50 protein-coding genes, 10 pseudogenes and 1 riboswitch are annotated in these 55,043 nt (G+C 58.9%); of the genes and pseudogenes, 37 read left to right on the plus strand and 23 right to left on the minus strand.

All coding sequences use genetic code 11. The annotated features are described in order from the left end of the window. Nucleotides 1-96 precede the first annotated feature (96 nt). The 5 genes from ACG74X_RS19405 (at nucleotide 97) to ACG74X_RS19425 (ending at nucleotide 2,846) form a co-directional block, all read left to right on the plus strand. Nucleotides 97-414 (plus strand): hypothetical protein, encoded by a 318-nt coding sequence (locus ACG74X_RS19405; protein WP_411236985.1) that lies wholly within the window; start codon nucleotides 97-99, stop codon nucleotides 412-414. Between the two features lie 319 nt (nucleotides 415-733). Further along, nucleotides 734-1,024, plus strand: a complete 291-nt coding sequence (locus ACG74X_RS19410) for a PAAR domain-containing protein (protein ID WP_411236986.1) — start codon at nucleotides 734-736, stop codon at nucleotides 1,022-1,024. Between the two features lie 74 nt (nucleotides 1,025-1,098). After that, on the plus strand, nucleotides 1,099-1,716 hold the full coding sequence (locus ACG74X_RS19415) for a hypothetical protein (RefSeq protein ID WP_411236987.1): 618 nt from the start codon (nucleotides 1,099-1,101) through the stop codon (nucleotides 1,714-1,716). Nucleotides 1,717-1,727: 11 nt separating this feature from the next. Continuing rightward, nucleotides 1,728-2,507, plus strand: coding sequence for a hypothetical protein (locus tag ACG74X_RS19420; RefSeq protein WP_411236988.1), 780 nt, complete (start codon nucleotides 1,728-1,730; stop codon nucleotides 2,505-2,507). Nucleotides 2,508-2,576: 69 nt separating this feature from the next. Further along, the gene (locus ACG74X_RS19425; protein ID WP_411237031.1) at nucleotides 2,577-2,846 is read left to right on the plus strand and encodes a PAAR domain-containing protein; all 270 of its coding nucleotides are present in this window, start codon (nucleotides 2,577-2,579) and stop codon (nucleotides 2,844-2,846) included. A gap of 110 nt (nucleotides 2,847-2,956) precedes the next feature. Here ACG74X_RS19425 and ACG74X_RS19430 read toward each other — a convergent pair. The 3 genes and pseudogenes from ACG74X_RS19430 to ACG74X_RS19440 all read right to left on the minus strand — a co-directional run. Continuing rightward, nucleotides 2,957-3,118 (minus strand): annotated as a pseudogene (locus tag ACG74X_RS19430) (IS630 family transposase); the annotation flags it as partial. Then, nucleotides 3,117-3,527 (minus strand): annotated as a pseudogene (locus ACG74X_RS19435) (6,7-dimethyl-8-ribityllumazine synthase); the annotation flags it as partial. The pseudogenes ACG74X_RS19435 and ACG74X_RS19430, both read right to left, overlap by 2 nt. Before the next feature lie 74 nt (nucleotides 3,528-3,601). Then, a riboswitch (FMN riboswitch) is annotated at nucleotides 3,602-3,751 on the minus strand. A gap of 552 nt (nucleotides 3,752-4,303) precedes the next feature. Then, complete coding sequence (locus ACG74X_RS19440) at nucleotides 4,304-6,274, minus strand: ankyrin repeat domain-containing protein (protein ID WP_411236989.1); 1,971 nt, start codon at nucleotides 6,272-6,274, stop codon at nucleotides 4,304-4,306. A 638-nt stretch (nucleotides 6,275-6,912) separates the two neighbouring features. Between ACG74X_RS19440 and ACG74X_RS19445 the strand changes: the two genes are divergently transcribed. Further along, nucleotides 6,913-8,316 carry a DKNYY domain-containing protein gene (locus ACG74X_RS19445; RefSeq protein WP_411236990.1) on the plus strand — a complete coding sequence of 468 codons (1,404 nt, stop codon included), beginning with the start codon at nucleotides 6,913-6,915 and terminating at the stop codon, nucleotides 8,314-8,316. Between the two features lie 455 nt (nucleotides 8,317-8,771). Here the strand turns inward: ACG74X_RS19445 and ACG74X_RS19450 are convergent, their stop codons facing one another. After that, on the minus strand, nucleotides 8,772-10,199 hold the full coding sequence (locus tag ACG74X_RS19450) for a DNA methyltransferase (RefSeq protein ID WP_411237032.1): 1,428 nt from the start codon (nucleotides 10,197-10,199) through the stop codon (nucleotides 8,772-8,774). Here ACG74X_RS19450 and ACG74X_RS19455 point away from each other — a divergent pair. Further along, a complete protein-coding gene (locus ACG74X_RS19455; protein ID WP_411237034.1) occupies nucleotides 10,153-10,551 on the plus strand; it encodes a hypothetical protein in 399 nt (132 codons plus the stop codon). The genes ACG74X_RS19450 and ACG74X_RS19455 overlap by 47 nt on opposite strands. A gap of 238 nt (nucleotides 10,552-10,789) precedes the next feature. On the opposite strand, the gene ACG74X_RS19460 is transcribed toward ACG74X_RS19455, so the two are convergent. The 4 genes from ACG74X_RS19460 to ACG74X_RS19475 form a co-directional block, all read right to left on the minus strand. Continuing rightward, a complete protein-coding gene (locus tag ACG74X_RS19460; RefSeq protein ID WP_411236991.1) occupies nucleotides 10,790-11,200 on the minus strand; it encodes a hypothetical protein in 411 nt (136 codons plus the stop codon). Between the two features lie 83 nt (nucleotides 11,201-11,283). Beyond that, nucleotides 11,284-13,383, minus strand: a complete 2,100-nt coding sequence (locus ACG74X_RS19465) for an AAA family ATPase (RefSeq protein WP_411236992.1) — start codon at nucleotides 13,381-13,383, stop codon at nucleotides 11,284-11,286. An 87-nt stretch (nucleotides 13,384-13,470) separates the two neighbouring features. Then, nucleotides 13,471-14,418, minus strand: coding sequence for a GIY-YIG nuclease family protein (locus tag ACG74X_RS19470; protein ID WP_411236993.1), 948 nt, complete (start codon nucleotides 14,416-14,418; stop codon nucleotides 13,471-13,473). Nucleotides 14,419-14,550: 132 nt separating this feature from the next. Then, nucleotides 14,551-15,063: a hypothetical protein gene (locus tag ACG74X_RS19475; RefSeq protein WP_411236994.1), complete on the minus strand. Its 513-nt coding sequence runs from the start codon at nucleotides 15,061-15,063 to the stop codon at nucleotides 14,551-14,553. A 159-nt stretch (nucleotides 15,064-15,222) separates the two neighbouring features. Here ACG74X_RS19475 and ACG74X_RS19480 point away from each other — a divergent pair, with 159 nt between their 5' ends. After that, a complete protein-coding gene (locus tag ACG74X_RS19480) occupies nucleotides 15,223-15,414 on the plus strand; it encodes a hypothetical protein (RefSeq protein ID WP_411236995.1) in 192 nt (63 codons plus the stop codon). An 88-nt stretch (nucleotides 15,415-15,502) separates the two neighbouring features. On the opposite strand, the gene ACG74X_RS19485 is transcribed toward ACG74X_RS19480, so the two are convergent. Beyond that, entirely contained in the window at nucleotides 15,503-15,946 is a 444-nt protein-coding gene (locus tag ACG74X_RS19485; RefSeq protein ID WP_411236996.1) for a helix-turn-helix domain-containing protein, read from the minus strand. 339 nt (nucleotides 15,947-16,285) lie between these two features. On the opposite strand from ACG74X_RS19485, the gene ACG74X_RS19490 reads away from it, so the two are divergent. Together ACG74X_RS19490 and ACG74X_RS19495 are read left to right on the plus strand one after the other, a co-directional pair. Next, nucleotides 16,286-16,885, plus strand: coding sequence for a hypothetical protein (locus ACG74X_RS19490; RefSeq protein ID WP_411236997.1), 600 nt, complete (start codon nucleotides 16,286-16,288; stop codon nucleotides 16,883-16,885). 121 nt (nucleotides 16,886-17,006) lie between these two features. Next, nucleotides 17,007-18,344 carry a hypothetical protein gene (locus tag ACG74X_RS19495; protein ID WP_411236998.1) on the plus strand — a complete coding sequence of 446 codons (1,338 nt, stop codon included), beginning with the start codon at nucleotides 17,007-17,009 and terminating at the stop codon, nucleotides 18,342-18,344. A 74-nt stretch (nucleotides 18,345-18,418) separates the two neighbouring features. On the opposite strand, the gene ACG74X_RS19500 is transcribed toward ACG74X_RS19495, so the two are convergent. From ACG74X_RS19500 to ACG74X_RS19510, 3 genes are read right to left on the minus strand one after another with little or no spacing between them, the layout of a single operon-like run. Beyond that, a complete protein-coding gene (locus ACG74X_RS19500) occupies nucleotides 18,419-19,237 on the minus strand; it encodes a hypothetical protein (RefSeq protein ID WP_411236999.1) in 819 nt (272 codons plus the stop codon). Then, complete coding sequence (locus ACG74X_RS19505; protein WP_411237000.1) at nucleotides 19,227-20,066, minus strand: hypothetical protein; 840 nt, start codon at nucleotides 20,064-20,066, stop codon at nucleotides 19,227-19,229. The genes ACG74X_RS19500 and ACG74X_RS19505 overlap by 11 nt, the downstream gene beginning before the upstream one ends. Nucleotides 20,067-20,085: 19 nt before the next feature. Next, on the minus strand, nucleotides 20,086-20,736 hold the full coding sequence (locus tag ACG74X_RS19510; protein ID WP_411237001.1) for a hypothetical protein: 651 nt from the start codon (nucleotides 20,734-20,736) through the stop codon (nucleotides 20,086-20,088). Nucleotides 20,737-20,850: 114 nt separating this feature from the next. Here ACG74X_RS19510 and ACG74X_RS19515 point away from each other — a divergent pair, with 114 nt between their 5' ends. Then, on the plus strand, nucleotides 20,851-21,243 hold the full coding sequence (locus ACG74X_RS19515; protein ID WP_411237002.1) for a plasmid mobilization protein: 393 nt from the start codon (nucleotides 20,851-20,853) through the stop codon (nucleotides 21,241-21,243). Nucleotides 21,244-21,308: 65 nt separating this feature from the next. Next, a complete protein-coding gene (locus ACG74X_RS19520; protein WP_411237003.1) occupies nucleotides 21,309-23,366 on the plus strand; it encodes a hypothetical protein in 2,058 nt (685 codons plus the stop codon). A 39-nt stretch (nucleotides 23,367-23,405) separates the two neighbouring features. Here the strand turns inward: ACG74X_RS19520 and ACG74X_RS19525 are convergent. After that, nucleotides 23,406-23,884: pseudogene (locus ACG74X_RS19525) on the minus strand (IS6 family transposase). Between the two features lie 41 nt (nucleotides 23,885-23,925). Between ACG74X_RS19525 and ACG74X_RS19530 the strand changes: the two are divergent. From ACG74X_RS19530 to ACG74X_RS19545, 4 genes are all read left to right on the plus strand, one after another. Beyond that, nucleotides 23,926-24,324 (plus strand): hypothetical protein, encoded by a 399-nt coding sequence (locus ACG74X_RS19530; protein WP_411237004.1) that lies wholly within the window; start codon nucleotides 23,926-23,928, stop codon nucleotides 24,322-24,324. A gap of 267 nt (nucleotides 24,325-24,591) precedes the next feature. Beyond that, on the plus strand, nucleotides 24,592-25,962 hold the full coding sequence (locus tag ACG74X_RS19535) for a sensor histidine kinase (protein ID WP_411237005.1): 1,371 nt from the start codon (nucleotides 24,592-24,594) through the stop codon (nucleotides 25,960-25,962). An 18-nt stretch (nucleotides 25,963-25,980) separates the two neighbouring features. After that, nucleotides 25,981-27,048, plus strand: coding sequence for an isopenicillin N synthase family dioxygenase (locus ACG74X_RS19540; protein ID WP_411237006.1), 1,068 nt, complete (start codon nucleotides 25,981-25,983; stop codon nucleotides 27,046-27,048). 3 nt (nucleotides 27,049-27,051) lie between these two features. Continuing rightward, nucleotides 27,052-27,705, plus strand: a complete 654-nt coding sequence (locus ACG74X_RS19545; RefSeq protein ID WP_411237007.1) for a LysE family translocator — start codon at nucleotides 27,052-27,054, stop codon at nucleotides 27,703-27,705. A gap of 98 nt (nucleotides 27,706-27,803) precedes the next feature. Here ACG74X_RS19545 and ACG74X_RS19550 read toward each other — a convergent pair whose 3' ends face one another. Beyond that, nucleotides 27,804-28,244 (minus strand): transposase, encoded by a 441-nt coding sequence (locus ACG74X_RS19550; RefSeq protein WP_411237008.1) that lies wholly within the window; start codon nucleotides 28,242-28,244, stop codon nucleotides 27,804-27,806. 37 nt (nucleotides 28,245-28,281) lie between these two features. On the opposite strand from ACG74X_RS19550, the pseudogene ACG74X_RS19555 reads away from it, so the two are divergent. Beyond that, a pseudogene (locus ACG74X_RS19555) lies at nucleotides 28,282-28,575 on the plus strand (DDE-type integrase/transposase/recombinase); the annotation flags it as partial. Between the two features lie 282 nt (nucleotides 28,576-28,857). Beyond that, nucleotides 28,858-28,974 (plus strand): annotated as a pseudogene (locus ACG74X_RS19560) (IS110 family transposase); the annotation flags it as partial. A 146-nt stretch (nucleotides 28,975-29,120) separates the two neighbouring features. Here the strand turns inward: ACG74X_RS19560 and ACG74X_RS19565 are convergent. The 6 genes and pseudogenes from ACG74X_RS19565 to ACG74X_RS19590 form a co-directional block, all read right to left on the minus strand. Continuing rightward, nucleotides 29,121-29,243, minus strand: a pseudogene (locus ACG74X_RS19565) (helix-turn-helix domain-containing protein); the annotation flags it as partial. Nucleotides 29,244-29,553: 310 nt separating this feature from the next. Then, nucleotides 29,554-30,311, minus strand: a protein-coding gene (locus ACG74X_RS19570; protein ID WP_411237009.1) for an IS5 family transposase whose coding sequence is annotated in 2 segments (ribosomal slippage) — nucleotides 29,554-29,990 and nucleotides 29,990-30,311 — 759 coding nt in all. Because the reading frame shifts where the segments join, the coding sequence is not laid out codon by codon here. Between the two features lie 282 nt (nucleotides 30,312-30,593). Then, nucleotides 30,594-32,519, minus strand: coding sequence for a PhoX family protein (locus ACG74X_RS19575; RefSeq protein ID WP_411237010.1), 1,926 nt, complete (start codon nucleotides 32,517-32,519; stop codon nucleotides 30,594-30,596). An 80-nt stretch (nucleotides 32,520-32,599) separates the two neighbouring features. Beyond that, nucleotides 32,600-32,728, minus strand: a pseudogene (locus ACG74X_RS19580) (IS3 family transposase); the annotation flags it as partial. 53 nt (nucleotides 32,729-32,781) lie between these two features. Then, nucleotides 32,782-33,373: pseudogene (locus ACG74X_RS19585) on the minus strand (IS6 family transposase). A gap of 97 nt (nucleotides 33,374-33,470) precedes the next feature. Next, a complete protein-coding gene (locus tag ACG74X_RS19590) occupies nucleotides 33,471-33,593 on the minus strand; it encodes a hypothetical protein (protein ID WP_411237011.1) in 123 nt (40 codons plus the stop codon). A 257-nt stretch (nucleotides 33,594-33,850) separates the two neighbouring features. Between ACG74X_RS19590 and ACG74X_RS19595 the strand changes: the two are divergent. The 18 genes and pseudogenes from ACG74X_RS19595 (at nucleotide 33,851) to ACG74X_RS19680 (ending at nucleotide 51,224) form a co-directional block, all read left to right on the plus strand. Then, nucleotides 33,851-34,528 (plus strand): annotated as a pseudogene (locus ACG74X_RS19595) (IS6 family transposase). Between the two features lie 344 nt (nucleotides 34,529-34,872). Continuing rightward, entirely contained in the window at nucleotides 34,873-35,004 is a 132-nt protein-coding gene (locus ACG74X_RS19600) for a hypothetical protein (protein ID WP_411237012.1), read from the plus strand. 83 nt (nucleotides 35,005-35,087) lie between these two features. Then, entirely contained in the window at nucleotides 35,088-35,594 is a 507-nt protein-coding gene (locus tag ACG74X_RS19605; RefSeq protein WP_411237013.1) for a hypothetical protein, read from the plus strand. Then, nucleotides 35,591-37,702, plus strand: coding sequence for a peptidase domain-containing ABC transporter (locus ACG74X_RS19610; RefSeq protein WP_411237014.1), 2,112 nt, complete (start codon nucleotides 35,591-35,593; stop codon nucleotides 37,700-37,702). Before ACG74X_RS19605 ends, ACG74X_RS19610 begins: the two co-directional genes overlap by 4 nt. Further along, on the plus strand, nucleotides 37,699-38,892 hold the full coding sequence (locus ACG74X_RS19615; protein ID WP_411237015.1) for a hypothetical protein: 1,194 nt from the start codon (nucleotides 37,699-37,701) through the stop codon (nucleotides 38,890-38,892). Before ACG74X_RS19610 ends, ACG74X_RS19615 begins: the two co-directional genes overlap by 4 nt. Continuing rightward, the gene (locus ACG74X_RS19620) at nucleotides 38,889-39,395 is read left to right on the plus strand and encodes an NUDIX hydrolase (protein ID WP_411237016.1); all 507 of its coding nucleotides are present in this window, start codon (nucleotides 38,889-38,891) and stop codon (nucleotides 39,393-39,395) included. Before ACG74X_RS19615 ends, ACG74X_RS19620 begins: the two co-directional genes overlap by 4 nt. Continuing rightward, the gene (locus ACG74X_RS19625; RefSeq protein ID WP_411237017.1) at nucleotides 39,392-40,399 is read left to right on the plus strand and encodes a hypothetical protein; all 1,008 of its coding nucleotides are present in this window, start codon (nucleotides 39,392-39,394) and stop codon (nucleotides 40,397-40,399) included. The genes ACG74X_RS19620 and ACG74X_RS19625 overlap by 4 nt, the downstream gene beginning before the upstream one ends. After that, nucleotides 40,396-41,463, plus strand: a complete 1,068-nt coding sequence (locus ACG74X_RS19630; protein WP_411237018.1) for a hypothetical protein — start codon at nucleotides 40,396-40,398, stop codon at nucleotides 41,461-41,463. Before ACG74X_RS19625 ends, ACG74X_RS19630 begins: the two co-directional genes overlap by 4 nt. A gap of 10 nt (nucleotides 41,464-41,473) precedes the next feature. After that, nucleotides 41,474-42,745 (plus strand): hypothetical protein, encoded by a 1,272-nt coding sequence (locus ACG74X_RS19635; protein ID WP_411237019.1) that lies wholly within the window; start codon nucleotides 41,474-41,476, stop codon nucleotides 42,743-42,745. Then, nucleotides 42,742-43,494, plus strand: coding sequence for a hypothetical protein (locus tag ACG74X_RS19640; RefSeq protein ID WP_411237020.1), 753 nt, complete (start codon nucleotides 42,742-42,744; stop codon nucleotides 43,492-43,494). The genes ACG74X_RS19635 and ACG74X_RS19640 overlap by 4 nt, the downstream gene beginning before the upstream one ends. Next, nucleotides 43,491-44,492, plus strand: a complete 1,002-nt coding sequence (locus tag ACG74X_RS19645) for a Gfo/Idh/MocA family protein (RefSeq protein ID WP_411237021.1) — start codon at nucleotides 43,491-43,493, stop codon at nucleotides 44,490-44,492. The genes ACG74X_RS19640 and ACG74X_RS19645 overlap by 4 nt, the downstream gene beginning before the upstream one ends. Then, nucleotides 44,489-45,364, plus strand: coding sequence for a phosphotransferase family protein (locus ACG74X_RS19650; protein ID WP_411237022.1), 876 nt, complete (start codon nucleotides 44,489-44,491; stop codon nucleotides 45,362-45,364). Before ACG74X_RS19645 ends, ACG74X_RS19650 begins: the two co-directional genes overlap by 4 nt. Beyond that, nucleotides 45,312-46,211: an aminoglycoside phosphotransferase family protein gene (locus ACG74X_RS19655; RefSeq protein ID WP_411237023.1), complete on the plus strand. Its 900-nt coding sequence runs from the start codon at nucleotides 45,312-45,314 to the stop codon at nucleotides 46,209-46,211. The genes ACG74X_RS19650 and ACG74X_RS19655 overlap by 53 nt, the downstream gene beginning before the upstream one ends. Continuing rightward, nucleotides 46,198-47,163 (plus strand): ADP-ribosylglycohydrolase family protein, encoded by a 966-nt coding sequence (locus ACG74X_RS19660; protein WP_411237024.1) that lies wholly within the window; start codon nucleotides 46,198-46,200, stop codon nucleotides 47,161-47,163. Before ACG74X_RS19655 ends, ACG74X_RS19660 begins: the two co-directional genes overlap by 14 nt. Then, on the plus strand, nucleotides 47,163-48,623 hold the full coding sequence (locus ACG74X_RS19665) for a hypothetical protein (RefSeq protein WP_411237025.1): 1,461 nt from the start codon (nucleotides 47,163-47,165) through the stop codon (nucleotides 48,621-48,623). The genes ACG74X_RS19660 and ACG74X_RS19665 overlap by 1 nt, the downstream gene beginning before the upstream one ends. Continuing rightward, nucleotides 48,604-49,266 carry an SDR family oxidoreductase gene (locus tag ACG74X_RS19670; protein WP_411237026.1) on the plus strand — a complete coding sequence of 221 codons (663 nt, stop codon included), beginning with the start codon at nucleotides 48,604-48,606 and terminating at the stop codon, nucleotides 49,264-49,266. The genes ACG74X_RS19665 and ACG74X_RS19670 overlap by 20 nt, the downstream gene beginning before the upstream one ends. 3 nt (nucleotides 49,267-49,269) lie before the next feature. Then, nucleotides 49,270-50,001: an HAD family hydrolase gene (locus ACG74X_RS19675; protein ID WP_411237027.1), complete on the plus strand. Its 732-nt coding sequence runs from the start codon at nucleotides 49,270-49,272 to the stop codon at nucleotides 49,999-50,001. Between the two features lie 78 nt (nucleotides 50,002-50,079). Then, nucleotides 50,080-51,224, plus strand: a pseudogene (locus ACG74X_RS19680) (IS3 family transposase). Nucleotides 51,225-51,337: 113 nt separating this feature from the next. Here the strand turns inward: ACG74X_RS19680 and ACG74X_RS19685 are convergent. Genes ACG74X_RS19685 through ACG74X_RS19695 form a run of 3 tightly spaced genes read right to left on the minus strand, consistent with a single transcriptional unit; the run spans nucleotide 51,338 to nucleotide 54,733 of the window. Continuing rightward, nucleotides 51,338-52,324: a TniQ family protein gene (locus ACG74X_RS19685; protein WP_411237028.1), complete on the minus strand. Its 987-nt coding sequence runs from the start codon at nucleotides 52,322-52,324 to the stop codon at nucleotides 51,338-51,340. Next, nucleotides 52,270-53,127, minus strand: coding sequence for a TniB family NTP-binding protein (locus ACG74X_RS19690; protein ID WP_411237029.1), 858 nt, complete (start codon nucleotides 53,125-53,127; stop codon nucleotides 52,270-52,272). The genes ACG74X_RS19685 and ACG74X_RS19690 overlap by 55 nt, the downstream gene beginning before the upstream one ends. Further along, on the minus strand, nucleotides 53,105-54,733 hold the full coding sequence (locus ACG74X_RS19695; protein ID WP_411237030.1) for a transposase: 1,629 nt from the start codon (nucleotides 54,731-54,733) through the stop codon (nucleotides 53,105-53,107). Before ACG74X_RS19695 ends, ACG74X_RS19690 begins: the two co-directional genes overlap by 23 nt. Before the next feature lie 181 nt (nucleotides 54,734-54,914). Between ACG74X_RS19695 and ACG74X_RS19700 the strand changes: the two genes are divergently transcribed. Beyond that, nucleotides 54,915-55,043 (plus strand): ATP-binding protein (locus tag ACG74X_RS19700; RefSeq protein ID WP_411237033.1); only part of this gene is annotated, 129 nt, incomplete at its 3' end.

A 55,043-nucleotide genomic window follows, 5' to 3' on the forward strand; every position in this document is an offset into this window, starting at 1 on the left:
AGTTAATCTCCCGGGTGGGTTCTTAGAGTTCCGATATAATTGCGTTCGACAAAATTTTGCGTTGGTCTGTGATGCATCTGATGGAGATGAACGTAGATGAGCCTACTTCGATTTATCGTTCGCTCTTTTCACCCACTGTCCAACTTTGGAGTCGGTGGATTGGGATTTCACGGTGATAATCGCGGCTTCACTCATGAAGAGAAGGTGACATCACGGATCACAGCGATAGTTCAGATTGATTTAGAAGGGCAGTCGATAAGAAGAGAGACAGTCTTTTCCCACCCCAGCACCAGCCTCTTTGGCTGGTTCACGCAAGACTACTCAGCTAAGGAAACCCAACCCCGTTTCACCATGTTCAACGGCACGATCGATCCCTACCGTCCCGACGGCGATCAGGGAGTTCATCATGCATAGATATCAGGAAGGCGACGTCACTGACGAGCAATTTCGCGAGGTTTTTGGCGATAGAATAAACCCCGCTCATCTCAAGAAGTATTAGGAACTTTAATGTCTCTACCGCTTGTTACAACGTCTCGGGCCGGATTTGTTCTGATTGGCGCTTTCATTGGCGGCTTGTCGTTTGCGGTTGCGGGTTTCACCTTGGGACCCTTTTCGCTTGCGCATTGGATCGCGGGGATAGGGATCGTCCTTTTCGTCTATTATGTCCTTCCGAAGGTCATATCCATCGATGACGTACAATAGGTTGCGACATCGCAGTTTAAGTGAGGCAATAATGCCCCAAGCCTATCGCCTCGGCGATCTCTGCACCGGCCATGACAGCCGCGAACCGACCGCTGCCACGATAAGCAGCGGCGATGTTTTCGTGAACGGCGCGGGCCTTGTGCGCGAGGGCGACACGCTCGCGCCGCATGGCTGCCATGACGACGACCCGGAGGCGCGGGTGATTGCGGTCGGCTCCGGGTCGGTCTTTGTCAACGGCAAACCCGCCGCACGGTCGGGCGATCCGGTTTCATGTGGTGGCTTTGCTGCAGACGGGTCCGAGGATGTCTCGATCGGCGATTGATCCGCCCTGCGCAGAATCGTGGCAGGCCCCGAGGGGCAGGAGATCCACCCGGATGAGTATGGCCGCATCAAGCTGTGGGTCCCCTGGGACCGGCGCGCGGCAAAAGACGGCACCGACACCTGCTGGGTGCGGGTGCGCTGCAAAACTGGGCCAACAGCGCCGAAGACGCCGAGAAAGAAGCGCAAGAAGTGGACAGGGCTGAAGGCACGGCAGCAGAAGATGAGGGCTGCAGGGAGTGTGCGGAACGCTGTCAGCAAGCCGCCGGAAAGGTAAAGGACGCGCTTTATCGTAATAAGCGATCGCCACAGAATGGCGGAGGCGGCCATCACGGTTATCTCAACCGCATGATCGAGCAGGTATGCGGAAGATCGGGTCCAGGAACACCAGGATGGGATAATCACACCGATGAGTTAATCGGAGCTCAAAGAGAATTGAACAAACAGTTCGAGCCCTTCAGCGGTGACAATCCCTCTTGCGATCCGCAGGAGCACCTCTCCCGCGAGGAGCGTCAGGCGATCGATAATATCCTGAACGGGCAGAGGAATGGCTGGACGCCCGAAACAATTCCGTGGAAAGGACCAGACCATCCCGACTGCCAGAGCCTGCCGCAGGCGCGGGAAAGCGGACGGATGCGGGACTATCTGCCTATTATCCGCCCACCGCAGGGCAATCCTGGAGCACCGCTGGTATGATGAGAGTCAACATGGACGTTAAGACATTCGTTGCTGCTTTGGAAAAGCGACAATTGCTCAGATTACGAGGATCATGGTCTTGGCTGATCGCGGATCGTACCGGGGATTTTCAAGAGTTCCTCGGACGACCCATGACAAAATGGGACGCCATCCGACGCCGAACGAAGGCGTTTATTGGAGCCGAGAAACTCGTTCCCACGGACGGGCCCAACCAGCCTATTGCTGACCTCATGCGCGACCTCCTCCTCGGTCTTGCCGCCGAAGGTGAGGACGTACCGCGGATGCTCATATGGGCCATGTCGTTGGATGCGACCCTCCTGCCGGGATCAAAGCCTGACTATTGGAAGGGTGCACCGACGGACTGGGACGAAGAGATCAGCAGCTGGAAGCACCTCCCAGAAGGTAGCGCGCATCGTCAGCTTTATGACAGCTTCAAGCGGGAAGTCCTTTTGCCTGCGAAGCGGATCAGAACAGTACCCGGCGCGGGCTACTATGATGACGACTGGTGCGAAGATCCTTCTCTTAGGTCCGAGTGGGACCAGGTACTGTGGGACTGGTTCCTGAGCAGAGTGTGGATCGACCCGATAGTATACGCTGCCCAAGGCTACGACAAGATGCTTCGCCGCGAGTGGTGGCGGCGTTGGCGGGAGCGATTGGGGCCCGAGAAGGCGGCCGAGATCGGTGCCCCCCTCGAAGGCCGTAGGGGAACACCTCACTCCCTCGACGAAATCATGTCCATCGACCTGCTGCCCCCGTTCGAAACAGTCGCTGCGCCACCGGTCGGATCGTAAAAACGTTCGTTCACAGCATTTGCTTATTGGAAGATGACCATGCCGAAACCCATCTCGCTTCTCGGGCATATGCATATCTGTCCTCAGGTTGATCCCGGCCCCAAGCCCCATGTCGGTGGACCCGTTGTCAGAGCGGGGCAAAGCCTTGTGACGTTTAGCGGTGTTCCCGTAGCTGTCGAAGGTGGCAAATGCACATGCACTGGGATGCCCGGCCCGGATGACATGACCAAAGGATCGAGTCTTGTGAAAATCAATGGTAGGGGAGTGATGAGAATTGGCGACGATACCGGACATGGTGGCAAGCTGACAGTAGGCGTGCCAACCTTCAGATCTGACTGACCACGCTGTTTGTCCTAAATCCCTCGTTTTTGGCCGCGCGCCCTGCCCCGCCTAGGTGTGACCTTCACCGTTCTCTGGCGCTCTTTCTTCAGCGCTAAAGCATCGTCCATTTAATCTGCAACATATCCGGCAGCCTTGAAGAGGTTTCGGCACTCGTCTGGTGGGAAGAGTTGGCATGTCTGTGCAACGGATTGGAAAAGCGCTTCGAAGGTGCGGGCCTTGAGCCGTCTGAGGTGTGCCTTGAGTTTCGAGTATGCCATTTCGATTGGGTTGCATCAGTTTAAGAGCAGCTTGCGCAGCTTCTTTGCCTTTTTCCACAAAGTGCTTTTTATAAATCGCGTTATAGTGCTCTGTATCCTGATATTGGTGAGGCGTAAGCGAGACAGAAAGTACTGGAACGCCACTGTCGAGGCCTGCTTGCATCAGTCCATTCACAACAGCCTGAGCGACGAAGTCATGGCGGTAGATGCCACCGTCCACAACAAATGCCGCAGCGACTACCGCGTGGTATCGGCCTGTTGAAGCTAGGTCACGCGCAAGTAAGGGCATTTCGAATGCGCCTGGTACATCGAAGACATCGACGTTTTCTTTAGGGATTTTCTGAATGAAGCCTACAAGTGCCTGATCCACAATTGCTGCGTGCCAGCCTGCCTTGATGAAGGCATATCGGGTGTGTGTCATGGTAATCTCCTTTCCAAGTGACACGTCACCCAAGGCGATCACATGCGTCATGCTCAGCCAGCAGCCGAGCATCTGCACGTTCTCTTCCATCCGGACTATGACCGTCGGCTCAGGAGTTTCACCTGATCTGCTAGACCCTCCAAGCTTTATTGGAGGCGCTCGCGGGCTCAAAACCGTAGTTTCTTACCGCCGGTAGGGAATTCCACCCCGCCCTGAGAACGATGCGACCAAAATTAGTCGCATGGAATTGATATAGGATTGATTTATAGCGTCAAGATAAGCGGTCACGGCACAGCGGCCATTCGTGGCATTGCAGAAATCCGGTACACAGGGCTCGCAGTCAGGTTTCGCCGCCAGCTGTGCGATCTACGCCCTTCGATTTGCCAACGGTTGCTCATCGCGCAACATCTTGCGTTATCAATGGCTTGGCCAGAAGGCTCGATGGCCGCTTCGAACAGGCATGTTGCAAGAGCATTGCGGCGCTGGCATCGGTCCGTTCAGAGCCCACTTTGACGGATGCTGCGGGAGGAATGAATGGCGGCTTTGGCGGAGGCGCTTCTGTCTTATGAAGATCCAGCCTCCGACGCGTTCTGAACGCTAGCATTGAAGCGTCCGGCCTTTAACCTGAGGCATCAAGTAAAGGCCGGGCGCGCGCAAAGTCCGAATGTCGCGCTGCGTTCGCCTAAAAACTGTGATCCAGATTTTTGGACCAACGCTTTAATACGTCTGCAACGGCCGCACCGTCCCATTTCGCCGCTCCGCTCGAATGTAGCCGATCAGGCTCTTTCTCGCAGCAGCGCGCGCACCTCCTTATGCGAGCGAGGCGTGCAATCCATCGGACGCTTGCCGTCGCTGTTGCGGATTGCGGGATCGGCGCCGCGGTCAAGCAGCAGCGCGATGTCTGCGGGCTCATCGTTGCTGCGCACGGCGAGGTGCAGCGCCGTAGCGCCCGCCGCATCGACGGCATTGATGTCGATCCCCATCGCGATCGCGCGGTCAAGCACCGCGACCTCGTCTGGCCTCGCCGCCCGCAGCATCGTGGCTCGGTAAAGTCCGTGCAGGAATGTGCCGCCATCGACCGAGCGCTGGTGCGGATCGAGGTTCCACGAGAGGGCGAGGTCCAAGGTCGAAATTCTCGTACACCAATGTATCGTCGGGCGCCCGTCTCGCGAGCGGACCGTCGGGTCGGCCCCTGCAGCGAAGAGTTCGCGCGCGATGTCGAGCTTACCGATGAGGAGCGCTGTCTGAAGAGGCGTATGCGCGTCCTCTTCGTCGCCCAACACATCGAGATCGGCGCCTCCCCTAACGAGGACGTGAACCTTCTCTGCGCATCGTGCAAAGTGTAGAGCCGTCGAGCCGTGCGCGTCGCGCATATTCGGATCGGCGCCGCCATCGAGAAGGCGCCGCGCGCTTTCCGGCTCGGCCCAGAAAAGGGCTGTCTTCCCATTGTCTCCGCGCTGGTTCAGATCGGCTCCGGCTGCGATCAGAACGTCGAGCATGGCGTAGTAGTCCGCTGGCGTGATCTGGGCGCGCGCGCTGTCCGCGTAGTGCGCCTCGGCCTCGGCAGGCGGAAGAAACTTCCAGCCTCCCTCCGACCGCAAGCGGTCGAGATAAGCCTTGCGCGTCTCGGCAACAGTTCGGATCCGCATGTTCACCAAGTCGTAAACCGGCGGGTAGCGCTGACCTGGCCATCGGTCCACGCGCGCACCGGCCTCGATCAGCGCGCGGAGCGTTTTTACGCCTGCCTTGGCCACGGCGACAGAAACTGGTGTGATGCGCGTGTCGAGCGTTGCACCGGCGTCCAATAGGGCGGCGAGCGCCTTGCGGTCGTTGCGATCAACGGCATATGCCAGCGGCGTCCAGAACTCCTCGCTCCAAATCGCGAGCTCACGCAATCCCTCACTGCTCCACGTCGCGTCGGGTGAGGCGCCCCGCTCGATGGCGGCAAGAACGCGGTCGAAGCGACCTTCGCGCGCTGCCAATAGCATCTCGCGGTCGGCTTCGCCCGATTCAACGACCACCTGCGGCGGCGTGTCCGGCCGGCGCTTATCGGGATCGCTCCGCACCCAAGCAAGCCATTTGCGGCCGCTTTCCGAGTCCGCGCGCAGCGTGAACGTATATTCTCCCTCGTTCGGGTCGCCGAACGCCATCCAGTTCGCCCACTCCGTTCCGGCATGGCCGAGCTTCGACATCTCGTCGATGAAGGCGAAGAGATCGGGGGCGAGCGCGTGCCCGTGCAGCATGTCGATCTCGTGGCTCATGTACCGCACGGGATGGCGTTTACCTTCGTGCGGGGCCGCGTCGAGTGTCACCAAGTCACCGTTCGGCAGCGACCATACCCCGAAATGACCAATCCCCGAGTCCGGTCCATCGGCAACGTCGGCAAGCGCGTCTTCAGCGATCCAGTCGCGCAGGGCCACGATCCCCGGGCCCGCCTGTTCTGCCATCTCATCGATGTCCCACAGCGTTCGGAACCCCATCGAATGACAGGGTTTGTCTTCCCAATCCACCAACTGGAGATGTGCGGGAATCGACCAGCCGAAGCGGACCCGACGCGCGCGCTCTACAAGTGCGCGAAGCTGCGGCGGCATCGGCATGCCGCCGTTTCCCGCCTCCGCGCGTGTTATCTCAGCTTTGGTCGCGGGAGGCTCGATCACGAGCGGCGTGACCTTCCAACCGCGCGCCGTCGCCAGTGCCTCCCATCGCTTCCAGCGTTCAATCCAAACGGGCCAGAGATCTTCGAGCATGCGTAACCTCCTTTCGATCCGATTGGCCGGTCGAAATGGCCCCGGACGTTGTCCTTTTCGTATCACTTCCTCGAAGTGCTGCAAACGGAACGTAAGTTTCCGGTAGCAAAGTGCCGCTTAGCTACTCCGGAAGGGAACGGACCTTTGTGCACGCCGCAGCGAAAGCCCGGTGCGTCCCGCGACCCGTGAATTGCCTTCTACAGCCTCGCTGCACCATGCACGAATGGCAGCGATGTCCGCCGCCGCGCGGCGTCCTTGACCGAGTATCTGCGGCAGTTTCGACGCTGCGAGCGCTCGCAGCGAGAAAAGTCGGTGGCGGGGTTGGGCTCGCAGTCAGGTTTCGCCGCCAGCTGTGCGAACTACGGCCTTCGATTTGCCAACGGTTGCTCATCGCGCAACATCTTGCGTTATCAATGGCTTGGCCAGAAGGCTCGATGGCCGCTTCGAACAGGCCTGTTGCAAGAGCATTGCGGCGCTGGCATCGGTCCGTTCAGAGGCCAAACTGTCCGATGCTGCACGTTGCTCCAAAGGCTGCTTTTGGATAAGTTAAGATACTGCCGCGCATTGACCCCTTAATAATGGCGAAGGCGGTGGGCTTTGCTTGGAGGCAGCGTATAACACAGCGCCCTGTCATTCATTTGCGCGGTAGCGAAGTCTTTTACGGCGATACACTGCTTAAAGGTGTGTCCTCGGATGGCTTCGAATGTTTGGTTGACGACAAATACGGAATGTATGCCCAGAATGTGAAGGGCATTTGGTATTTCCAACAACACGGCGCGCGCCACACCACACGCTTTGTCACCGCAGATGCAAGTTGCTTTGAAGTTCTTGGTCACGGATATGCCGCTGACGCCGACACCGTTTTCTATTTTGGCCTGCCGATCAAATCGGCGATGCCATCAAGTTTTCGTGTCGTGAGTGACCTTTTTGCGGCAGATGACGGGGCCGTTTATGTCGACAGCAGTGCGGCAGAGGGTTTTCAAATCTGGACCGATTTCGACGCAGCTAGCCTTCAGTTTTTCGATGCCGAAAAGGGATTTATATCGGAAATTTTTGCGGATCGGTTCCAGATGTATGTCTTTAACCATCATTTTGTTCAGTACGCCGATCCCCACAGCCCCCGCTACCGCAAGCAGAAAGAGGTGCTCAGGAAGAGGTTACCAGACGCTACGGCATGGTGGAATCTCGCGGACAATTTTTCAAACGATCTTACCCCGATTGGTGAAAACTACTTCACCAATGGCACATTCGTCTTCTACCATTTCAAAAAGCACGACGACCCCCGCGTCCAGTATAGCCTGCCCCTACACGATGATAGCTACCTGATCCTGCCAGACGCCGACCCCGGGACGTTCAAGGCCCTCAATGGCACCTACGGCCTCGACGAGACTCATGTCTATTGCCTCAATAAAAAGATCACCGCCGATACGACCACGTTTCAGGTTCTGGAAGATGCCTTTGGTCACGATTGTGCGGGTCTTTGGTACAATGGTTTCCACGTGCCCGCGTGCTGCGTTTCAGATGTGAAAATTCATACCACGGAACGAAGCACCTTCGCCTTGGACAAGGATCACCTGTTTTGTGTCAAGGAATGCGTCCGTATCGGAAAAGGCAAGGGCTATGCCCGTCAACTTCGACTTGAAAAGAAGGGAGACCCCGGAAGCTTCAAGGTTCTAAGCCCCGCGTTCGCCAAGGACAAAAACCAGGTCTATTGGTATGGCGAAGTGTGGAAGGCCCCCGATCCTGAAACGTTTGAATGGGTGATGGAAAACAGATGTTCCGAATTCGCCAAAGATCGCCATCATCTGTATCGGGCCGCCGGAAAAAAGGTGTTCAAGCAGGTCGACGGGGCATCTTTCCAGCTGATCAATGCGTTTTGGGCCAAGGACAAAAAGAGTGTCATCTACATGGGATGGGGCGGCGACGTCTTGCGCCATGCCGATTACGACAGCTTCGAGGTTCTGGATGATGCCGGTTCAGCCCAAGATGCGCGCAAACACTATTGGGTGAGCGGTGATGAGGTAAAGTCTCGGCCGCGCTAGGACCTCTTTACCTCGTCGGTCCAGCTGGCCACCAGCGGAATTGCCGCATTGCGTGTGTGATGAAAACTCATTTTGTGCGAGCTGACTGGAGCACAGCGTTACGTTCATTCGGACCAAGAGACCCACAAGCCGACGTTCAGGTTCAAGTTTTCAATGGCCGCTCCGTCCGCGACCCGTGAATTGCCTTCTACAGCCTCGCTGCACCATGCACGAATGGCAGCGATGTCCGCCGCCGCGCGGCGTCCTTGACCGAGTATCTGCGGCAATTTCGACGCTGCGAGCGCTCGCAGCGAGAAAAGTCGGTGGCGGGGTTGAGCTCTTTCGTTGAATCCGCCGCACTATGCGCGAACGCCAGCTTTATCGAAAACGCTTAGAGTGTCATTTCGCCCCGTCCCGCAATGGACCCCTTTATGCCCTGCAATGGATTGTAGATCAGACCGTTGCAGGGCGGTTGCCTAGGATCTTTGGAGGATCACAATGCGATTGGAGTTGGTCCCGTTTTCGCCATTTGTGACCCCGAGTGTATGGGCCGACTTGGTGAAGGCCTGCTGGTTCACGACGACACAGATGCGCTTGCATGGCAGGCCTTCTGCGGCGTCCCAGACAAATCGCTCAAGTTCGACCTGACCACCTCGGATTTCACCAACTTCGATCGCGATGTAACCGCCCGGTTTTACGACCCGTATCTGCTCAATCAGAATGCGTCGGACCATGTTTGTCCAATCGGTGAGGGACTTATGATGAGAAAAGCCAACATCCTCGAGTGAGACACCGGCAAACCAAGCCCGCACCCAATTGTCCTTGGCGTAATCGACGACGTCAGCGAAGGGCGGTGAAGTGAGGGTCAGATCAACTGTGCCATCGGCAATCCAGGGGGTATCCCAGGCCGCCCCGACAGCGAGCTTGTGACCATGGGTATTGGGCACACACCCATGCCGTAGGAAGCCTTTGGACCTCGCTATAATGATCTCGTCAAGATCGCGCTCCGGCGCGGTCAAACCACTGCGCTCATTACGACGACGCTGAGCGGCAATCGTAGGTGTTGGCGCGTTGGGCTGCACGGTTTCCCTGCTCAGGTATGCAGAGGTATGACCCGTGAGACGGAACAGGATGGCCATCCGGATCCAGTCCCAAATAGGGTCGGGATGCGCGTCATCTACCGGTGCAAATTGTGCAAGTGCGCGGCGCATAGCCTCCAACTGCTGAAGCGTTTGAGGATGAAAGAAAACGAGCATGTCCTCGTGCTCAATCGGTTTAAGTTGCAAATCGAGCGTTTTGAGTTTTGCCCTAATATCGTCTGTTGTGATGGCTCTAAGCCTAGGACGGGTCATCATGAGGGAGAGGGGATTGATATCCGTGCTGTATGCGATGCGCCCCATCAATGCACTTTGGATCGCGGTCGTGCCACGGCCCCCGCAGGGATCATGTACGATACCGCCAACTGGTGAAAAACGCTCGATACAAAATGCGGCCAAATTACCGCTAAAACACGCATGATATGGCCCTTTTTGTATTGGATGGGACCCTCCGGCGTTGGGCCGCCAGAAGGCATTGATCAGATAGGGGATGTCATTCGAGATGCAGGCGTGGGTTTTTGAGCCTTGCCCTTTATAGGACCGAATTCCGCTCAGTATCTGATTGCATCTAGGTAAAGGACCTAACCCAGACCTTTTGAGAAGCGATAGGGGTGCATAGAGCGGACGTATCCGCCTTACCCGTACCGGACGACCCGTCGCATTACGCTGTGCGGGGACGGCGTTCGCATTTCCAGCCTTGCGTTTGTAGCCTGGCGGGCGCACGAGAGAAATGGGTAGTTGAGTAGACTGTAGTTCTGACATGGAACATCCTTTAAAAACAGAACAGCCGGAGCTGAAATTTGGCATCCGCTGCGGGGTGCTGTTTTCTGTTCTTAGGTATAGGGATGGTCCTTTATCAAGTTTCCCGAGGCGGAAATCTGTGGATATCTTAATGCGAAAAGCCATTTCAAATCAGTTAATTGCTCTTGCTTCAGCGATCCTTTCGGGGGACTTAGTCCATTGCGGCGCGACGCCGTGCGTCAGAAATCACCTTTTCAGGAAGATAAAAATTTCAATTACCCTTTCCGGAAAAATAGATCGTAACTGTCACGGTAGGGTAAGGAATCCAGAGTTTATTTATATAAAAATTTCCGAAAGAAAAATTTTCAAAAAAATTGGTATTTTTGAGCCTGGGCGCTCAATCCGGCCGACTTTGTGATTATGCCATGCGACCAAGCGGTTGACGATGACACTTCTGAAAAGTAAAGAACCACTAGGCCGCAATCTAGGTCAATCCTTGGGAAAATTTCAAACCTAAAACACACAGAATGACAGATCAGCCAACTCCTCGGTCTGAGAAACATAATAATTAAGTATCAATCCCTTGCTAAAGACAAAAAACCAAAGACCAAAAAAGAAATAGTGCGAGATATAACCGATACTAACGAACCCGTCTTTTAAATCGCCCAACCCTTCCGCCGAGGCCCATTGTCAAGAATACACGGATACCGATACAGAGCGTGCTGTGCATTCGCATACTGCCGCAGCGCTTCCAAAAATCCGCCACGGTCCTCAAGGATGCGCGCTTGAGAACGATTGCAGATGTGCCAGATGGACATGGCGGTCGTCTCATCTAAGGTATTGAACAGACGCCAGCCGACACCTGCGACCATCATCCAGCCCTCGGCGTTCATGCCGATAATTGGGTGATAGTCGTTGTTTGTTCTGAGCAGTACATTGGGCGTTCCAGTGTCGATCAGAACATCTTCCACAGAGAAGATTTGTTCAGGCGGCTCGTGGAAAGGCGGGGGGTCGTAGGCAAAAAGGACGAGGGCGATCATGTTCTGATGGGGGTGTGCATGGGTCATGGATGACTTCCTTTTGAGAAATTGATAACAGTGGACGCGGGCCAGTCCGACCGCACCGTTGTATGCGGTCGTAGCTTAGGAGCTCAGTCCATGTGGGAATGGTTGACGTCTTTGCCGCGTGCTGGTGCCAGCGCACCGGGGTCGATCCTGTTGAGGTGACGCGATATATCTTCCGCACGCAGGGACCTCTTTCGTGCCAACTCGCCAGCCAGCGACTCCAACACGCCATGATGCCGCGCCAACAGATTTGCTGCTTGCTTTTCGGCATGCATCAGTCGCTGGCGCACGCGGTCGCGAATTGCAGGCGTTTGAAGATGCACTGCGTCGGGGTCTGCATGCCAGACGAGCCCTTGGTGGCCCAGACCAAACCGGGTCTCTATCTCGATGGCCCAGCCCGTCGCACGGGCGAGGTCGGATGCGGCGGGGCCCCCGGCGCCTGCTGACACCTCTCCACAGATCAACATTTCGGCAGCGCGGCCGGCAAGACAATAGGCGATTTCGGCTTCAATGTCCTCAATCAGACCTTCGTTCGCGACGTTGAGGCGGACAATTTCGCCACCATGTTTGGTGATGGCCATGCTCTGGATACCAGCGAGACCCAGAGCGGCACCAGCCACGGCATGGCCCGCTTCGTGGGCCGAGATGCGCCATCGAACCGCATCATCCAACGGCGATGTCACAATTCCCATTTGTTCAGAAAGATCGCTTGCGCTGAGCAGTTTACGTGCGTGCCTTGCATCCGAGCGGGCGGCGCGAATTGCGGCATCGATGTCTGCCGCACTCTGGCCCACGGCTTGATGTGAAAGAGCGCGTAGATCAGCGGCTGCGATATCTTCTGCCAAGTGGTGATGCAGAATCCCATGGATCGCTTCCGCATCCGGCAATGGCACGTTGATCTTGAGATCAAAACGTCCCGCGCGAATGACGGCTGGATCTATACGCTCGAGATGATTGCACGTGCCAATGACAACGACGCCTTCCTCTTTAGCGATCGAGTCCATGAGGCCGAGAAACCCATTGATGACTTGGCCTCTGTAATTTGAACCATGTCGATCACGGTCGCTGCGCGAGCCGACAGCGTCAATCTCGTCAATAATCATCACCGACGGTGCCAAACGGCGCGCCTCGGCAAAGCTCTCTGTCATCGCACGCAGCATATCCCCTAGATGCCCCTGCGCCTGCCAGGCTGCAAAACTCGCATTCACGGTAGCGACACCCGCAGTGTTGCCGATCGCACGCGCGAGCCAGGATTTGCCTGTACCGGGCGGCCCAGACAGGAGCAGTGAGCGGCTGATTTCCTGCCACTCTGCGTGACCTTCTTTCCACGCAAGCAGATCATCGGCGATGCGGCGCGCAGCGACCAGGGCAGGGGTCTCGCCTGCGAAATTTGCGAGACGTGGCCCGTCCGTAGTCGCATTGCGATCTATCATCGCGTCAAGACGGTCGATCACCATCCGTGGAGTGGGTGCGCGCAATGCAGCGCAGATATCCAGCGTGCCGAGACGGGCAAGGTCTGCATCTCCCGGAAGGGCGTCCGACAGTGCATCAAGGTCCGGTATCTGATCATGGAGGTTTCCGCATGACAGATAAGCCGTCAGAATGTCGCGTGTGGGAGGGGCGTATGTCAGCCTCGTAGGATCGATGGCCATCAGATGTCGGGGGAGGGCGACACCGCGTGTTTGTAGGATCAAAACCGGTTCGATGCGATCAACGGACTCGGCAATGATTGTGTTGAACTTGCGTTGAGCGTTATTGGTGACTTTTTCATCAATGATATCCGGCGAGATGACCTGCCAGTCTGTGTACGGCAGGGCGAGCTTCAATGTGTCCTTCACCAAGCTCATGTCTGCCGGGTCGATATCTTCGATGACGGTTAACGCTCCGCAAAGCAGGCAGTCGTTGTATGTCTTTGATGCTCCAAAGGATGCGCCAAGACGGATCGCGGTCAGCAGCTGACGTGCGGGAACGTAGCGCGAAGGGAGCGCCGGGGCTTCCACCAGATGATCTCCGTCCTTGCCGTCATCGAAACGAGCGAAGAGCTCATCAAGTTCGGTGAGCGGTTCCATTTTATGGGCCGTGTCGGCCAAAGTCGCGCTGGGGACACCGTGGTGGCGGCGCAGGTTTTCGACGAGGCTGTATGCAAAATCGAGCCAGGCGGGTTGATTGGAGTGATAATAGGGCATAGCTGCACCCTCCCTTATACCGGGGAGATAGAATGCCCCCCGGACCTATTATCCGGGAGGATGAAATAACGGTGGCGATCGGCGGATCTACGCGGCGCTGCCTGCAATCTCGACTTCGATCCGGTCGAGGTGCTCAAGAATGACGGGGGCAAGCGATCCATCGTAGATCTCCGACACGACGCGGATCTGGTTTCTAAAACTTGATGGATTGACCACTTTATCAGAATGGTCCCGCTTAAGCCTTTTGTGCAGACTTTTCTCTAGAATAATCGCCTTCTGCCCAGTCGGCACGGCCACAACACGCAGGATGGTGCATGGCATTTCCGGATCGACCTTGAGTTGATGATGCAACCTGCTCTTGGGGTTGCGTGAAAAACCCACCTTAACCAGCTCGCGTCCTGTGGCAGTAACAAACGCCATCACGTAAATGAAACTCGGCGCAGCGGGCCAACCCAAACTGCATCCACCGCAGGAGAAGCGCTGTGTCTGGATGTTTGACCGTGCAATGCGTTGCTCGTGACCACACGTGATGTGACGGAATTCACGATAGTTTGGATCACCTTTGAGGTCTGGGCCAAGCAGCTCCCAGCCCTGCGCTTCAGCTTCCGCAGCCTCTGAGACCGCGTGGCATGTCTCACAACGCAGGCCCGTGGTGCCCGCGGCGACCCTTTTGATTAGCGCAAACTGGCGCCGGATTTCATGACCGCACGGTAGGCGGTAGTGGCCATAGTGGCGGTTGGAGGGGTCGCGCCGGAGGAACATCAGATCGGCAGCGATCGCATCGTCTTTCCAAGCCTGTTCCAAGCAGTTTTGGCAAAGCGGTGTGGCGCTCATCAACGTATAAAGACGGGTCTTGTTGATGTGACCACATTCTTTGCACTGCAGGGCAAGATGCAGGCGGTCTACGACGCGGGCGACGATGTCGAAGCGCTTTTTGCGCGCTTCGTCGGTCCATTTCGGTTTGATCGCTCCGGTGTGGATCGAAAATGGAAAATCATCGATGGTCATAATGTTGGGGGTGTGAAACGTGTTCATGGGGATGTCCTCCGCAAGGAAACAAAAATGGATCGACGCCATCACAACGGGGCACCTGACGCGGTCAGATGTGTGCGGTTGCGATGTGTATTGGATAGAGGGAGGCCCGGCCGTTGAGGCCGAACGAAGAGCTTAACCGAGCGTCATCACTTCGACCGTCTGTTCAATCGCGACCTCGCCATCATACGTCAGCAGCGTTGCCATCGTATCGATTTGAGATCTTGCTTGCGTCAGCATCAAAGTGCGTTCCTGTGCGGCCGGACCTGATCCGTTGCAATGGAACAGGTGCTCGAACCGGGGCAAGAGCCCGTAGAGATGCATATACATCTCTGGTTCTTCGGAGCCGATCATCGCCTCGATCAACATCGCCATACGCTTGAGCGGCTTGTCATCCTCAGCGATTACATCAGTGGCGAGAACTGTGAAAAGATTTGTCGTGACTGCCTCGAATGCGACTTCAGCATCCGTCAGCCAAGCACGAAACGCCGGGTTCCAGATGTCGACATCTTCGATGTCTCGCTCGGCCTCGATATGACTGTCAAGCGCAGGCAAAAGCGCCGCAAACGCGCTGGCCAGAGGGGTCGGGTAATGCGGAATGTCAGCTTTAAGCGCCGCAACGGGCGTGATATTGGAATTGTCAGCCATGAAAATCTCCTTCGAAGATTGGCGTGGTTAGGACCTTGGCATGAGTGCCAGCTCTGCCTTGGTCCGATTATAAGTTGTTTTCGAAAGCTTACTTGCGCCCTCTTGTGTATTATGAAATTAGGTAATCATTAAGTCAAGCAACTTTGGAAGAAAACTGCCATGTCGAATGAAAAAAAGAAAATGGGCCGTCCAGAAGTGGATACGAAGCCCGTTATGATCCGCATGTCGAGTGACATGATTGATGAAATTGATGCGTATCGTCGGACATTGGATGATCTTCCAACGCGGCCCGAAGTTGTCCGGCGTGTTGTGGCTGAATTCCTTGCAACGCAACGCAAGATAAGGAACTAGAATAACACCGGCATAAACCTTAGTCGGACAAATTGCCTATCCAAGAAGTAACGCAATGACGGTTCAGGCCCGGCAAAATTTGTCCTTCTCACAGCTTAAACGCCCCTTCGGAGACACACATGGCTACGGCGTGGGTCTTGTTCTGTACCGCGAGACGTTTCCGCGCGTTACTTAGATAGAATTTTACGGTTTTTTCTGAAAGATCGAGCAACACTGCCGTCTCCCACGATGTTTTCCCTCTGGCTGCCCACTGTAACACTTCCTTCTCACGTGGTGTAAGGGTGTGGCTTTGTGGTGTTACGGCGTCTGATTTATTCACTCCTTGGCCCAAACCATCGGGCAAACTTTTGCTCGCTAGAGATGGAGAAGGCAAATCTAATCGGGCAGTTGGCACACTGTAGGTCGTGATTTTGAATGCCCCGCATTTACTCGTTGTCAGCGAGAACGTTGCGTTTTCTGGCTCTGAATCACACTGTTCACGTTCGAGATCGGTATTCAAATCTGACTGATGTTGATCTGGACTATCGTTCATGGGTCGCCCCTTTCATTGTGAAAAGAGGCGTCCGGGTCAAAAGCCGGATGTTAGAATCCCCGTGCGTAGCCCGAGGCACCGCTGCCTTTAGCTTTCGCCTGGACATACGCAGCAGTCACCCGGCCGAATATCGACCGAGCTACGCATCAAAGAGGATTCTACGCCCCACGGGCAGAGTTCGCTACCCGTGCGAAGTTTTTGGCATGTCGGAGGCCAGACTTCAATCGCATACCGCCTTTTGACCGTAGTTACAGGTCGCAGGCTGTCTGACACGATGAAGCATGTCTCATTCGAACGACGTACGGAAAACTAAAAGACGATAAAGGAAAGAAGATCAGCATGAGTACAAAAGCAGCGTTTCAAAAAGGGTATGACGTTCAGCAAAAGGGGAACACGCAGATTGTTTCTTTTCGGGGTGATGGACTTACTTGGGCTGCTTATGTCGTTCTGCCTATTTCGATCTTGATCTTCCTTCTTTCAATGACAGCAATCCTGCCACTGTCATGGTGGCCTTTTCCGGTGATCCTGCTCCTTGGGGTTGGGTATCTGATCTATACAATGTTCCAACGCCAACAATTCACGATCACCCCGACGACCCTCATCAAATCCGGCGTTGAATACGAACTGGATCGCATATCGGAAGTCTATATCGACAATCCCTTGGATGGTGATGTCATGTTGACCGGCCATCCCACATTCGTTTTTGGCGGTACGGGCGCTGCGGGTGCATCAGTCGCGGCGATGGGCGTAATGGCTAGTGCGACAACATCTGCAATGACAGGTGCCAGCCTTGCCATTGGACGCTCCGCAGCAAAAAGGCGGTATCGGGTGAAGATCAGATATGGTGCGAAAACGGTGAAGCTTGGACGCAATTTGAAGCAAGACCGCGCGATCTCATTGTTCCACCTTTTGACTGATGACCAGCAGACAAAGCCCTGAACCCCATGCTGCCAGACAACCAACCGTGAGGGACCCGTGGCTCTCTCCCGCACGATGTTCCCATCGTCAATGACCAACTTTCCCCTTCGCAAAGGAATAACACATGATGTCACGAACCGCTTTGATCGCAGCGCTCGGGCTAATGACTGTCAGCCCGGCTTTCGCCGAAACCTACCTCAACCCGGATCAGGCGTGGTGGGGCCAATTCTTAAACGCTGTGGACGGTGACCAACCGAATTATGAGCAGATTGCAAAAAAGGATCCGTCGTATCTTGCCGCAGACGAATTCGATCGCGATGACGTGCTTGCAGGTCTGGTTTCCGAGCTCGAACGAGAGCACGAAGCTATCAATTTAGACACGGCCGAGGTCACCGTTACCATTCGCGCCAAGCTTGGTGAATACAGCTCCCGCGATGAAGGGTTCCCGGTGAATCTCTTTATGCCGAACATGCATTTGCCAATCGGTGTGAACAAATTGTTCTTCCGGAATTTTGAAGACTACCGGATTTTTCCGGCCACGCGGGAGGAGGGGAAAGCGCTGCGCGATCGCATCGGCACCCAGGCCCTCGCTGTGGATGTGACCCTTACCGATATTCGGAAATCGACAACCAGACCGCGCGCGTACGAGGGGTTTGTCTCGAAAGTAGTATATACCGCATCGGACGGGTTGGTGGTCGGAGAACATACCGCGACCAAGGACGCACCGCTTTCGAATGACGTGGCGGCGCAGCAGGTGGCCGACATCCGGCAAAAGATCATCGATTTGGCGGGCATCCCTGATCTGGGCACCACATGGAAAGATGCAAAGGCGGAAATTCAAAAGGCCTACCCGTTCAGCGCCAGCGATGACTTTGCCTATACTGGCCAAGGCAAAATTATCGCCTATCAGTTCGATGCCGGATCCGTCGTGACCGATGAGCCCCATGACGCGTCGCGCACCTTCGATGTTTATCTTCAGCAGGTCGACGGTGCATGGCGGACCAGCCGTGGCTTCGCCATGGACTTGAACGGAGTTGATATGCTCAGCACGAAAGGTGTTGGTCCGGGAATTACCTGTTACACATCGGAGGTTTTGGATCGCTGCGCCGTGTTGGAATTCTCGCCCTCGAATGGTGGGCATGTGCTCACGCGTGCGTATGGCGTGATCGAGCTCGAGCGATCCGAGACACCGCGTCAAACTTTCGAAAAGTTTGTCGGTGAAAATGTCGGCGTGTTTGAAGGATTCACCTCAAAAATCGACTATGACGCGGGATCGGTACAGCTGGGCAGCACTCCGAAATACATCGGCGTTCGTGGTGTCCCCGCCTATGCTGCAGGAGCTGGTGGGCACCGGGAAGGTCCTCCGATGTATGACCCACTTGAAAATACGTCTGGCGTCAATCCCGTTGACCGAGAGATCGCGTTGTTTGCGGTCGATGGATCAGACAGCCGTGTCCCGCTGATATTCGTGTTGCAGTGATATTATGGCCCTACCGGCCCTCCGGGGCGTATGGCCCTTCATGTGCCCCCGAGGACCGCGTTGACCTTCGTGGCCTATTTGGTGGCTCTGTTTCTGAACAACTGAACCGCCTGACCGCACAAAAGGCCCAGGATGATACCGATGCAGAGCCCGTAGAGTGCCAATGCCCAAGCGGATTTTCCGGTGGGCATGAGTATTGATACTACCTTGAAGAAAGAAGCCTCGACATCCGGTACCTGACCATCGGCCTTGTCGATTTTGAGAGGCACGGCGCACCAGTGTCGCCCGTCTCCCCGATCAAAGCTTTGCGGCCCGTTGAAATGACAATAATCATAAAGAACCACGTCAATCTGGCGCGTGTTGTCGATAAGGCTGAGCCAGGTGGCAGCATCCGGCCTTGCCGCAAAATCGGCGTATTCAGCTGCGATGTCGTGCGTATCGTGCCGCCCGAATGCATACCCAACCCATCCGGCCATTCCAGCAGTAAGCAGAACAACCAACGCCAATTGTAAGGCTGCGCGCCTGAAAACCCAACGGTCTGCGCTTTTCACGGATTGTTTGATAGCCGCCTCCACATCACCACCGACGTGGGTCAACAATCGGTTCAGGAAGCCTTGGTTTCGCCGGTCGATGTCTTGGATGACGCGTTGTGAGATCCTCGTCGCGATTGCGCCGGATGTCTTTCCAACCTGGCGTGGAAGATTGTCGAAAGCTGTCATGAACGAGGCGAAGCGTTCTTCTGTGATCGCGTCCTGTGCAGTCATCATGGCCACCGGGTCTTCCGGTCCGATACCGCCCTGATGAATTCGTTTGCGAATTTTCCGCCGCGTCTCGGGTTTCAGATCATACGCATCGAGAAAATAGCTGAGCTTGTCATCGGGTTCACTGCGCATGTTGTAACCCCAGAATGTTCCGGACCTCCGAGGTAACCGCCGCCGCAAATTCCGTATTGAACAGTTTGATGCGTTGGCGATCGACGATGTTAAGTCCGGCATCGGTGACCGCCTGCGAGAGCGGCTTGTGGCAGTCCTTGGCAAAAGCGAATGTACGCTCGTTCATATGCGGCAGGATCATCTCGACACCTCCCGCTGTCAAAAGACGCGCGCGGGTCTTGCCGCCGAGCAAGGCTCCATCGGCTCCCGTGAAGCCGTGCCAAAACGGGAAATCCTTCATTGTCTGATTGCCGCGTTGATTGAGCACGGCAACATGACTGGCGATGCTGCCCAGATCCCCTAAGGCGTCCATGAGATCCAGATGGTGCGCAACTGAATTGACGGTGGCCTTATCCGGTGTGATGAGGTGCAGGAAAATGGGATGAACACCGAGATCTGCGAACACCTGAAAAATGTTGTGTAGGCCATCCTCGCCGTCCTCAAAAATGCGCTGCAACTCAGAGAGTGAACTGCCTGCGAGGTCATGCAGGACGAGGCCTGAGAAATTTTCACATGACGCGATCAAGGTATTGCGGGACTCGTTGCGGACATTATACGCAACCACCCCTTCAAGAGGATCCTGATCGGCCAGGATATCCCCCGCTTCATCGCGTGTGGCATGCATGGAACTGAAACTGCCGTTCGATCCATCGGCATCATAGGCGGCAGTGGGATATCCTTGCGTGCGCAGATAGTCCGCCAACGCGCAGGAAAAGGTGCTTTTGCCAGTGCCTCCCTTAAGGGATGTGGTCATCATCAGTGCGATGCGAGAACTCTTTGATTTGGTCATATTGAAGGGTTTTCCGTGTTTAGAGGTCTTTGTCGGACCGGAGGGTGGGGGAGGGATGGTGAGCTGCTGTGGGCATTGGTGTCGCGGTGATCCCGAGGAAAGCATGTGGCACTGGCCTTGCGGTCGGCAGCGGCGCAGCGACGACGGGTCGGATCGGTGAGGCCTTGTGGCGCTCAATATCCCGACAGATTTTGAGAATATCTTCGTCACTTGGGCTTTCGAGCCCGCGTCGGTGTGCTTCCTTCAACGCCGCGATGATGCGCGGGATGTAGTTGCGCAGAGTGCCCTCAGCGATATGGATGCCTTCCTCGTCAAGCCAAGCGTGGATCAGGCGGGCCGGATGGTTCTCATCCCGAAGTTCGAGGATGACGTGCCGTTCAGCGATGATCGTTTGGAGCAGCGACATTTCCGGTTGTCCGCTGGCGTCTTCTGCACGTTGCCGCAGGCGCTCTGCGAGGTTAGTGTCCGCAGGTTCGGTCATTTGTGATATCCCTATTTCTGTCACGTTGCTGAGACCAACATACTGTATGGCGCTGAAAAATTTCAGGGGCCGAAACTGCCCCAAATGTTGAATCCTGTGGAAAACCCCCATGAAAATCATCGACTTGAAGGTCCCGGCCTTGTCGGCGGCAACCAGTGCAGCAGCTGTGCGTAACAGTGCAAAATCCATGCCGCGAAGTGCGTCGAAAGTGCTTTGGAAGTGCGGGATCGCTCGATAGGTCCATCAGCAAGGCTCCTCGCGGCGCGGGGGTAAAACGTGCAATGAATCTCCGAAAGGCTGCCGATGGCCCGTCCACAAAAAGACCCAACTGACCTGCGCAAGCGCTGGGATGCGCTCTATGTGACGCCCGCAGAACGTGCGGCGGTCAAAGCAGCAGCGGCGGAGGCAGGCCTTTCGGCAAGCCAGTATCTGCTGTCGCTGCACATGAATGGACACGTGACCAACCGGGACGATTGGCGGCGCAGTGTTCAGCTGTTGACTGTTGTAACGCAGCAGCTGGACGTCATCGCGCGATCTTCTCCGGGCGCGGAAGGAACCGTGGGCACACCGCTTCAAAGCCTCGAGATCGCGAGGTCACTTCTGAATCTCGAGCGGTGGATCAGAGATCAGGTGATGCCATGGACGGCTGTTCGGCGCGATTGTAATCAAGATGATAATGGAGGTGACGCGTGCTGAACGGGTGGTCTTCCTACAGTGGCACCGCTGGGCAAGCGGACGGCCCGCGTGCCCTAAGCAATTACATGGATGCTGACATCGTATCCAAGCGGTCGGCCAATAGGCAGGACAGGTCGGTGCGTCGTGACCCTGCGCCCGAGATCCTGTTCGGTGATGCCACGCTGCTGCGAATTGCCATCAATTCCAGCCGCTGCAAACACCGTTACGCATCCTGTGTGTTGGCTTTTGCCGCCTCGGACTTTGATGTTGAGGCGTTCAACGCAGGTGACCCCGACGCACGGTTCGCTGTCGATCTCGCGTTCAGGCTTTGGCGGGATACGGCACTCGCCGGGATTCCGCCGATAGCTCATCCGCCCATCTATGTGACCACCCATACGCATACAGGTGCGCTGGAGGTCAATATCGCGGTGCCACGCTTGATCATGGGCCCTGACGGACGCCAACGCGCGTTCAATCCGGCCCCGCCAGGCCGCGTCAGTCAAGAGACATGGGATGCCATGCGGGACCTGTTGAACCAGAAATTCGGATGGGCTGACCCAGACGATCCGACGAGGCACCGGATGATGATCCTCCCGGATTGGATGCTGAAGGTCGACGCCGAAAGCAATCGAGCAGGGGTGATCTCGTCGAAAGGCCTACGGCGGCGTGTCATGGATGAGATCACTGCGGAGTTAGCGGCAGGACAAATCCACGATCGCCCCAGCTTGCTGGGCTGGCTGGAAGGACGAGCCGAAGCGACTGGATTTGTCGTGCAAAATATCACGTCAAAATCCATTACCATCGGCGTGAAAGATGCCGCGCCAAAAGACCGGATCTGCTTGAGAGGGAAGGTGTTTGAAGAGTGTTTTGGTCGGGTCTGCGAAGACGGTATCGCGCAGTCGCATGCTGCTGGTCGCACGGAACGATCCCGTGTCCTCTCCACCGCGGCTGAGCGATTGCAAGCCCTATGGCAAAGGCGGGCTGCATTCAACCGATGTCGCTACGGTATGGACCGATGGCCGCCTCAGGAGTTTTCCGCAGCGAAATATCAAACGGCACAACCCGGCGACAACGCGTTGATCATTCCCCTGAGACACCATCTTCACATCCTTTCGAAAGGGAGCACTTTCAATGGCAACAAAACTCACCCCGATGGAGCGCGCACTGCTCGACACATTGGAGGAGATGACATCGGCAGCACAAACGCGAGACAAGATGCTGAACCAGAAGATCGACGGCTTGACGCAGCGGATACAGCAGCACGAAACGTCAGTCACGATCTTGTTCAACTTACTGAGCCCATTCTTGCCGAAAGGCTCCTCAACACTCTCCGGGGACGCATCAAGCGGCTCACCTCCGCCATCCGAGGGCGTCTGACGCTGAAGCGCGTCTACGCAGCATTCAGTGACGTCTTTTTGCGAACCCTCACAGATACAAAATCAGCCTTGGAAGCCTACAATGACCAACTCACCCAAGAAACTAGATCCCGCCAATCAGATCGAACTACGCCTGAAGGAGCTGATCGACCTGATAGTACCGCTACACGCCTTGTTGGAGGGCAGTTACGACGAGACGACAGGACGTCTCGAAGAGGTAATCGAGGCTTTGGCAGAAATAGCCTACAGCCTGCAAAAGACCGTCAAGACGATGAACAAGGAACGCAACAGCCTGTCCCCGGCTTTGGAAACCAAGTTCAAAACCATCGAAATCGTTCAACAGAAACAATTGCAGTTACTGACCGATCTGCACGGTTGGTTAGGCGTACCGCAGCAGTCGACAGCAGAGCAAGCCTCCTGAGATACCTCAGGGCGATGATACATGATTTCGAAGATGGTGCCGAGGTGGGGCTTCAATTCACAGCGGGTGCAACCGTCTGGCCACCGAGCTTGGAAATTGACGTAGAGCCGGTTTTCAAAAAGAGCACTGCTGAACTTGTTACGGCGGTGTCAGTGTGCAGGCTGACCTGCAGATCAACCCAGATCGAGAAAATTGTGTCGGTATTGCGTCAAGCTGTCGAAGCAGGCTTGATCCGCGAGATCACAGTTGGACCTACGGCGACAACTTGCCTGTCGGAAGCTATGTCGCTGTCGCTGCAAAGCCAAGGAGCAAAGCCTGACTGTGGTGGACCGGGACTGTTGCATTAATCGGATGAGTACAGCGGCGTGCCCTGTAATCTCCAGATGTCATGCGGTGGTGCCGAAGAGGCTGTCGATAAACGCGATCTCGCCAAGGACACCTGGTTGTTTGTATTGGATGTGTCCGCGTTTGATTGTTCGGATCGTCTCTATCCCGCTGAGGGTCGCTCTGGCTGTTCGGAGTGAGCGGAAGCTCTGGCGGTACCCCAGCAGCCGCTTCATCGCCGCATGATCGCTTTCGATGAGGTTGTTGAGCCACTTTCGGTCGATGTGCCGGATACTTTCAAAATGAGGGTCATAGCGGTGGTTGATCTCGCGGATGACGCGGGCGTAGGCCTGCGCTTTGTCGGTACAGATCGTAACAGGCCGATGCAGACGGACACGCTCGATCGATTGTTGAGAAAGGACTTGGCCGCCTTCGCATCTCGGCGCGCAGTGAGGCGGACATCGACCATCTGGCCGTTGGCATCGACGGCACGCCAGAGGTAGCGCCACTTTCCGCGTACACGGATATAGGTTTCATCCATTGCCCGGCAGGCAATCACAAAGTGATCTGCCGAGAGGGGATATGCCAGTCGACGCTTGCGCGGCGCAGATGCTTCTCGGTGCGCTTGGTCAGTTCTGGGCCGAATTTCTGAACTCAGCGGTACACCGTAGAGCGGTCAACAGTAATCCCGCGCTCGGCCAGAAGATCGATGACATCCTGATAGGACAGCGGGTATCGCGGATACCACCGGGCGGCACAGAGAATGATATCACGTGGGAATCGATGGTGTTTGAACGGGCATCTGCGTTGCATGCTCAACCTCAAAACCTCAACCTTGCCCAAGCAAGTCGATTAATGCAACAGTCCCGGCCAAAGAGCGAAGCACCTGGGTTTTGTTCCGGAGCGCGTGACTTTCGCTGCGACGAGAACGGAGTGCTCATTTTCGACGGTGTAAACGCATTCTTATACGGCTTTCCATAGCTGGTTTGGCCGACAAGGACATAGCTGCAGGGAAATGGAACGCTTTGAGCCACGAGTTCCTTGATCCTTTCGACTGTGATCAGAGGCAGTTTTTCAGTATCTGTAGGAAATTCCATTTCGTGCCATTGCACCAGCTCATTGCGAAACGGTTCCGATCCTTTTTGACAGTTGCACGAGCAACCTATGAATGAAGTATTTGAAAAAAACTATACCTGAACGAACAAACAACCTAAGGTAGCGGAATTAACAAGTTCAGGAAATTGAATCATGCTCAAGCCTGTGTCATCGAGCCTTCGCCAGAGAAACCGGGCCAGCGAAGCGCAGATGCTTCGGACTCTCAATACTTTCGCGGTCGATCTGATGTCGATCCCGTGTGTCGAGGATCTGTTCTGGTATGTCGCGCAAAACGTGGTTGGCAGGCTCGGCTTCGTGGACTGCGTGATATACCAGGCCGACGAGGCGCAGACTGAGCTGACGCAGGTCGCGGCCTGGGGAGAGAAAAACCCCTACGGGCGGAACATCATTAACCCGCTGGTCATCCCCTTCGGTCGTGGCATCACCGGGCAGGTGGCGCAAAGCCGCAAACCGATCATCGTGGATGATCTCGTGGGAGATGATAATTACATCCCCGATACGGAGCCCGCGCGGTCAGAAATCTGTGTGCCGTTGATCTACGGGGGTCGCGTGATGGGTGTGATCGACAGTGAACACTCCGATATTGCGGCCTTCGGGGAACCGGAGCTGGAGATATTGAGCACCGTCGCGGCGATGACCAGCGCGAAGCTTGAATTGCTGGCCGAGACTGAACGGTCTCAGGAGCGGTATGAATATCTTGTGGTTGCGCACACACAGCTGACCCAGGAAACGAGCACGAGGAAAGCTCTCGAAGCCAAGCTATTTGAATCGCGCAGACAGGAAGCAATTGGACGGCTCACGGGTCGGTTCGCGCACGAGTTCAATAACCTGCTAACAGTGATCTCCGGCAATATCGAGTTGCTGGCGCTCGACGCGCCTGACGCCGGATCGCTTGACACATTGCAGGACGCCAAAACCGCCTCGGCGCGGGGTGCGCAGCTGATCCGCGACATGCTCGCTTTCGCGCAACGAACACGGCTGATGCCTGAAACCGTGGATCTGAACAGGCTTGTTTCGGCCTTCGGCGAGGATTGTGAGAAGTCACTCGCGTGGCCAGCTGAGCGGCATTTGGCGAACGATCTCTGGTCGGTCGCAGCCGATCCAGCGGCGGTGGAGAATATGCTGCTCGCCCTCGCATTGAACGGGATTGAGGCGACGCCCGAAGGGGGTAGCCTCAAGATCGCCACCGAAAACATCTTCCATACGCTCCCCGAAGGACAGCATTTCCCTTCCGAGCTTACGCCGGGACGCTACGTGAGACTTAGCGTTTCCGACCAGGGAACGGGAATTAGTCGGGATCAGCTGCCGCAGATATTTGATCCGTTCTTCACCACCAAAGGCGTTGGCGAAGGAACGGGGTTGGGTCTGTCGATGGTTCTTGGGGTCATGTGCCAATCTGGTGGCACGGTCGCTGTGACAAGCGAGGTCGGGCAAGGATCGAGTTTCGAACTCTACTTCCCGGCCGCACCGTGCGGGACCGAACTGCCGTCCGAAGATCAATAGACTGAGGAACTGTCGCTTGTGGGAGCATTGATTGCGAAACAGAAGGAGGAGTATTCGGGTGCCTATGAAAGCCTGCCGCTGATTGACATTAGCGGTATCAGAACCGGAGACAGGCACAGGCTCAAGGCGATTGCTGACGAAATCGGGCTCGCCGCGCGCGAGATCGGGTTTTTCAGGATTATAGGGCATGGGATCGACCTAGCCCTCGTCGAAAGAACCTACCAGATGGCGGAGCGGTTCTTCGCCCTGCCTGACCCGATCAAACGGCTATATTACATCGGCCTCAGCACCAATCACCGGGGCTACGTGCCGTTTACGGAAAAGGGCGATTACCCCGACGAGGTGAGCCGAAACTACGAAGCTTTCGATCTCGGGGTGGACTTGCCGCGTGACGATCCCGACTACCTGGCAGGCAATCGCCTGCTGGGACCAAATGTCTGGCCCGACGTCGCCGGGTTTCGACAGACCGTATCGGCGTATTATGGACAGATTTCTGCACTCGGGCGGATGATCAGCGCGGCTCTTGAGTTGCATCTGGGCCTGCGCCCCGGGGCAATGACCGACCAGATGACCAAACCCATCTCACAGCTGCGCCTACTTCATTATGTGCGCCAGAATGACGGAATCGACGCCAAGTCGGTCAACATGGGGGCACACACCGACTATGAATGCCTGACGCTTTTGCACACTCGCAATGCGGGCCTGCAGGTCATGACTGCAGAAGATAACTGGATCGACGTGCCGGTTGATCGACGTGTCTATGTCGTGAACATCGGCGACATGCTTGAAGCCTGGACCAACGGGCAGCTTCGTTCGACCCCGCATCGGGTGCTGAACCTCCTCCCAGAGCGGTTCTCGATGCCGTATTTCGTTGCCGCGAACCATGGCACGGTGATCAAGCCTTTCCCTGAATTGGTGGATCAGGGGCTGCCGAAATATGAGCCATTCACGGCAGGCGAGCATCTGGAACGGATGCTGGTTCGGGATTTCCCATATTTGAGAAAGGGTCGTCCCGGTGGAGTGACCGAGGGCTGCCCATGTGTCGAAAATCCCTTTGAGAAACGAATGAACCGGAGATCGAGTTAGACCATGCCAAGTTTGGATGCGATGATTGCCGTGGCACTGGCGGGGCTGGCCCTGAGCGCAACGCCCGGCCCGTCGATGCTCTATGTCCTGTCGAGAACCGTTGGACAGAGCCGCGCTGCCGGTCTGGCCTCGGCGTTTGGTCTGTGCCTGGGCGGGATTGTCCTGGCAGTTGCCACGGCCTTGGGACTGGCTGCGGTGTTCGAAAGCTCCGGCTGGATGGTGACAGCGCTGCGCTATGTCGGATCGGCCTATCTGATCTGGCTGGGGTTAGACATGATCCGCGGGGCCAAGGCCGACGCGCAGGTGACGCTGGATGTCGAGAAGGTGCGGCAGAAACCGTTTTCTTCAATCATCTGGCAGGGCATCATCGTCGAGGTTCTGAACCCGAAAACCGTCCTCTTTTTCGCGCTGTTCCTGCCGCCGTTTATCAATGCTGGCGACATGCAAAGCGTCGACGCAAGTGTAACGATGCAGCTTCTCGTGCTTGGAGCACTGGTCCCGCTGACGGCAATCCCTTCGGATCTGGTGGTGGCCTATATGGGCGGTACATTGACGAAGGCCATCAACCGCGAAAAGGCGATGCGCGAGCGGATGGCCTGGGCAGGTGGTCTAATCCTGATCGGGATCGCGCTGAACCTGCATCTGCATATTCTCTGAGCCAGTACAATACTCAGAAATGGCTTTTGTAATGGTGCAGTTGTTTGCATTGTGTTTCAGGCTTCTGAAGGTGCAAGTTTCTGTACGTCATTTACTCGTCATAGAAACACTTTAGATCGCGCCGTTTGCTCAACTGTTGCGGTCGATATGGTTTGACCACTCCGCATTGAGCGACCGCGGTCGCCTGCATGCGTTCTTGGACAGATGGGTGGAGTATCCGTCTTGGTCAAGGCCGAGTTTCGGTCCACATGCGATTGCCGCGTAGCAAGGCATTTGCCATGACGAGCAACTTCCGCATGATGGCGGTCAGCGCGACCTTTTTCCTCTTTTCCTGCATTGGTAAGCTGATTGTACTTTTTTGTCATGTCCGGGTTCACGCGTGTGGCTACGAGCGCTGGCATGTACAGAGCTTTGCGCAACTGGGCCCGACCACCTTGGATCCTTTCTTTTCCCTGCCATTTCCCGGAACTTTGCGAGACTGGGGCCAGTCCAGCCAGGCTGGCAGCCTGCTTGTTGTCCATGCTTCCGATCTCGGGCATGTCGATCAAAAGCGTTATGGCCGTAAGCTGGCCGAAGCGGAACAAGAAGTTCAAAGCAACCACGGACAGCAACCATGTCTTCAATATCGCGCCCAATCTGTTGAACCGGGACTTCCACGCAGATGCGCCCAATCAGAAATGGGCGGGCGACATCAGCTATGTGTGGACCCGCGAAGGCTGGCTCTATCTGGCTGTCATCCTTGACCTGCATTCCCGGCGCGTCATTGGCTGGGCTGTCAGCAACCGAATGAAACGTGATCTCGCCATCCGGGCACTGAACATGGCGATTGCGTTGCGACGGCCACCGAAGGGCTGCATTCACCATACCGATAGCAAGTATGTAGGTGCCAGTTTGGCGCGGGCGGTCTGACCCACACAGCGATGGACTGCTATCGTCATTGGTGCCGCAGGGCATTCCGGCGTGGTCTGACCCACACTCTGATCGGCAATCATGTCTTTCCCCGGACCTGTCGACCGCCCGGGTTGCCCTGCGGCGAGGGTATTCCTCGATTGTCGCCTTGTGACCCGAGAAGGGCCTGACACTTGTCACGTTGCTGTCTTGTCCAAGAGGCTACCGCGGAAGACCTATGCCAACTTTAAATGGGAGACTTGGATGAGCATAGAACAAAGTGAGCAACCAATTGTCGGGGGAGTGGACACTCACAAAGATCTGCACGTCGCCGCAGTCGTTGACGCGCAAGATCGGTTCGCCGCACAGCCTTCCTTCAACTGGGTGATCACGGCCATCCGAAGCTTGGGGAGACGGACCAATTTGCGCCGTCGCGCACGTCGCGCTTCTGCTTTCCGCTGAGCAATCACACCGTAGTAGCCACTGAGATTTGGCAGTTCACCATCCGTGTAGAAGTTCCGCTTTATATCGCGGTAGATAGTTGAACGGTGTCTGCCAAGCTCAGCCGCAATTTTGCTGATCGAAATTTTAGCATTGAGCATGTCTTCGATCATGCGTCTCTCACGCAAATCCAGCTCTGTATGCGCCATGTCTGTTCTCCTTGCTTTTTCAGCAAGATAGAGGAAGTGTCGCAACCTAGTTTAGAATGTGCCTGCTACAATGATTTGAAACGCATAATGAAGTTTATGTAATAATGTTCAGCACATCGGCGACCCCGATAAGCAGCAACAGAATTTCGCCAGAAAGCGGGATCAGGAGTTGGAAGCGTTAAGCGGTCAATTTAGGATAATGCCACCTATGCTCAAGAGTGCGTCTATGCCAAGAGGGGGATCCAGTTCATCTTCACCCGCTCCTTCCTCTGAAGCGTTGCCTACAATTAGGGTCTGGACTCATTGAGTTTCACAGCCAGTAGATAACGAGCGCAGCCAGTGCGATGGCCGAGAGGAATACTCTGGGACAACGGTCGTATCGGGTTGCCACACGCCGCCAATCCTTGAGCCTGCCGAACATGATCTCGATGCGGTTGCGACGCTTGTATCGGCGTTTGTCGTACTTGACGGTTTTCTTCCGCTGCTTTCGGCCAGGGATACATGCGCGTATCCCTTTGTCTTTCAACGCTTCTCTGAACCAGTCGGCATCATAGCCGCGATCCCCGAGCAGCCAGTCAACATCCGGCAGGCTGCTCAACAACGCTCGCGCGCCGATGTAATCACTGACCTGTCCAGCGGTCACAAACAGGCTCAGCGGGCGGCCTTTGCTTTCGCAGATGGCGTGCAACTTTGTGTTCATGCCGCCGTTGGTTCGGCCAATCAGGCGTTCACGCCCCCCTTTTTCACGCCCATGCTGGTCGCTGTTCGGTTGGCCTTGAGATAGGTCGCATCGATCATGACGGACTTCTGTTCGCCGTGCTCGGACGCCAGGTCAGCCATCATCCGGGCGAAGATGCCCCTATCGCTCCACCGCTTCCAGCGGTTGTAGAGTGTGTTGTGCGGACCATAAGCTGCTGGTGCGTCACGCCACCGTAAGCCATTGCGGTTGCTGAAGATAATACCGCTCAACACACGCCGGTCATCGACGCGAGGTTTGCCGTGGGACTTCGGGAAGAAGGGCTCAAGACGCGTCATCTGCGCATCCGTTAGCCAGAAAAGATCAGACATGTTCACCGCTCGTTTTTGAGCCATGAATCACGCAATCCTACGAAAATCAATGGGTCCTGACCCTAGACAAGCGTCCAAGGCGCCGCTTCCTTATCGTTCCGTTCTCAAATGTTGTCTCGACAATGATGCGCACATCCATGGCAATTCTTTCGCTGGGAAACCGCCAGCATAGACGAACACCCCCTCGTTTTGTCCACTCCCCATTGGCTGAGCAAGTTTTTAGCTTGAGGCTTATACGCCGCAGAATCTCAGGCACTTATATGCGCCTGAGATTCTTTCAAATTATCCGACCAGAGCGTTATCCCTACGTTTTACCGTCACAATGGCGGAACGCGGCAACGCGCCCTCCCCGTCGGGGAACGGTGCGCCGGGGTGCTGAATGCCGACAAACATCGTGCGACGATCCGCTGACCACGTCAGACCCGTCACTTCGGACCCATTCGGCCCCGTTAGGAAGCGCCGGATTTCGCCAGTCACAGGGTCGCCAGCCAACATCTGATTATTGCCCATGCCAAGGAAGTCGCCTTCATTGTCGTCGTTGCCGTCTGTTTGGATCCAAATCAAGCCAGTGGTGTCGATTTGCATCCCGTCGGGCGAGTTAAACAGGTTGCCCGCATTGATGTTGGCGGTACCCGCATAGAGCCCATCGGTATAGACGGTCGGGTTGCCCGCCATCACATAAAGGTCCCAGTCAAATGTGGACGCCGCATGATCGTCGTTATGTGGCCGCCAGCGCACGACTTGGCCATAGTTGTTGATTTCGCGAGGGTTTGGTGCATTCACCACCATTGGTACGCCCGCAGCATTGGTGCGGATCGAACCATCGTCATTTGTCGCACCACGACGCGAATTGTTGGTGAGGCAGCAATAGGCCTCGATCGCTGTAGGGTTAACCGCAACCCACTCGGGTCGGTCCATGGTCGTTGCGCTGACTTGGGTGGCGGCCGTGCGCGTGAAGATGGCGATTTCTGCCTCTGACATGCCCGTGTCCTCGGGTGTTAACGCGATCCAAGTGCCAGTCATATCGTCGTTGAATTTAGCAACGAACAGCTGACCTTCGTTTAACAATGTGGATGTATCACCGCCGGGTGTGTAGACGTCGCGGCTGACCCACTTGTAAATATATTCGCCACGCTCATCATCGCCCATATAGACGACGACGCGCCCATCCGGTGCGATCACCAACGCCGCATTTTCATGTTTGAAACGCCCAAGGGCTGTGCGTTTGACTGGCGTGGATGTTGGGTTGGCGGGGTCGATTTCAACGATGAAGCCCGCGCGGTGCGGCTCGTTCGGATTTTGATACAGATCAAAACGCGGGTCAAACCGATGATAGTTGTAGCGACCTGGATCAACATCGGTATTCACACCGTAGCGCGCAAAACCTGCGGCTGTCGCTTCACCAAGGGACAGTTCGGCCGTTGTGCCGAAGTACCCGTTGAAGTTTTCTTCGCAGGTCAGATACGTGCCCCAGGGAGTGCGTCCAGACCCGCAATTGTTAAACGTACCCAAAGACACCGTACCCGTAGGGTCCGCACTAGTTTTCAGCAAGTCATGGCCAGCAGCGGGGCCATCAATCAGCATTTCACTGCGGTGGTGAATACGGCGGTTGTAGGGGCTGTCGATAACGACCTCCCAGCCAGCTTCGCTCTCGGTGACTTCCATCACTGTCACGCCCTGAAAATTCTGCAGGCGGACCACGTCATCCGCCGAAATTGGCTTGCCGTCCTGTTCGACGGGCAGGTTGATACCGGCGTTCACAAATTCGGAGTTCACGACCAACAGTTCAGCGTCACCGACCAGAAACAATTCCATTCCGTCCGTGTTTTCCCCGAAGACACGATCAGACCCTTCGGTCGGTACTCCTGTTGCAGGATCGAATGTCGGTGCATCGGAAAAAAGTGGGTCGCCCCAGCGAACAAACACATCCCACTCATATCCATCCGGCACATGCACTGTACCATCGGTCTGTGGAGCAAGTTGGTCAAAAGCAAAACGAGATGTTTGTTGCGATTGCGCAGACGTGCTGGACAACAATCCCGTACCCATCACGGCAGCGCCAGACCCAAACGCCAAGGCCCCACCAAGAAAGCCACGGCGTGACACCGCACGCTCGACAATATCATCAAACCCTTGTTTGGTCGGGCGTGGAAATCGTAGTTCATCTTCATCATCAAAAGACAATTCATCATAGTTAATCCGGGACATATCTCACCTCTAGCTGGGACCCGCAGCGAGTCCTGACAGTTCAATGGTAATCCTCCATCTATGGGGCTCAGCCGTAGAACTCACACGGCTGTTTTGAGCTTCATTGCGGGTGTCACGCCGCCGATACCCATGTTGGGTCGCTCGTTGTTGTAAGTCCAAAGCCATTCCGTTGCTCGGTCTTGGGCCTCTTCAATCGTTTCAAAGATGTATGGTTCTGTCGCAAACTTTCACCCGATGTGATAACAAAATGCTGATCGTTGACTCACGCCGCAAGACTTGCGGAGATAGTGAGTCGGTAGCTTTTTCCGAGTTGACCCATTCTGATCATGTGCGCTGTCTCGATCCCATCCAAAGTTGCCACCGCTGATGAAAAGGACTTGAACCCCATCATTGGCCCTACCCGTCTTTTCACGCCGCGATGATCCTGTTCGAGAATGTTTTCCAGACGCTTCGATCTGTAGACCCGGATCCCACGCTGTGAGCCAACGTTCTTCAATGCTGTGTTCATCGGCTTCAAACCCGCCGTGTTCGCGCCACTTTTGTCGATCACACAGGAGTTTGGCCGACATGCGATCCACAGCGCGATGTAGGTAGCACCACTCGCCGCGCACATTCGAATAGGTCTCGTCTAAGCGCCACGAAGATGCCGTCCGGGCTATGTGTTTCTGGGCTGCTGACGCGATCGCCGTGGCGTATTTGACCACGCAGCGGTTCAGCGTCGCGTGATCGACCTCGATGCCGCGCTCCAATAGGATTTTTTCCAGATCGCGGTACGACATTCCATAGCGGAGGTAGAAGAATACAGCGTACAGAATGACATACTTGGTAAATTCTGCGCCTTTGAACGACACCATGAGTCTAACCTCAGATAAATTTCAGGCGATTTGATAAATCATTCTGATGAAGGTTGCGACAGCCCCCCCTGACCATGATCAGGGGGGGCCACGTTGCTTAGCACCAGCCACAGCTATTGCTATTCGAAGCACCGCGGCCGCCGGAAACCATCAGCATCTCTTCTTTGGTCAGCTTACGGATCGCGGGTTGTTTAGTGATTGTCTTGGTCTCTTTGGACATGTCTAGGGCTCCTTTGTTTGACAAGTAAACCGTTGTCGGCGACCACAGCCGCTGCAATCGGCAAGATAATTAAATATCTCGGCGATCGGGTTTTCAATTTATTTTTCCCGCAATGGGCGAAAATTCGCACAGGCTTTCAATTTGAATTGCGAAACCCTCATTCAACAACGGATTTATTCTCAGCGCGCAATGGTTCTGTCGCAAACTTTACCAGAATGATCTATCAAATTGCTTGAAATTTATCTGAGGTTAGACTCATGGTGTCGTTCAAAGGCGCAGAGTTTCCCAAATATGCCATTCTGTACGCTCTATTCTTTTACGTCAAATACGGCGTATCCTACCGAAATCACGAAGAGATCCTTGCCGAGCGTGGCATCGTGGTCGATCACGCGACGCTGAACCGCTGGCTGGTTAAATACGCCACGGCGATCGCGTCCGAAGACTAAAAACATAAAACGCTAACTTCGACATTATGGCGTCTAGACGAAACCTACCTGAAGGTGCGCGGAGCGTGGTGTCACCTGTATCGGGCTGTTGACCGAGACGGTCAAACGCTTGATTTCATGCTTTCTGAACAGTGTGATGAAGCAGCTGCCCTACAGTGTTTGGTGAACGCAATCTTGTCAAACGGCCTGCCGTCGGCCAGTGTCATCGACGAAAGCGGCGCGAACACGGCGGGTTTGAAGGCGATGAACGCTGCTCTCAAGGACGTTGGCTCACCACGTCGGATCCGGGTCTACCGCTCGAAATATCTGAACAACATCCTCGAGCAGGATCATCGCGGCGTGAAAAGACGCATTGCGCCAATAATGGCGTTCAGGTCATTGGGTTCAGCTGCGGAAACTTTGGACGGGATCGAGAGGATACGCATGATAAGGAAAGCACAACTCGGAAAAGGATGCCCATTCGTATTCTTCGCCAGCCTTACGGCGTGAACCAACGATCAACATCTCATCTTTTGCATTCGATGAAAGCTTGCGACAGAACCCTCGCCACCTGCGCACCAACAGCTTCGCACCGTCGTGGACGCTAAGAAAAGGGGTAAGGCGGCATGACCCAGTATTCCACTCTGACATCCACCAAGCCTCAGCCCAATAATGCAACAGGCCCATTGGCAGGGAATTGCCGAATAATTTGGAATATCTTTCCAAATCGGCAAATTTCCTCGCATGACCGAATTGCCGATCCCGTCTGATTGACAGGTTTCGAACATTCACCCACCTATTGGATTGTCGCGGCAACTCCTTGTCTCGACAATCATCAATGACAGGAGACTGTAATGAAGATCGAACAAACCAAAGCAGGCCGCAAGGAAACGCCGGCCATCCGCGAGCTCTCGGTTGCAGAGATGCTGATGGTGTCCGGCGGCCGCTTCTCCGAAAGCATCGGCGGCGGTGGCTTCAACGTCTAACGACGATTTCCTCACTCGGCTTCCGGGTGAGGAGTTTGCCTCAGGCGGTCTGTCCACGTATCATATGAGGTACCGCATTGTCCATGTCGAACGTTCCTGACTGCCTGCGCAGTACAATCGCCCACGATCTTTTTCGCGAGGCGGCCCTGAACGCCACCAATGAGGCCGCCTTTATTGAGTGTACCATTCACCAGGAAAGACGCGGCAGCGCCGCACTACTGATCGCGCTGTCGGTCCTTGTACTCTGCAGCCTGGTCTGGGCCGGGTTGCGTCCCATCGACCGCAGCTTTCCGGTGACCGGCCACGTGACGCTAATCGAGGCGGGGCCTGCCTTCACCTTCGCCTTGCCTCCGACGCTCACGAATGTGCCCCCCGCCGATCTGGCCCTGCGATTGGACCGGGGCGCGGGCTTTTTCGACCGGACGACATCTGCCCCGCTTCCGCTGGGGACGCTTTGGCGTGACCCCTCCACTGGGCAGCTCAATGCCCGCGTGTCCCTGCCGCCCTCCGTCGGGCAGGGTGCGACCGATGGCCATGTCACCGGGGCCCCTATCCGCTTAATAGACTTGGTCACGGGGCGCCGGTCATGAAGCATTTCGCCCGCCCGCATCTGCAACAAGACCGCGCCGACTGCGGCATCGTCAGCCTTGCTATCGTGTCGGATCTGTTGGGCCGCAAGACCGATCTGGCCATGCTCAAGGCGCGCTTTCCGACGCCCGCCGATGGGGCCAACCTGGTGGATCTGCTGGTCATCGCCGAACAGATCGGCATTCGCGGCAAGGCCCTGCGGGCGGAGCCTGCGCAGCTCGGGCAGCTCCGCACGCCCGCGATCCTGCATTTCGGTATGTATCATTTCGTGGTCCTCAAGCTGATGGAGGGGAACCGGTTTCACATCCAGGACCCCGCCTTCGGAGAATACACCCTCGGCTTCAGCGAGCTTTCGGCGCGCTTTACCGGCATCGTGGTGGAGTTCCGGCCCGGCAAGTCAAAGGTTGAGATCGGGCGGCTGTCGACACTGACCATTCCCTCGGTCCTGCGAGCCGTTCCCGATATCGGGCGCCGGTTGCTGGCAATCGCCGCCGTGGCCCTGGTGGCGCAGATCGGTCTTTTTCTGTTTCCGCTCTACATCAAAGCCTTCATTGAGCTGATCCTGCTACCGCGCAACGGCAGCCTGATCCTGCCCGCCCTGGCGCTGGCCGTTGGCGTGCTGGCCCTAGTGGCAGTCTTCAAGGCTTTCAAACGGCGTCTGACCGATCACCTGGTCGCGGATATGGATTATGTATTGGCGCGGTTTCTCAATCGCCTCGTCCTGCGCATGAATTTCCGCGTATTCGAGCGGAAATCGACCGGCACCCTCTCTGCCCATTTTGCCTCGCTCCGCTCCATTCGCCAGCTGATTTCGGATGGCTGTATTGATGCCGTTGTTGAAATATTCACCCTCAGCGTTCTTGTTGTGCTCTGCCTTGCCATTAACCTCTGGGTTGGCCTCGGCCTTTTGGTCCTGACGGTTGTTTATGTGGCAAGTGTGCTGACGATCATGGGCGCGCGCCATCACAAGCTGCGGCAATCGTCGATCCTGGATGCCATCGAAAATACCGCGCTGCGGGAAAACCTGCGCAACATTCAGGCGATCAAAATCCACGGCATGGAATCCGTCCGCGACCTGATATGGCAGACCAATTACCGCCGCGCCGCAGAATTCGTCGGAGGTCTGCGGCAGGTCGATGGCCGGGTCGAGCTTTGGGGGGATCTGTTGTTGGCCGTGGGACGGCTGTCAATCGTGGCTCTGGCCGGCGGGGCCTATCTGTCCGACGCGCTTACGCTCGGCGCTTTCTTCGCGATGTCCTTCTATCTGCTGCTGGTCACCGTCTCGCTGGCCTCGCTGACCCAGAAAATCGGACGCCTTTGGGACATCGACCTCTATCTCACGAATATCAGCGTCCTCGCGCTGGAGCCGCAGGACGCCATGTCTGACTTCGATCGTCCCGTGCGCTCCTCGGCCAACCGCCCGCAGTCAAAACCGGAGGCGGAATTCCTGCTGGACGTCCGTGGCCTGTCCTATCGGCATGCGCCCGACCTGCCCCGTGTTCTGCGCCGCGTCTGCCTTCAGGTCCGCCCCGGCGAGATTGTCTCGATCACCGGACCCTCGGGCGCGGGCAAGAGCACGCTGCTCAAGCTGCTGCTGGGGCTGTACCCGGTCGAGAAGGGCACGATCCACTGGCAGGGCGCACCCCTGCCCGGCTATACCCGCAAGCAATTGTCGGGCATTGCCAATGCGGTGATGCAGGAAGATCAGCTCTTCACCGGGACACTGCTGCAAAACATCACCAGCTTTTCCAGCCAGCCGGACATGGCCCGCGTGGCCGAGGCCTGTGAAATCGCCTGCGCAGATGACTTCATCGCCCGCACACGGGGCGGGCTCCATACGATCATTTCGGGCGGGTCCGTCACCCTGTCCGCGGGCGAGCGTCAGCGGCTGTTCCTGGCGCGTGCGCTCTATAGACAGGCCGCCATGCTGGTCCTTGATGAGTTCACCGGCAACCTGGACGGCGCGACCGAGGCCCGGATTTTCCAGAACCTGCGCCGCAAGGGCCTTACAGTTCTGATGACGGCGCACCGCGCCTCCACTATCGCCGAAGCGGATCGCGTGTTGCACCTCGACACCGATCAGCGCAGCCTGACGGAGGTAACCCCATGACCGCCGCCACCGGGGTCACGCCCGCCGCGCCCATTGCTCCGGCCTTCCCGGTCGACCTCGAACATGTGCTTGCCTGCGGGGTGATGCGCTTCTTTCCCCCGATGGAGGCCCGCGACGACACAGGCCGCCCGCTGCTTGAGGGGCGTTCTCTGCGGTGGCCGCCCGCCTCCTCCGACTATCGCCCCTGCAGCTATGCGGGGTCGCGTGACGGCCATGCGCACCTGATGAATGTCGCCGCGCTGCGGCAGTTCCTGGCCCACAAGCAGACGGCCCTCGACTGGCTGGCGGCGCTGTCACGGGCCCGTCGGGCGCAGGTCGGGCACGGCAATCGGGCATTGCATCTGCTACGCACCACCCATGCGGCCTATCACGCGCCCAAGGCTTGGCTGTTGACCGCGACGCCCGATGGCCCCTTGTCACCGCCGCCCAGCATCGCGGGGGCGGCCAAGGTCGCCCATGGTATCTATGAGGGCACGCTCGGCTTCCTGCACCGGCACGGGCTGGCGGCGGGCCAGGCGCTGACCGCGCACGACCTGGCCCGCGATGCCGAGATCTCGGGCCAGCTGATCGGCCGCAAGGAAGTCTGCGCAGGCCCGCCAGAGATGATAGCCACGGTCATCGCCCTGATGCTCGACCCGCCGGAGCCCTATGCCACCGCCGAAACCAACCCGCCGGACAACGCTCCAACCGCCGAAGAGGTGACCAACCTCGCGCAGTTGCTGTGGCAGGCCGAGACGATGGCACAGGCCAATGCCTATGGTGCGCTGACCGGCCGGACGCCGCCCCAGGATGCCTGCGCCAAAGTCGACCTGTCGCCCTATGTGCGCGTCACCTTTCCCAATGCCCTCGAACCTGTGCTGGCGGTGATGAACGGGCGCGCGCCTGCGGTCGGACTGCTGAGGGCCTATGGCTTTCCCCAGGCCGAAGATGTACGTAGCGCCGCGCCTGTCCTGTCGGCGCTGGCCACCGCGCGGACTGTGCTGTTGCTGCCGCCACGTGCGCCCGAGCTGGCAGCGATGGTCCCCCATCTGCGCCGTCAGAGCGTCGCAGCCATCGCCACGCTCGACCACCAGCTTGCCGCGCTGTCGCGCTACGCCCTGACCACGGTGGCGGCGGATGCGCGCCTGCTGGACCTATTCTTCGGACCTCTGAACACCGCACCACAACGCCTCAGCAAAGAGCGATCATGACCCAGATCACCCCCCCTGCCCCAACCTCCGGCGCCCCGTCGTCTGGCCATATCTGGCGCCCGCCCGCGCGCATCCGGGTCAAGGCGTTCGGCCTGCACTGGAAAGAATCCTGCCTTCTGGCCGCGCCCATCGTCACCGATGACGGCACGCCCGTGGGCGTCCGCCCCCTAGGCGGCAGCCTGACCTTCGGCGAGCCTTGGCAAGACGCCCTCCGCCGTGAATTCCAGGAAGAGCTTGGCGTCACCCTTGCCACTATCGCGCGCCCCCGCGTGATCGAGAATATCTTCACCCATGGGGGCGCCCTGGGCCATGAGATTGTCTTTGTCGCCGATGTAACCTTTGCCGATGGCGCCTATGCCGATGGCGACAGCCTGACCTTTACCGAAAGCGACGGGATGCAGCATGTCGCCCGTTGGTATGACCTGCGGGCCATTCGCGCAGGCGACCACCGGTTGTTGCCCACCGCGCTCGAAACCCTGCTGTTGCGACAGGAGGGCCTATGACAGACCCATCCCTCGCCGATGCCCTGCCAGAGGTTCTGACCGAGGCGTTCGGCGACCGTCTGCTGCATGCCGCTCTCACCGGCTCCCATGCCATGGGGTTCGACAATCGTCATTCCGACGTTGATGTGGTCGCCATCTGCCGCGCCACCAGGGAGACCCCCGCCGAGGGGTATCGCGCGCTCCGCTGTGGGGATCGCACCGTCGAGACCTGGGTTCTGACCCCCGACGCGTTGGACCAGATCGAGACGCAGGCGCGCCGCGAGGTGCCCACGGTCGGCGCCATTCGTCGGGCGGGCAAGATCGCCCATGGTGTCCCCGTGGTGCACACCACCGCCAGCGCGGCGCTGATGTGGGATGCCGACCGGATCGCGGCCCTCCGCCTGCCCGCCCATCGCGGGTTCAAGACGGTGGCGTTGAACGAATACTGGGATCTCGCCGGGGCCCGGCAGGCGAGCGATATCTCCTATGGGGTCGAGGCGGCCAATCGCCTCGTCGGCTCCGAGTTGAATGCGTTGCTGGTGCTGCTGGGTGACCTGACTGCCAAACGCAAGCGCTTTGCCGCGCGGCTGCTCCGGGCCGCCCCCGAGGCCGCCGTCCTGGCCCGCTGCTATGATCGGCACATCACCCTTACAGAAGGTTCGCCGCCTCCTCGGGCAGAGACACGGCTCGCGCGGGTGATCGGCCTATTGGCCCATGTGCAATGCCTCTCAGCGGCGCTGGCCTTGGGGCGTGAGTTGTCCGCGACGGCCTGGGCCCGTCCCGACGGGCTGCCGGTCGCCGGCCCGATCTGCCTGTTTGCCTCAGAGCGTGCCTGTTTTGCCCTGTCCGAGGGCGGCAGCCTGTCGGTCGCGTCCTCGACGCTCGGGGCATTTCTGGACTCCGTCCTGTCGCCCGCCACGGGCCCTGCCGCCCCGCCGACGCCCGATGTCCGCGCCTTGGCCACCCACCTCGGGCTTCCCCTGCCCAGCCTTGGCCCCGCGCCCCTACCGGAGATCACACAATGACCTTGCGGATCGGCAAGACCCTGTTCGACATTCACGACGGCGGCCTCGCGCTCGAGGCCGCGATGGCGGATTACCTGGCACCAGATGCCTGTGACGTGGATGGCACCGCCACGACACAGATCACCTGTGTCCTTGTTCCCGGCCTGACCCATGACGCCCCCCCGGCGGGCGCAGCAGGCGAGGTTCGGCCAAAGAAAGGGTTTACCTATCAGCGCCGCCGCCTGGGCCCGCAATCCGTCTACCTGTCGGGGCAGGGCTATCACAACGACCGCCATATCGTGACGCAGACCGGCCGCCAGTTCACGCTGATCGCGGGCACGCGCCTGTACCTGATGCTAAATTGCCTGCGCCTGATGCGGGAAATCAGCCGCCGTGACTGGGATGACACGGGCGGGCACCTGCTCCATGCGGCGGCGGCGGTCGACTCCGATGGCCGCGCCTTGCTGATCATCGGCAACAAGGGCGCGGGCAAGTCCAGCCTGCTGATGCGTCTCTGTCAGTTGGGCTATCGCTACCTCAGCAACGACAAATGCCTCATCTCTCTGGATGGCTCCGGGGCGATGGAGGTCACCGAATGGCCCATGCCCGCGCGTCTCGGGACGGGAACGCTCTTGGCGGTGCTGGGCGCGGGGCGGAGGCTCGATTTCACCAGGCTGTCGCGCCCGCAAAAGCTGCGCCCCGAAGACAGCGCCGACCTCCGCATCAACCAGAAGGTCGAGCTGACCCGCCGCGAGATCCTGGACCACTTCGGCCTGCAAGGTGCCGGGTCGCGCCATGGGGTGGCGGGCTGCCTGTTTCCCGCCATTGACCCCCAGGGCGCCGCCGCAACCGTCCAGTCGGTGGCGGGCGCCGACCACCGCGCGGTGATTGTCGAGAACATCACCTGCCTGGATGACCATTACCCCGACGCTTGGCTGGGCCTGGGGCAGGCCGTCACACCGGCCCGTCGCGCGGCCCTGGCGGCGGCGCTGGCCGCGCTGCCCTGCCATCGAGTGGCGGGCGATTTCAACGGCCTTGGCCTTGACACCCTGCGCGCGGACCTGCCCGCCAAGACTCATGCTTGAGGCGGGCGCCATGGCTCTACCGCTGGTCGCGTCCCTCGTGCGGAGCGCGGCGCTCGGGCGCATGGCCCGGCGACTGATCGCCCCTGCCCGTGCCCGCCTGCCCGTACCGATGCAGGCCCGCAGACGCCTGACCATCGCCCTGCCCTGCCACGGCGAGCAGGCGATCGTTGCCCGAAGCCTGACCCACTTCCGCGCCTTGGAGCACCTCTTTGCCGGACAGATCCGGGTGCGCTACGTCACCAGCGCCCACGAGGCCCCCGCCGCCGATGGCCCCCACGAGGGGCGCTCGACCCGAGACCTGCTGTCCCAGTCCCTCCGGGCGGAGGAGGGAGACATCGCGCTCCTCCATGCGCCTGCCGGGGTGCGCAGCAAATCCGACAAGCTGAACCACCTGCTGCAAGGTGACCAGGTGCTGGCGCCCGACGATGCTTGGCTGGTGGTCTTTGACGCCGACGCCCGGCCCCCGTCCAGCCTGATCGCCGAGATGCTGACCACCGACACCGCCGGCGCGGACCTATGCCAGACGGTTCCCATCTATCCGGTACGCTCCGCTCGGAGCGCCGCCGAGGTTCTGCCATGGCTCCATTCCCTGGCCCATTTCGAGCGCAACCTGCTGATCGAGGCGGGCCTAGGCGGTCGCACCGGAACCCGCCTGATCCGGCCCGCCATGGGCAATGGGTTGATGATCCGAACCGGGGCGCTGCACCGGGTGGGCGGATTTCCGGCCCACAACGACGATGTTGCCCTGGGCTATCGGCTCGATTGGGTCGGCACGCCTCGGCGCATCCTGCGGGTGCCGCTGGTCAGCCCCGAACCGGCCGCGCCGCGCCTGTTGGTCAGCCAGTTCGTCCGGATCTTCCGGGCGGTCTACGGCATGGAGCGGGAGCGGCGCGCGATGCTCCCAACCAACCCGAGGCCAAACCCCGCCCGAGCACCCCACCTTCGCCTCTTGGGGTCCTATCTCGCAGATGGCGCTCCGGTCCTGCGCATCGCGGGCGGTCTGCTGCTGTGTCTGGCCTTGGCAGGTCCGGCACCCGGCGTGGCTGTCGCGCTGCTCTGCGGGGGGCTGCTAGGCGAGGCGCTGGTCTCGCTCACGCTGCTGGTGCTGCGGATACGCCTGTTGGAGGACACCATCGCCCCGCCTCGCCTGCGGGACTGGCTGCTGGCGCCCTTTGCCACGCTGACCGAAGCCGCCTTCCGCATCGCCATCACCGCAACTGTCTGGGTGGAACGTCGCCGCGGCGCCCCGGTCTTTGCCATCCACGAAAAGACTCCGCGATGAATTCCGCCCCGATCAAACCCCATATCATCATTCCCATGGCCGGACGCGGATCCCGGACACAGGATGGCTGGCCCGAGACCCCGAAGATGCTGATCCCAGTCAGTCCGGGGCTCGACATTCTGGATCTTGCGTTGGCCTTCCTGCCACGGCGGAGCCTCGCGGCGGTGACGCTGGTCTTCATCATCCTGCGCGAGCATGAGGCCCGCCTCGACCTATCGGCGCGGCTGCGGTCCCGCTGGCCTGCGGCGCAGATCCATATCGTGCCCGCCGTGCTGCCCGGTCAGCTTGCCACGACACTGGAGTATCTCACCTCCGATCAGGGGGCACCGGCCCGCGCCGCGCCTGTGCTTGTCCATAATTGTGACACCCTGGTGCGGTTTGACCTGAGCGCTGCCCTCGCCGGTCTCGACAGCGCCGCCTGTCGCGTCGTCTGCGCTGGCTCCCACGATCCGGCGCTCTGCTATGCCGAGGCGACCGCAGCGGGCCGGATTACAGCGCTGCTGGAAAAGACCGGGCGCATCACGCCCCATGCCTCGACAGGGACATATCTCTTTGCGACCGGCCAGATGCTGATCGAGGCGGGGGCGCAGGCCATCTCCGATCAACCCGATGCCGCCGAACATTTCATTTCGTCCGCCATCAACGGCCTGATCGCACGGAGCGACCCGGTTACCCTCCACCCCGCCGCCGGGTTCACCCCCCTCGGGACCACCCAACAGATCCGCGACTATCAGGAGCATTTGAGATGAAAGATATCCTTACCACTGACCGCATTGCCGTGTGCTGCGTCGGCCTCGGGCGCCACATGCTGCGCAGCCTGCTGCCCAATATCTTCGCCTCCGCCGATTTCGAGGTCGTGGCCGGGGTCGACCCCGACCCGCAGGCGCGCGCCCTCCTGGCGGAGCGGCTGCCCTCGGCGACACTCTATGCCGACATCGGGACCGCCCTGGCCGAGGGGCGTTTCGATCTGGTCGTGGTCGCCTCCGATCCCGATGTGCACTACAGCGTGTCGTCGGCGGCGCTGGCGGCGGGCAAGCATGTCTTCGTCGAAAAGCCCCCCGCCCTTGATTCCCATGGTTGCGCGGCACTGATCGACCAAGCGCGGCAAGCGCAGAGCACGCTCTTTGTGGGCACCATGTGGCGCTATGGGCGTGCCCGCAGCATCCTTGACACCTGGGTCGCCGAGCGGGACCTGCGGGTTGAGCGCATGGACATTCAGGCTTTCTTTCCCGAAGTCCTCGTACGGCCCGGCTGGGAGGACAGTCGACTGACCACGGCCTTTACCGACATGTTCATCCATCCCATCGACTATGCCGTCAGCTACCTTGGCGACGCGGAGGTCTCGCGCCAAGACATGCAGCAGGTGGACAACCGGGTCCATGCCCAAATCGTCCTAGCGGCGCCGGGCGGCCTGCGCGCGGATCTCAGCCTTTCGTCGGGTAGCTCGCTCTATGGCTCCCGGATCACGACGTATTATTCCGACGGGACGGTCGCGCAACTGGGCGATCTCAGCCAGTTGGAGGTGTTCCCCCCCGACACATGGTCGGGCACGCCGGGGACGTTGCGCGACCGTCCGGGGCTCAGCTGGGAACAGGGGCCGCTCTATCGGGGCTATGGCCGGATCGGCTATGCCGAGGAATTCGAGGCCCTAGCCCAGGTCATGCGCGGCACCCACCTAAAGCCGACCGTCGGGCCGGTCTCCGTCACCATGTCCATCCTGGAAACCTGTCTGGAGGCCGCCGGTTGACCGCCCCGTCCAATCGTTGGCACCTGCGGCGGCGCCGGATCGAAGAGCTGGCGGGGCTGTCGCCTGCCGAATGGGCCGATGGTCCCTATTCGATCCACCACCACCACCGCAGCGGTACGCGGGTCTTCGTCAAGGCGATGAACCGTGCGCTGCCGGGCTTTGGCAACGAAGTCGCGGCGGCCCGGATGCTGGTCGGATTGTCTCTGGCGGTGCCGGTCGTCGAGGTGATCGACGATCCGGCGGCGGGCTGCGCCATCATCTTCGCCCATCGCGACCTCAGCCCCCTTGGCACCGCCCCCGAGGACGCCCGCGCCATGGGGCGCGCCTTGCGGGGGCTGCACGACCACGGGGCCCGCACCCTCGCCGAGGATCCAGCCGCCTTCGGGACGCCTCCGGTCACCTTAGCCGAGGTCTTGGCACGCAGCATGTCGCGCCTGCCTCGCACCCACCCCGAGGCGCCCCGCCTGACCAGGCTAGCCACCCGCGCCCTGGCCGAGGACGGGCTTGCCGCCTATGGCGGGGCCTGTGCGCTGGTCCATGGCGATTTCGGGCTGCGAAATGTGGGCCGCCTGCCGGATGACACTCTGTGTGTCTTTGACTTCGAACATGCGCGCGCAGGCCATCCGATCCTGGATTTCGCCAAGCTCTGGGACCGGGAGCTGGCGGCACCGCCGCAGCGCGCGGCCTTTCTGGCGGGCTACGGCGACGGTTGCGCGGGGCTGCCGCTGACCGATGAGATGCTCTGGCCGGTCCGGCTCTGGGCGGTGATCGGCATCATGCTCTATTGCAGCCGGATCGAAGATGCCCACTTCCGCGCCCATGGCCAATCCCTGCTGGATCGCCTGGACCGGGAGGTCGCGCACCATGCCTAACGCCCTTACCAGCCCCGATTCCAGTTACGAAAACCGCATCCGCCCGGTCCTGCGCAACTGCGCCGTCTGGGCCTATCACAAGACCTACGCCCGCCGCGCCAATTATGAATGCGAGCGTATTGCTCTATCCCTGCTGGACGGCAGCGGGATCGCGCCCGCCCTGCTGCACAGCGACGGGGCCACCCTGACCCATACCATCGGCCATTGCCCCGGCACGCCCCTTGACCAGCTGCCCGATGCGCAGCGACAGGCCGCGCTACCGCAACTTTTCGGCCTGATCCGAAAGCTTCAGTCGATCCCGGCTGCGGGTGTTGGCCCCCTGGCCGATCCGCCGAGCACACGCGCAGGGACGGGCGCTGACACTTGGCGTAGTTATCTCGCCGCCAAGCTGCCCCAGCGGATCGGCGCGGTGCGGGGTCCGGCCAAGGCGGTCTCCCGGCTGCGCGACGCCCTGGCTGATGGGCTGACCCAGTTGGAGCCGCGCCTGCCCTGCGGCTTGCTCCACCATGATCTGAAACCGGCGAATGTGCTGCTCGGCGGGACCGGGCAGCTGACGCTGGTGGACTTCGATCAGGCCAAATGGGGCCCCGCCGTCAGCGACCTGGGCAAACTGGCCTGGCGGTTCGACCTGTGGCGGCGCCCCGCCGCACTGACGGGCCTGCGCACCACCTTCCCGGAGGTCATGCTGCCCGCGCTGCGCTTCCATTCCCTACTGCACATGATCGGAGCGCTAGATTACTACGCCACCTTTGGCACCCCCAGCTATCTGCCCCATGTCCACTCCGCCCTGACCCATATAGAGCGTCTGACCGGCGCCAAGCTGGAGGTTCCCCATGTCCGCGACTGAAACAGCCACACCCACCAGCGGGGTGCGGGTCGCGCTGCGCCGCGCGCTGCGGGCCATGGCCCAGGGCGATGCACTGGGCGGTTTCGTGGACAAGCGCTGCCGCAGCACGCTGTCCCCCGCTGACGCCGCCCTCCTCGAGGTGGCCCTGTCGGGCGGCCGCCCCGAAGATCCGCGCTTTGCCATCAGCGACGATACCATCCTACCGTTGCTGGCGCTGCGCACGGCCGGCCCGGCCGGGCATATCAACCGCGATGCCTACGCCGCGGCGCTGCGGGCCTCCGACAGCCGGGGGGGCTATCAGATCAACAAGCTGCGAGCCTGTCCCCGGCGCATTCCCCAGGCAGTGGATGGCGCCACCAATGGCGCCGTCCTGCGCAGTCTCGCCGCGGCCCACGCCGCTGGCCCCGATGCGCCGGGTGAACTGGTGTTCGAAACCGTCAAGCTGGTCTCGATTACCCATGGCGATCACAATGCGCTGACGGCTGCCGTTGTTTTCGGCCTGCTCTTCCAACGGGCCATGGCCGGGGACACTTTGGACGACGCCGTGATGCAGACCGTGCAGCTGGAGCGGGAGTTGCGCGACATCCTCGATGGCGGCGCGGCCTTCTGGTGCGCCCTGCGCAGCGCGCTGGAGCTGCGCGCCCGGGCGCGGGGTGTCGCCGACATGGCCGACCGGTTGGAACATTACATCGGCCTGCATGTGGGTGCCAATTCCTCGCCCGTCTTCGCCATCGCCATGGCGGCCTTCGGCTTTGGTCAGCCCGAGACCCTGTGCCAGACCATCCTGCGCCGCGCACCACGTTGGGACATTGATTCGACCGGGGCGATGCTGGCGGCGCTGCTCGGCGCCTTCGGAGATCCCTTGCCAACCACCCTGGGCGCGCAGCTGGTCGAGGATTGGTGCACCGCGAACGGGGCGCCTCACCTACTGCTGGCGGATAGGGCCGCCTGATGGCCGCGACTGTCACCCTGTTGATCCTGCGGAACCTGCCCCGGCGGGGGCAGGCGCTGCGCGCGTTGATCCGCCTGCTCAGCCAGCGCTGGCAGGGGGCGTCGGATGCGCCCCTCCATGTCAGCTGCGACACTGCGTCCGACTGGGCGCAGCGGGTCCTGACCCAGATGGCCAGCGGCAGCTCAGGGCGGCTGCGCCTGCTGTGGGTGACGGGCAAGACCCCGCTATCGGCCCTGGTGGGGCCCGGCGACGGGCCGCAGACGCTCGAACGGATCCGCAACACCCCGGACGGCGCACTGGTGATCACCCGCCGCCCGGTCCCGCGACCGATCCCCCCGGGCCTGCCGCTGCGCGCCTGTCCGGCGCTGTGGGCCAGGCCTGTCGCCAACCGGTCGCCCGACAGCGAAACATGTGACATGTGGCTGGATGGCGTCTTCACCGTACGGTCACACAACAGCGTCACGCGCCTGCCCTGCGGGCAGGTGCTCAAACGCTCCCGCAAGGCCGACCTCACGCAGGAGCGCTCCTGGTACGAGCACCTCTCGCCCGATCAGGCGCGCCTCGCCCTCTATCGCGGTCGCCGAGGCGATGGTTTGCTGTTGGAGCATGTCCCCTGGATGACCTTCGCCGAGGCGCTGCTCAGCGACCCCGGCATCACCCACCGGCTGCCCGAGGTTACGCGCCGCATGATCGCCCAGATGCGTGCGCTGTTCTGGAGCCGGGGCGACATCGCAACACCCCCGGCGGCACAGCGGGCCTCGGCGCGTATCATGCTCGTCACCAAGACCCGAAAGCGCCTGGAGACCCTGCTCACCGATCCCGAGCTTTCCCGCATGGCCGCACGGCCCCAATGGGTGAACGGCTGCCGCCTGCCGCCCTTCCGTGCTTTGGCCGACGCGCTATTGACCCGGCTCGAGCCTGTCGCCGACCGGCCGCTTTGGGGACATATCCACGGAGATTTCCACTTCTCAAACATCATGGTGTCGCTCGGCGGATCGCATCTGCGGCTGATTGACCCGCGCGGCGCCTTCGGGCAGGCCGCCGACCCGCGCGAGGGCGATGTGCGCTACGATCTGGCCAAGCTGCGTCATTCCTATCACTTTCAATACGATTGCTTTGCCCATGGGTTGTTCCGCCTGACCCCGCGCGGGCCGGACCGGTGGGAGCTGGACTTCCTGCCCTGGGTGGACCCGGCGATGGTTGCCGATCTTGACCACCTCCTGCAGGCGGAGGGAGGCCCGATCCGCGATATTTTTCTGATCGAGATGGCGTTGATCGCCTCCGCCCTGCCGATCCATGCAACCGACGGCACACGGGCGCGCGCCATGATGCTGCGCTGCTCCGAGATGTTGGCCGCTTTCATCGATACTGAAACCGAAATGGAGATCCCCCTTGCGGACCATCATGATCACTGGGGCCACTGGCCATCTCGGGGCTGCCTTGACACAGCGCTACCTTGACGATGGCTGGCAGGTCACCGGGGTCTCGCGCGGTGCGGCGGCCTGCGTCAACCCCCGATATACGCATCTGCGCTGCCCCGACTTCTCCGCTGCGCCCCTGTCGAAACGGCTCGGCGCCCATCTTAACAACGCCCGTAGCCCCTATGGCGCCTTTATCCACGCGGCAGCCACGGATGCGGGTGTCGGCCCCATCGATAGCCTGACTGACGCCGCCTGGGACCTGAACTGGTCGATCAACGTGCGCGCCGCGGCGACCATCCTGCGACACCTGTTGCCCGGCATGAAGGCCAAGGGCGGCGCCGTAGTTCTGGTCAGCTCCCAGGGAGCAGAGATGCCCTTGCGATATCTCGGCCCCTACTGCGTGACCAAGGCCGCGCTGTCCCATATGGCGCGCTGCTATGCTGCCGAGCTCCGGGCCGCCCCCGTAACCGTCAATGCGGTGGGCGTCACATTTGAGGGCGGCGTGAACGCCAAGCACCGTCGCCACAAGGTCGACCTCAACCTCCGCCGGTCGGCTGCGGCGGGCACGGCCAGCTATCCCGATGTGGCCGAGAACCTGGCGCTCTTTGAGATGCTAACCAGCCCCGAGGCGCGGCATATCTCGGGCCAGTATATCGAGGCCCACCGGGGCCAAGCCACCTGAGCCATGCCCCGCGCCCTCCTGACGCTGGATTTCTGGGACACGTTGGTGCGCTCGCGGGATCGCGGCGCCAGCCGTCGCAATCGCGCGGCCCTGCTGGCGCGCCTCTGGTCGATCCCGCCCGCGCTTGCCGCGCAGGAGATGGGGCGCTTTGGCGGGCGCGCCCATGCCACCCTGTCGGTTGAAGACCGCCTCCGCGACATCGCCCGGCGCCTCGACCGCCCCAGCGATAACGATGCCCTCCGCGATACGGCCCGGCGCCTCAGCGACAGCCTGCTGGATCAGCAGATGCACCTCAACGACTGGTTGCTGCGACGGTTGCCCCAGCTCGCTGCCGACCACAGGGTGGCCGTGGTCTCGAACACGGGATGGAGCGATGGGCAAACCTGCAGACGCCTCCTGGCCGAACGCTCCGGCCTTCCCCAGGACCCGATGCAGGGGCTGACCTGGATCGGGTCGGACGAGGTTGGCGCGGCCAAGCCGGACCCTGCGCCCTTTGACGCGGCGGCGCAGCTGGTGCCTGCGGGGACACCGCGCATTCACATCGGCGATTGCTCAGACCAGGACGTGCCGCGCAGCGCGTCCCGGTGGCAGACCCTGCTCTGTCAGACGCTGGTGACACGCCCCCTACCCCGCCCCCTGCCCTCAAGGATCGCGGGCTGTTTCGCGACCGAGGCAGAGTTTGACGTCCTGTTGCCACGAGTTCTGCACAGGGCAGGCCGCGCACGCCCCGTCTAGGGATGATATCGCGTGACCTGAGACCTTAAATCTCCTCCATTTTTGAGCAGGATCCGTCCCAAGTTTTGGAGATGGAAAATGAAGAAGTCACGGTTCAGCGAAGAACAGATCATCGGCATGATCAAGGAACAGGAAGGCGGCGTGCCCACAGCTGAGCTGTGCCGCAAGCACGGCATCAGCACAGCCTCTTTTTACAAATACAAATCAAAGTTCGGCGGCATGGATGTGTCAGATGCCCGGAGACTGAAGTCGCTGGAAGACGAGAACGCCAAGCTCAAGAAGCTGTTGGCCGAACAGATGTTAGACAATGCGATGCTTAAGGATGTCGCGTCGCGAAAGTGGTGACGCCCACCGAAAGGCGCAAAGCGGTGGTTCATCTGTGTGATCAGCACGGGGTGAGTCAGCGGCGGGCGTGTAATGTGCTGGCAGTTGATCGGTCGAGTGTGCGGTATTGCAGCACCCGGCCAGACGATGCCAAGCTACGCAAGGCCATGAAAGAAGTCGCTGCCGAACGGCGGCGTTTCGGCTACCGGCGCATTCACATCATGCTGGAGCGTCAAGGCTGCCGTATGAACCAAATTGGAGGCCGTCAAGCAAACGATCTGGGGGATCGTTTGTAGGCCGGAACGCTGCGGCGATTGTATCGCGAAGAAGGGCTTCAGGTGCGCAAACGTGGCGGAGGAAAGCGAGCGTTGGGCACACGACGTCCAATGGTCGTGCCAGAGACAATCAACGAGCGTTGGTCCTTGGACTTCGTGTCTGACGCCTTCACAGATGGACGCAAATTCCGCGTGCTGGCCGTGGTCGATGATTTTAGCCGGGAATGCTTGGCGCTTGTTCCGGACACATCGTTGTCGGGCGCACGGCTGACACGGGAGTTGGACGCGATCATTCAGGTGCGTGGGATGCCCACAACAATTGTCAGTGATAACGGAACAGAAATGACCAGTTCAGCTGTGCTCGAATGGTGCCAAAAAACCAAGATCGACTGGCACTATATCGCTCCGGGGAAGCCTACCCAGAACGCCTTCGTTGAAAGTTTCAACGGCAGTTTCCGGGACGAATGTCTGAACGAGACGCTGTTCTCATCCCTCGAAGAGGCCAAATCAGAGATCACAACATGGAAGGACGACTACAACCAAAACCGACCGCATTCGTCATTAGGCAACCTCACGCCAAACGAGTTCGTAGCCAAAATGACGTTGCAAAAGCAGGCCGCATGAGGCCAATAACCTATACGCGTGTCACTGTACCCTAATTAATCAGATTCTACGGATTGGACGCCTCTTCGGCGTTTTTTGTATCCTTAATTGCAATATATCCACAGGCATCGGCGTCAGTGGCTGACACAGCCTTGGCTTTTCCAGATTGTATCGGCTCGCGCCAGAAGCGCCTGACGATCTGCATTGAGACCGAGCTCAGAGATGGCCTGACGAGCTGCCTGCAAGGCACCTTCGGACGCAACTGGTCGGATTGCTATGACTGCTTCTTGCTTTGGTGCAGCCTCTGCTTTCTGTTGGCGCGGAAGACGTCTCTCGAGGTCCTGCGACAGCTTGCGCACCTTCTCCATCAACCGTCGGTGTTGAGGAAAGGCGCGGCGAAGTTCCCAGAACGCTCTGTCGTTTCCGCACATTAGGATCGCTGCGCCCAACAACGGACGGTTTGTGCACACTTCGATTGCTGCGAGTGCCTCTGATCTTTGCAACTTGTACCGAGACGCGAACGAGGCAGGATATTCCAAACCGAGTATCTTCAGAACAGCGAACGTACGGCCAATCCGGCGCATGCGTCTGAGATCGTTCGCTTGAACCGCGGTCTTCAGCACTGCTGCGCCGCGAGCAGCGCGGAGGCGCAGCCTGTCTGATAGACCATCTGACGGATGCCGCGCCACAAGGGTTTGACCACAGTTTCCGCAGGTCAGCGACCAGGCGAAACGCCAGTGCCGTAAGATCACTCCCGGCCTCTGATCCCTACAGCTTTCGCAAATCTGGAAGTCGTCATGCGATATGCATTGCATGGGTAAATGCGTCGTGTCCGGAAGAGTCATTGCCTCGATCTCATCCTGGGTCCGTTGAACCACCGAACAGAGGCGAGCCCAGTTCACCTGTCGGAGATCTTTCATAAGCTCCGGCACCCTACCCTGCCCCAATCCGAGATAGCCGCAGAAGTCTTCGACAGAACAATGATTGGCCTGGGCCAATCGCCTGATCCAGCTCGAGAGCAGTTCGTCGCGTACCGGCAGCGGACGACGCGGTAACGGTTTGAGGATCACCCAAACTCCGCCATGGGCTGACGCGGAATGCTCCAGGCGTGCTTTGCCCATATTGGCTGCCAGGACTGAACCGCCTCGTCAGTGATCCGTTCCTCACCCATCTCGATTGCTTCAACGGTTAAAGACTTGATCATGATGAACACGCGCGAGGTGACACCGCCGGTCACCTTCAGGATCGTCCGAAGCGAAGCAACCATCAGACCTGACCGCTGCTCGAGCGCCATCGCGGCAATCAGCGTCTGGATGAGTCGAGAGAACTCAATGTCGTCGTCCCAAAGCGGCAGGTAGTGTTCGTCTAGCCGACGGGCCAATTGATCGTCACCGCGGACGGCCTCGAGGGCTTCGTTGACACCGAAGACGACCAGTGACGCGCACAGATCATTGGCCAAGAAGCGTAGCATGTTCAGGAACCGACGTTGCTCACGGTAACTGCCCGCAAGCAGGTTGTGCACTTCGTCGATCATCAGCATCTTTAAGTCCATGTCTCGTAAATGGCTGAGGGCACGGATCTCAAGTTCGGACACGGTATGACGTCCCCACATCGGCGCTCCGATCGTCGACAGGATATGCTGATAGAACCGTCGCTCGTCCGGGGCCGGCGGCGCCTGAACCAGCAGGATGGGGGTCTTCGTGATGCCCAGCTCAGCGTTGTATTGTGTCGGATACTTGCTGGCCATCCGCTTGGCGATCATCGTCTTGCCGATGCCGGAACTTCCATAGACCATTAGGCCAGGCATCCGGCTTTGCCGCGATATTTCCATCAAGGATGTCAATCGGTTGAGAACAATCGTGGCGCGGTCGAATGCGATCCAGTGATCGCTGCGGATGCGGTCAATTCTTTCGTCTGGGGTCATCAAACTCTTCAATCGGATAGGTGGGAAGGTCAGGGTTGCCTGTGTCGATCGCAAACATCTCCCGGGATGGATCGCGGCGCGGCTGGTGCTTGGGAAGCCGCATCTCGCGTTCGCTTTCAAGTCGTGCCGTCCTTGTCTTTTGGCGCGCCGCCTCGGCCAGTCGTCTCTGCGCGTCGATCACCTGGAACAGGGCCTTCTCATTGATCCGACCGCCATGCTTGTCCTGCCATTCTTTCCGTGCCCGACGACTTTCCCATAGCGATATTCGCGGGTGGCTCAGATCACGATACCGCGCCGGGATCATGCGGCCATCATCGACGAGGACCCGGACCTGCGACAGATCCCTCGGGTCGTACTTCACCTGCACCTTGCCCTGCCCGCGTCCGACCAACGACGCGAAGATGTCGCTCCAGTAGTGCACCCCAAAAAGCGTGATCCCGGTACGCCCGAGTTGGCGCCACTCGAATGGCAGGAAGCTGATCCGGAAGGCTTCGACGTCAACGACCTGCCGTCCCGCGGTATCTCCACCCAAGTCAGCCCAGGTAGCCAGCGGCGTTCGACCGAGTGCCTCGTGACGCGTATTGTGGTAGCGACAAATCTCCAGATGAAGCCAGTCTTCGAACTCCGCCAAGGTCAATGCCGCATGTTTCTCGCTGTCGTAGTCGCCCTTCTCGGCCGCCGAATACTGTGTGGTTCCGGGCAGCACATGAACAGCCCCCATGGCCGTCCCAATCAGACGTTCGATGTGACCACCGAAGTGTGTTGCACCAGGCGCGCGGTACTCGACGGCGATGCCCCAATCTTCGCATGCCGATGAGAACGCCTCGCTATGGAACTCCTGGGCGTTGTCGACATGGATTGCCTTCGGGATACCGGACGTTGGCCAGACTAACTCTTCCAGCGTCCCGGGGACGTGGACTGATTTCCGGCGCACGCAGTGATCGAGGCAAAGCGCGATAGACAAGACCGACGGCGCATCAAAGCTGACAAAGGCCCCAAGAACGATCCGGGTCGCGACATCGATTGCGACCGTCAAATAGGGGCGCGCAAGCGGTCGCCGATCCACGTGATCGACCAAAATGATATCTGCCAAAGTGTGATCGATCTGAACGACATCCAGCGGCGTTCCGACTGCAAGCCGACCGGGACGCGCTGCAAAGGTCGTGATCGCCTCCTTTGCGCCATGGCGCTTTCGGACAACCTCTTTCTCATCCATTGCATCGAGCCGAGCTTTCACTGTCTTTCGCGTCGGAGGCTGAAAACCCTTCGCCTCACATTCCGAACGGATCTCCCGCCAGATGCGCAAAAAGCTCGAACGCTCGCGGACGAGATAGTAGCGTCGCAGGCTCGCATCGATAATGTCTTCAACTTCTCGCGCGATCCGTTTCGACCCCAGTTTCGGCCCGCGGCGCGAGAGCTCCAGCGCCGCAGCCCGCCCGTCATTTTCGCGCAAACGGTGGTAAAGCGACCAGGTATGGCTTTTCGCCAAACCCAGTTCCCAGGCGGCATCTCCGATTACAGCACTGATCGGCTCACCCCTCTTTTCAAGCTCCAGGATCGGGCGGAGGACCGAAGCTCGATGTTTTGCAAGACGTTCGCTGACCAAGCCAATCCCCTACCCCGACTGGTCAGCACTTATCCACAGAGCTGACTGTATGCTAATTAAAGGTACAGTATGGTAATAAACGGTACAATATGAAAATAAAGGGTACAACAAGCTCCTGAAAACAAACGATAATTTCAAGCGCGATTCTGATTAATTAGGGTACAGTGACAACCGGCGTCAGATCCTCGCGCTCGCGCAAGGCGACTGGATCAAGGCCCGCGAACAAATCATCCTTACTGGCCAAACCGGCACCGGCAAGACCTGGCTTGCCTGCGCCTTCGCCCACCAGGCCGCACGTCTGGATCATTCC

The organism is Marivita sp. S0852 (assembly GCF_046591575.1).
GTDB lineage: Bacteria > Pseudomonadota > Alphaproteobacteria > Rhodobacterales > Rhodobacteraceae > Marivita.

Excerpts from the sequence above, each read along its gene's own strand:
- ACG74X_RS19515 (WP_411237002.1), top strand. The coding sequence starts at position 20,851 with ATGGCCCGTCCACAAAAAGACCCAACTGACCTGCGCAAGCGCTGGGAT.
- ACG74X_RS19475 (WP_411236994.1), bottom strand. The coding sequence starts at position 15,063 with ATGGCTGACAATTCCAATATCACGCCCGTTGCGGCGCTTAAAGCTGAC.
- ACG74X_RS19640 (WP_411237020.1), top strand. The coding sequence starts at position 42,742 with ATGAATTCCGCCCCGATCAAACCCCATATCATCATTCCCATGGCCGGA.
- ACG74X_RS19645 (WP_411237021.1), top strand. The coding sequence starts at position 43,491 with ATGAAAGATATCCTTACCACTGACCGCATTGCCGTGTGCTGCGTCGGC.
- ACG74X_RS19490 (WP_411236997.1), top strand. The coding sequence starts at position 16,286 with ATGAGTACAAAAGCAGCGTTTCAAAAAGGGTATGACGTTCAGCAAAAG.
- ACG74X_RS19420 (WP_411236988.1), top strand. The coding sequence starts at position 1,728 with ATGGACGTTAAGACATTCGTTGCTGCTTTGGAAAAGCGACAATTGCTC.
- ACG74X_RS19460 (WP_411236991.1), bottom strand. The coding sequence starts at position 11,200 with ATGACCCATGCACACCCCCATCAGAACATGATCGCCCTCGTCCTTTTT.
- ACG74X_RS19625 (WP_411237017.1), top strand. The coding sequence starts at position 39,392 with ATGACAGACCCATCCCTCGCCGATGCCCTGCCAGAGGTTCTGACCGAG.
- ACG74X_RS19410 (WP_411236986.1), top strand. The coding sequence starts at position 734 with ATGCCCCAAGCCTATCGCCTCGGCGATCTCTGCACCGGCCATGACAGC.
- ACG74X_RS19505 (WP_411237000.1), bottom strand. The coding sequence starts at position 20,066 with ATGACCAAATCAAAGAGTTCTCGCATCGCACTGATGATGACCACATCC.
- ACG74X_RS19535 (WP_411237005.1), top strand. The coding sequence starts at position 24,592 with ATGCTCAAGCCTGTGTCATCGAGCCTTCGCCAGAGAAACCGGGCCAGC.
- ACG74X_RS19425 (WP_411237031.1), top strand. The coding sequence starts at position 2,577 with ATGCATATCTGTCCTCAGGTTGATCCCGGCCCCAAGCCCCATGTCGGT.
- ACG74X_RS19450 (WP_411237032.1), bottom strand. The coding sequence starts at position 10,199 with ATGCCAAATTTCAGCTCCGGCTGTTCTGTTTTTAAAGGATGTTCCATG.
- ACG74X_RS19520 (WP_411237003.1), top strand. The coding sequence starts at position 21,309 with ATGGATGCTGACATCGTATCCAAGCGGTCGGCCAATAGGCAGGACAGG.
- ACG74X_RS19635 (WP_411237019.1), top strand. The coding sequence starts at position 41,474 with ATGGCTCTACCGCTGGTCGCGTCCCTCGTGCGGAGCGCGGCGCTCGGG.
- ACG74X_RS19405 (WP_411236985.1), top strand. The coding sequence starts at position 97 with ATGAGCCTACTTCGATTTATCGTTCGCTCTTTTCACCCACTGTCCAAC.
- ACG74X_RS19605 (WP_411237013.1), top strand. The coding sequence starts at position 35,088 with ATGTCGAACGTTCCTGACTGCCTGCGCAGTACAATCGCCCACGATCTT.
- ACG74X_RS19660 (WP_411237024.1), top strand. The coding sequence starts at position 46,198 with ATGTCCGCGACTGAAACAGCCACACCCACCAGCGGGGTGCGGGTCGCG.
- ACG74X_RS19455 (WP_411237034.1), top strand. The coding sequence starts at position 10,153 with ATGGAACATCCTTTAAAAACAGAACAGCCGGAGCTGAAATTTGGCATC.
- ACG74X_RS19690 (WP_411237029.1), bottom strand. The coding sequence starts at position 53,127 with ATGACCCCAGACGAAAGAATTGACCGCATCCGCAGCGATCACTGGATC.
- ACG74X_RS19575 (WP_411237010.1), bottom strand. The coding sequence starts at position 32,519 with ATGTCCCGGATTAACTATGATGAATTGTCTTTTGATGATGAAGATGAA.
- ACG74X_RS19510 (WP_411237001.1), bottom strand. The coding sequence starts at position 20,736 with ATGGATTTTGCACTGTTACGCACAGCTGCTGCACTGGTTGCCGCCGAC.
- ACG74X_RS19630 (WP_411237018.1), top strand. The coding sequence starts at position 40,396 with ATGACCTTGCGGATCGGCAAGACCCTGTTCGACATTCACGACGGCGGC.
- ACG74X_RS19675 (WP_411237027.1), top strand. The coding sequence starts at position 49,270 with ATGCCCCGCGCCCTCCTGACGCTGGATTTCTGGGACACGTTGGTGCGC.
- ACG74X_RS19600 (WP_411237012.1), top strand. The coding sequence starts at position 34,873 with ATGAAGATCGAACAAACCAAAGCAGGCCGCAAGGAAACGCCGGCCATC.
- ACG74X_RS19440 (WP_411236989.1), bottom strand. The coding sequence starts at position 6,274 with ATGCTCGAAGATCTCTGGCCCGTTTGGATTGAACGCTGGAAGCGATGG.
- ACG74X_RS19655 (WP_411237023.1), top strand. The coding sequence starts at position 45,312 with ATGGCCAATCCCTGCTGGATCGCCTGGACCGGGAGGTCGCGCACCATG.
- ACG74X_RS19685 (WP_411237028.1), bottom strand. The coding sequence starts at position 52,324 with ATGGGCAAAGCACGCCTGGAGCATTCCGCGTCAGCCCATGGCGGAGTT.
- ACG74X_RS19530 (WP_411237004.1), top strand. The coding sequence starts at position 23,926 with ATGCCAGTCGACGCTTGCGCGGCGCAGATGCTTCTCGGTGCGCTTGGT.
- ACG74X_RS19500 (WP_411236999.1), bottom strand. The coding sequence starts at position 19,237 with ATGCGCAGTGAACCCGATGACAAGCTCAGCTATTTTCTCGATGCGTAT.
- ACG74X_RS19610 (WP_411237014.1), top strand. The coding sequence starts at position 35,591 with ATGAAGCATTTCGCCCGCCCGCATCTGCAACAAGACCGCGCCGACTGC.
- ACG74X_RS19615 (WP_411237015.1), top strand. The coding sequence starts at position 37,699 with ATGACCGCCGCCACCGGGGTCACGCCCGCCGCGCCCATTGCTCCGGCC.
- ACG74X_RS19470 (WP_411236993.1), bottom strand. The coding sequence starts at position 14,418 with ATGAACACGTTTCACACCCCCAACATTATGACCATCGATGATTTTCCA.
- ACG74X_RS19550 (WP_411237008.1), bottom strand. The coding sequence starts at position 28,244 with ATGCCCGAGATCGGAAGCATGGACAACAAGCAGGCTGCCAGCCTGGCT.
- ACG74X_RS19620 (WP_411237016.1), top strand. The coding sequence starts at position 38,889 with ATGACCCAGATCACCCCCCCTGCCCCAACCTCCGGCGCCCCGTCGTCT.
- ACG74X_RS19590 (WP_411237011.1), bottom strand. The coding sequence starts at position 33,593 with ATGTCCAAAGAGACCAAGACAATCACTAAACAACCCGCGATCCGTAAG.
- ACG74X_RS19465 (WP_411236992.1), bottom strand. The coding sequence starts at position 13,383 with ATGCCCTATTATCACTCCAATCAACCCGCCTGGCTCGATTTTGCATAC.
- ACG74X_RS19485 (WP_411236996.1), bottom strand. The coding sequence starts at position 15,946 with ATGAACGATAGTCCAGATCAACATCAGTCAGATTTGAATACCGATCTC.
- ACG74X_RS19665 (WP_411237025.1), top strand. The coding sequence starts at position 47,163 with ATGGCCGCGACTGTCACCCTGTTGATCCTGCGGAACCTGCCCCGGCGG.
- ACG74X_RS19480 (WP_411236995.1), top strand. The coding sequence starts at position 15,223 with ATGTCGAATGAAAAAAAGAAAATGGGCCGTCCAGAAGTGGATACGAAG.
- ACG74X_RS19545 (WP_411237007.1), top strand. The coding sequence starts at position 27,052 with ATGCCAAGTTTGGATGCGATGATTGCCGTGGCACTGGCGGGGCTGGCC.